Here is a 55352-nt window from a genome sequence, read left to right as displayed (position 1 = left end):
GCTCGACGTCTACCAGAGGCTGCGCCGCCGGCTGGCGGAGGAACTGGGGCTCTCGCCGTCCCCGCGCCTGCAGCGTCTGCAACAGGCGGTGCTCGCGGCGGAGCCGTGGCTGGACGTGCCCGGGTGCGGGGAGGACGTGATGCTCGACCGGATGATCGGCTGACCGCCCCCGGGCGGCTCAGCCGTTCTTGGCGACGAACTCGACGATGGAGTCCCGCATGTAGTCGGTCATCTCCTCGGTGATGCCCGGGTAGACCCCGATCCAGAAGCTCTGCTCGGTGATGATGTCGGAGTTGCGGAGATCTCCCGCCACCCGGTGCCGGGTGCCGAGATACGCCGGGTGCCGGGTGAGGTTGCCGCCGAACAGCCGTCGTGTGCCGATGCGCCGCTCCTCCAGGAAGGCGATCAGGTCGCGGCGGGTGTAGGTGGCGTCGGGCAGCACCGTGATGACGAAGCCGAACCAGCTCGGGTCACTGCCCGGCGTCGCGGTGGGCAGCAGCAGACCCGGGACGTCCGCGAGCCCGTCGCGCAGCCGCTGCCAGTTGCGCCGCCGGGCCCGGCCGAACTCCGGAAGCTTCTCCAACTGGCTGAGCGCCAGGGCTCCTTGGAGGTCGGTCGCCTTCAGGTTGTAACCGATGTGCGAGAAGATGTACTTGTGGTCGTAGCCCTTGGGGAGGTCACCGAGCTGGTAGTCGAACCGCTTGAGGCAGGTGTTGTCCTCGCCGGGCTCGCACCAGCAGTCCCGCCCCCAGTCGCGGAACGACTCGACGATCCGGGCCAGTTCGAGGTTCTTGGTCAGTACGCAACCGCCCTCGCCCGTCGTGATGTGGTGGGCGGGATAGAAACTGACGGTGGCCAGGTCCCCGAAGGTGCCTGTCATACGCCCCTGATAGGTCGAGCCCACGGCGTCGCAGTTGTCCTCGATCAGGAACAGCTCGTGATCGGTGGCCAGTTGCTGGATCTCCGCCACCTCGTAGGGGTTGCCGAGGGTGTGCGCGATCATGATGGCCCGGGTCCGGTCCGAGATCGCCGCCCGCACGCGTTCCGCCGTCGTGTTGTACGTGCCGAGTTCGAGGTCCACGAAGACGGGCGTGAGACCGTTCTGGAAGATCGGGTTGACCGTCGTGGGGAAACCGCCGGCCACCGTGATCACCTCGTCGCCCGGGCGCAGCCGCTGTTCGCCGAGCCGGGGGGAGGTCAGCGCCGAGAGCGCCAGCAGGTTCGCCGAGGACCCGGAGTTCACCAGGTGCGCCTTGCGCACGCCGATGTGGCGGGCGAACCTGCTCTCGAAACGCCGGGAGTGCGACCCGGCCGCGATCCGCAGATCCAGGGCCGCCTCCACCAGAGAGACCCGGTCCTCCTCGTCCAGGACCGCCCCCGAGGAGAGGATCGGTGTCACTCCCGGCACGAAGTTCTCCGGCTGCTGCTGCCGGTGGTACTCGCGAACCTGCTCCAGGACCAGGGCCTTGGTGTCCGACGTCATAGCCGTCCCTCCTGTAAGGATTGCCTCGGGACCATGCTCGCGCCGCTCGGTCGAGGAGCCATGGAGTCCCCGCGGAAAGGGCCTGCTCCAGCGGGCTTCCAGGGGCTTTCGACCTGCTCTGGCTAGCTTGTGTCGGCGACGTATCCGACAGGTGAGGTGGCAGATGCCCGAGGACACTCCACGACCGGTACTCCGCATGGGGGTTCTGGGCTGTGCCGATATCGCGGTGCGCCGGATCCTGCCTGCGCTCGTGGAGCATCAGTCGGTGCGGCTGGTGGCTGTGGCGAGCCGGGACGGGGCGAGGAGCGAACGGCTCGCGGCCCGGTTCGGATGCGCGGCGGTGACCGGCTACAAGGCGCTGCTGGACCGGGACGACATCGACGCGGTCTATGTGCCGCTGCCGCCGGGCATGCACCACGAATGGGTCGCCGAGGCGCTGACCGCCCAGAAGCACGTCCTGGTGGAGAAGCCGCTGAGCACCACGTACGCGCAGAGCGCCGAACTGGTGGCGATGGCCGCCCGGTTCGATCTGGCGCTCACCGAGAACTTCATGTTCCTGCACCACTCCCAGCACGCGGCCGTACGGGACATGGCCGCCGAGGTCGGCGAACTGAGAGTCTTCTCCAGCTCCTTCGGGGTACCGCCGCCCGATCCGGCGTCCTTCCGGCACAACGCGCAGCTCGGCGGGGGCGCCCTGCTGGACGTCGGCGTCTATCCACTGCGCGCGGCCCAGCTCCACCTCGCCGGGGAACTCGACGTCCTCGGCGCCTGTCTGCGCGTCGACGAGGCCACCGGCGTCGACGTCGCGGGAAGCGTGCTGCTCTCCACGGCGACCGGGGTGAGCGCTCAGCTCGACTTCGGATTCCAGCACTCCTACCGGTCCGTGTACGCCCTGTGGGGCAGCCGGGGCCGGATCAGCGTGCCGCGTGCCTTCACGCCGCCCCGGGAGCACCGCCCGGTGGTCCGCCTCGAACAGCAGGACAGGATCACCGAGGTGACGCTCTCCGCCGACCATCAAGTGGGCAACGCGCTCGACGCGTTCGCGGCGGCGGCCCTGTCGGGCACCGGCCGGGCAGCGCTGGGAGAGGCACTGCTGCGCCAGGCGCTCCTGGTCGAGCAGGTACGCAAGGCCGCGCGGGTCGTCAGCCGCTGAGACCGCGCCGGACGCGGGCAGGCCGGAGGCCGGCCGCGCCCGCGCGGCGCGGCTTCGCATGCCACGGCCCTCCGTCGGACGGCGCGCGTTCCCCCCGACGCGCGCCGTTCCGTCCGGCCCCGACGACACCGGCTCCGACGACGAGAGCCGGTCCCGTCGGGGCCGGCTCTTCTTGCGGTCGTTGTGTCCTCGGTCGTTGTGTCCTCGGTCGTTGTGTCGTCGGTTGTTGTGTCGTCGGGGGCGGCCCGGGGCTGTGGTGCCGCCCCGGGCCCCGACGGGAGTCCGGCTCAGACCCGCTCGGCCGCTTCCGGTCGCCGAACCAGCTGGTCGCGGTGCCAGTCGACGACCTCGCGCAGTCCGTCGTCCAGCGACCGCAGAGGCCGGTAGCCGAGTTCCGTACGGATCTTCGAGTCGTCCACCGCGTACCGCAGGTCGTGGCCCTTGCGGTCGGGCATCCGACGGACCCGGGACCAGTTGGCACCGCACAACTCCAGTAGCCTGGACGTCATCTCACGGTTCGTCAGATGCGTACCGCCGCCGATGTTGTAGATCTCGCCGGCCCGGCCGCCGGTCAGCACGGCGTGGACGGCACGGCAGTGGTCGTCCACGTGCAGCCACTCCCGGACGTTGTTGCCGTCCCCGTACAGCGGCACGGTCCGTCCGGCCAGCAGCTCGGTGACGAAGAGGGGGATGAGCTTCTCCGGATGCTGGCGAGGGCCGTAGTTGTTGGCACACCGGGTGGTGCGCACGTCGAGCCCGTGCGTGCGCCAGTAGGACCGGGCGAGGAGGTCGCTTGCCGCCTTCGACGCCGCGTAGGGCGAGTTGGGCAGCAGTGGCTCCTCCTCCGTCCAGGTGCCCTCGGCGATGGACCCGTAGACCTCGTCCGTCGAGATGTGCACGAAGGTGGCGACCCCACAGCGCAGGCTCGCCTCCAGCAGCGCCTGGGTGCCCAGCACATTGGTGCGTACGAACTCCGCGGCCCCGGTCAGGGAACGGTCGACATGGGTCTCGGCCGCGAAGTGCACCACCGCGTCGTGACCGGGGAACACCTCCAGGAGCGCGTCGAGGTCGCAGATGTCGACGCGCCGGAAGTCCAGCCGCGGGTCCTCCAGAGGCAGGTTGTCGGTGCTCCCCGCGTACGTGAGCACGTCGACGACCGTCACCCGGTCCGGCCGGGGTCCGGGCAGGCTGCCGGCCAGCAGGGAGCGCACATAGTGGGATCCGATGAAACCGGCGCCGCCGGTGATCAGGACACGCATGGTGTGGACGTACCTCCGAGACGTCGACGCCCGTGGGCGCGGTGCTGGGCGGTCAGCCGCTCCAGTACGGGGACGACCTCCGCCGGAGTCGGTTCGGACCGGGCCTCGATCCGCAGCCGGGCGGCCGCCGAGGTGAACGAGGGCTCGTCGAGGAGCCGCACGAGCCTGCTCCGCAGCCCTTCCACCGTCACCTCGTGGGAGGGGAGATGGAGACCGGCGCCCAGCTCCTGCTGGCGGCGCGCCCGCTCGATGGCGTCCCAGATCCAGCCCATCGCGATCTGCGGAACCCCCTCGACGAGCGCCGTCGACCAGGTCCCGGCGCCACCATGGTGCACGATGGCCGCGCAGGTCGGCAGCAGCGCGTGCAGCGGTACGTGGTCCACCAGGCGCACATTGTCCGGGACATGGGTCAGCAGCGCCCGCTCCTCCGCGTCGAGCGTGGCCACCACGTCGATGTCGAGCCCCTCGATCGCCTTGAGGACCAGGTCGACCGGGACCGCGTTGGGGAACTCGGAGGTCCGGGCCGTGAGCCCCAGGGTGACGCACACGCGGGGACGCGTCGGCGGGACCCGGAGCCAGTCGGGTACGACGGCGGGCCCCGGCCCGTTGTACGGGATGTAGCGCATGCCCACGGTCGGCCCGTCCGACGGCGGCCGGAAGCTGCGCGGCACCTGGTCCACGGACCACTGCCCCGTCACCGCCTCCTCGTCGAAGGGCACGCCGTAACGGCCGAGCGTCCACTGCAGCCACTGGCCGAGGGAGTCCTCGGCGTGCGCCTGCCCCTGCTCCCCGCCCCCGCCCGTGGGACCCGGACCGAGCTGCGCGAGGAAGGCCTGCCGCATCGGCATGAACATGTCGGGGAAGGACAGCAGTCGAGCGTGGGCCGCACCGGTCACCTTCGCGGCCACCGCGCCCGCGAACGTGAACGGCTCCCAGAGGACGAGGTCCGGCTCCCAGTCGCGGGCGAACGCGACGAGTTCGTCGACCATCGGATCGTCGTTGATCAGGGTGTAGAAAGTGGCGGTCATCATCGCGTCCCAGCCCTTGAGGAAGGCGGGGGTGAGTTGACCGGGGGCGTCGGGGTTCAGCGACTGGTTGGCGTGGTGCGACAGCACCGAGTCGCCCACTGCCTTGACCATCTCGTCGAGGCCGGGGTCGGCCCCCACCGGGACGGCGGTCAGTCCGGCCGCCGTGATGCTGCCCGTCAGCGCGGGCTGGCTCGCCACCCGTACGTCGTGCCCGGCGGCCCGCAGCGCCCAGGCGAGCGGTACGGACCCGTTGAAGTGCGCGTCCATCGCGAAGGACGTCAGCAGAACCCGCATGGTCGGTCCTTTCTCTGCGGCTCTGTGGAGACTCCGGCCGCGGTACGCCGGACGCGGCGTACCGTCACGCGGAGGTGGTCAGCGGGAACCGCAGCACTCCGCCCAGGACGGGGGAACGCATCCGCCGCTGGACTCCGTCGGCCGGCGCCAGCCGGGGGTGGCGCTCGCGCAGGGTGCGTACGGCGGTCTCCGCCTGGAGCCGGGCGAACGCCCCGAAGAGAGAGGTGTGCGGGCCGGACAGCGACAACTGCCCCTGTCCCACCGGCCGGGTGAGGTCGAAGTGGTCCGGGGCCAGGAACACCTCGGGATCACGGTTCGCCGCGCCGACATGGACGACGACCTGGGCGCCGGCGGGGATGTCCTGGCCGGCGAGCGTGAGGTCCTCGGCGGCGATTCGGCTCTCCAGCCGCACCGGCGGCGCGTGCCGCAGCGTCTCCTCCACCGCGCCGGCCGCCAGTTCGGGGCTCTCGCCGAGCAGCGCCCACTGCCGGGGATGGGCGAGCAGCGCCTCCAGGGCGTTGTTGATGAGCCCGGCGGTGAATTCGACGCCCACCGCGGCGGTCAGTACACCGACCGCGAGCGCGTCCACGGCGGAGGAGTCGGCGGAGCCGGCGCGCAGCACCGTGCTGAGCAGATCGTCACCCGGCTCGGCCTGCCGTGCCGCGACGAGGTCGCCGACGAGGGCGCGTACGTCCTCGATCGCCTCGGTGAGCCGGCGCGTGACGACGAGCGGCTGCGGGCAGAGCGCCGCGTCGAGCGCGACGCCCAGGGCCAGACACGCGCGGGCGAACCGGTCGCGCTGCGCGTCCGGGACGCCGAGCAGCGCCGCGACGGCCTCGGTGGCCACCGGGCGGGAGTAGTCCGCCATGAGGTCGAAGGAGGCGCCGAGTCCGTCGGCGGTCTCCTGGTGCACGCGTTCGGCGCTCTTGCGGTGGCCGTCCGCCGCGGCCTCGCCCAGCACCGGTGCCGCCGACCGCTCCCAACGCACGTGGTCGGCGCCCGACGCGTGGAGGAAGGCCCGGTCCAGCGGGATGATGTGGCACAGCAGCGGATTGCTCCAGGCGTCCGAGAAGACGTGCCGCTGGAGGCCCGGCAGATCGGCGTGGCGCAGGCTCAGCCGCGGATCGGCCAGCACCTCGGCGGCCACACCGTGCCGGCCGGTGACCCAGGCTCCGGCGGCGCTCTGCCACAGCGGTGTCTCCGATTCCCGTATGCGGCGGGCCAGCACCACCGGGTCGTCGCTCTCCGCGCGCAGCGTCAGGGCGTACGGGTCGCCGCTTGTTCCGTAGATCCAGTGGAAGCCGCGGGCGGTCAGGAGATGACGGCCGAGCTCGCTGTCGGTCTGCTGGAGCTCCTCGGTGGCCGCGGGGGTCTCGTCGGTGGTCTCGTCGGTCTCCGTGTGTGTCACGGCTGTCTCCTTCGGGGCGTGGTTCAGGTGAGGGACAGACCGCCGTCGACCGCGAGCACCACTCCGGTCGCGTAGGCGGCGCGCGGGTCGGTGAGCTGGACGGCCCACCAGGCGATGTCCTCGGGGCGGCCGACCCGGCCGGCCGGGACGCGCGTGGCGATCTGCTGGAGGAAGCCCGCGTAGGCCTCCTGTGACATGCCGGACCGTTCACCGATACCGGTGTCGATCACGCCCGGCGCCAGGCCGAGGACACGGATGCCGCGGGGCGCCAGTTCCACCGCCCAGGTCCGGGTGAGGAAGTCGAGCCCGGCCTTGGCGGCGCCGTAGACCCCGTTCTCCGGCCAGGCCCGGCGGCCCAGCGCGCCCGCCGAGCCGATGTTCAGCACGGTTCCGCCGCCGTCGGCCGCGAGGGCGTCCAGGGTCTGCCGGGTGAGCAGCAGCGGGGCCAGGAGATTGCTGTCGAGCTGGTCGCGGGCGGCTTCCCGTTTGGTCTCCGCGAGAGCGGCGAATCCGCCGGTGGCCGCGTTGTTGACCAGCACGTCGATACGGCCGAACGCGTCCAGCGCCGCGTCGGTGACAGCCTGAGGAGTGTCCGGATCGGTGAGGTCGGCGGCGAGGACGCTGATGCCGGGGTACCCCTCGGCGGTCCCGGCCAGGGTGGCGGGCGTACGGCCCACGACGAGTACACGGTCGCCGCGGTCGGCGAAGGCGCGGGCGGTGGCCCGCCCGATCCCGGTCCCGCCGCCGGTGACGATCACGCCCCGGGGCGCTGTCGAGTCCTGTGTCGCGCTCATGGACGGGACCGTAGGCCGGGCCGCTCGATTCGCGGTCGACTCCCGCTACGGCCGGTCGTCACGGGTCACCACCCTTTCCCTGACCAGGAGCTCGCCGGCCTCGCGCACCAGGATGTCCCGGCAGGTGCACACCAGGTGCAGCCGGGCGGGGCCGCCCTGCGGAACGGCGATGATGGAGACCTGGCTCTCGGCGGTCAGCGAGCCGTCGTCCGCGGGGGTGACGGTGAGCATGCCGACCCAGTGGCGGTGCGTCTCGCCGGCGGCCGCGAGACCCGCGGCGGCCTGCCGGGCGCCCTCGGTGAGGGCCGGGCGGCCGCGCACCGGCTCCGGGAGCGAGGGCGGCGCGAAGGAGCCGTCCTCGGTGAAGGTGCCGGCCCAGATCTCGGCCTCGCCCGAGTCCAGGTGCCGCATCTGCCGTGCGTAGAAGTGCTGTACCTCGGCGTAGACGTCCGCCGGGGCCGTCGGGGCCTGTGCTGCCATGCCGTGTCCCTTCCGCCGTTCCCTGTGCCGGGGCGGGTGCGTTCCCGAGTTCCCGGTGAGGTCACGACGGTGGCAGCGGCCCCTCCAGGATCGGTCGAGCGCGGCGCGGGCGGGCGCGCGGGCGGCCGTTCAGCCAGGCTCCAACGCTTCTCTAGCCGCGCTGGTGAGCATGGGCTGGCTTGCAGGAATCCATCGCCGGGAGGCTCGTGTGCGCATCATCGACCTGTCCTCACCCGTGGACGGGGCGGGTTTTGAACCCGATCCCGTGGTGCACGACGTCCTCGGCCCCAAGGAAGCCGCCACGCACATGAGCGAGGAGATGCGTGACCACTTCGGGATCGAGTTCGATCCGGCGGAGCTTCCGGAGGGCGAGTTCCTCTCGCTCGACCGCCTCCAGCTGACGACCCACACCGGAACGCACGTCGACGCGCCCTCGCACTACGGCACCCGTGCCTCCTACCGGGACGGTCCGCCGCGGCACATCGACGAGATGCCGCTCGACTGGTTCTTCCGGCCCGCGGTGGTGCTCGACCTGAGCGACCAGGGCACCGGCGCGGTCGGCGCCGACGTGGTGCAGCGGGAGCTGGACCGGGTCGGCCACACCCTCTCGCCCATGGACATCGTGCTGCTCAGGACCGGTGCCGACGCGTGGTCGGGGACGCAGAAGTACTTCACGGACTTCACCGGCCTCGACGGCTCGGCCGTGCACCTGCTGCTGGACCAGGGAGTCCGGGTGATCGGCACGGACGCGTTCAGCCTGGACGCGCCGTTCGGCGACATCATCACCCGCTACCGGCAGACCGGTGACCGCTCGGTGCTGTGGCCCGCCCACATGATCGGCCGGGACCGCGAGTACTGCCAGGTCGAACGGCTCGCCGGACTCGACCGGTTGCCCGCCCCGCACGGATTCAGGGTCGCGTGCTTCCCGGTGCGGATCGCCGGCGCGGGCGCCGGCTGGACGAGGGCGGTGGCGCTGCTCGACGAGTGAGGAGCGCACGGCGGCCCAGCGGACGAAGCGCCCTGCGGGGCGACAACGGGAGGAGAGACACATGTACGGCCGGGAACTCGCGGACGTGTACGAGGCCATCTACCGGAGCCGGGGCAAGGACTGGGGCGAGGAGGCGGCGGACGTCTCCCGGCTCATCGCCGAACGCCGCCCGGGAGCCGACTCACTGCTCGACGTCGCCTGTGGCACGGGCGCCCATCTCAGCGTGTTCAGCACCCTGTTCGAGGTCGCCGAGGGGCTGGAGATCGCGGAACCGATGCGCCGGCTCGCCGAGCAGCGGCTGCCCGGCACCACGGTGCACGCGGGCGACATGCGCGACTTCTCCCTCGGCCGCACCTACACGGCGGTGAGCTGCATGTTCTGCGCCATCGGCTATCTGGAGACCGTGGCCGACATGCGGGCCGCCATCAAGTCGATGGCCGGCCATCTGGAGCCCGGCGGCGTCCTGGTCGTCGAACCCTGGTGGTTCCCCGAGAACTTCATCGAGGGCTATGTCGCGGGTGACCTGGCCCGTGAGGAGCACCGCACCATCGCGCGGATCTCGCACACCACCCGCAAGGGCCGGGCCACCCGCATGGAGGTCCGCTTCACCGTGGGGGACGCCGCCGGTATCCAGCAGTTCACCGAGATCGACGTACTGACCCTGTTCGCCAAGGAGGAGTACGTCTCCGCGTTCACCGACGCGGGCTGCTCCGTGGAATTCCTGGAGGACGGCCCCACCGGTCGTGGCCTTTTCGTCGGTGTACGCGAATCGGGCTGAGAGACGAGAGCGTCAGGACGACATTTCGCGGGCCACCGACATCACGTAGCGGCCGTAACCCGACTGCGACATTTTCTCGCCGAGTCGGTAGCAGCTGTCCGCGTCGATGAATCCCATGCGCAGTGCGACCTCCTCGACGCAGGCGATACGCACGCCCTGCCGTTCTTCGAGGGTCCGCACATACTGGGCGGCCTGGAGCAGGGATTCCGGAGTTCCGGCGTCCAGCCAGGCGAAACCGCGGCCGAGGTCGACCAGGCGGGCTCGGCCGCGCGCCAGGTAATTCCGGTTGACGTCGGTGATCTCCAGTTCTCCGCGCGCCGAGGGGCGGAGGTTCTTGGCGATGTCCAGCACTTCGTTGTCGTACAGGTAGAGCCCGGTGATGGCGAGGTCGGAGCGCGGTCGGATCGGCTTCTCCTCCAGGGAGACGAGGCGTCCCGACGCGTCGGTCTCGCCCACTCCGTAGCGCTCCGGGTCCTCCACGGGATAACCGAACAGCACACAGCCCTGTACGTCCCGGACGTTGCTCTGGAGCATGTCGTAGAAGTGGTAGCCGTGGAAGATGTTGTCTCCCAGGACCAGGGCCACGTCGTCGTCGCCCACGTGGTCGGCGCCGATGATGAAGGCCTCGGCCAGCCCGGCCGGCCGGTTCTGCACCGCGTAGTCGATCCGGACGCCGAGCTGGGAGCCGTCGCCCAGGAGCCTGCGGAACTGTTCCAGGTCGTGCTCGGTGCAGATGAGCAGGATCTCCTTGATGTCCGCGAGCATCAGCACCGAAAGCGGATAGTAGATCATCGGTTTGTCGCCGACCGGGAGAAGCTGTTTCGAAACGGAGACGGTTATTGGATGGAGCCTTGTTCCCGAACCGCCGGCGAGAATAATCCCTTTCATGGGTATGCCCCTGTCCTCGATTTCTGCTCATGCTAACGACCGGATTCACTCGACAGCAACAAGAAGCGCCCTTGGTCCAGGGAAATTCGAGTGGGAATAGAGGAAAATCAAGGGTTGTGGACCGAACCGGCAATGTGATGTGCTGCGGGGGGATGGTGACGCCCTGCGGCATGGCATCAGCAATGGGAGGGAAACGAATTAATGACGACTCTCGTATGGGACTACCGGCAGGAATACGAGAACGAACGCGCCGATATTCTGGACGCCGTGGAGACGGTCTTCAGCTCGGGCCAGCTCGTCCTCGGTGACAGTGTTCGCGGCTTCGAGCAGGAGTTCGCCGGATATCACGGCGTGGGGCACTGCGTCGGCGTCGACAACGGCACCAACGCGATCAAGCTGGCCCTCCAGGCGCTCGGCATCGGCCCCGGCGACGAGGTCGTCACCGTGTCCAACACCGCGGCCCCCACCGTGGTCGCTATCGACTCGGTGGGCGCCACCCCGGTGTTCGTCGACGTCCACCCGGACAGCTACCTCATGGACACCGAGCAGGTGGAGTCCGTCCTCACCCCGCGGACCCGGTGTCTGCTCCCCGTCCACCTCTACGGGCAGTGCGTCGACCTGGCGCCGCTGGAGCGGCTCGCCGCCGAGCACGACCTGTTCCTCGTCGAGGACTGCGCACAGGCCCACGGAGCCCGCCGCCACGGCCGGCTCGCCGGCACCACGGGCGACGCCGCCGCCTTCTCCTTCTACCCGACGAAGGTGCTCGGCGCGTACGGCGACGGCGGCGCCGTGCTGACCTCCCGGGACGACGCCCACCGCGCGCTGCGCCGACTGCGCTACTACGGCATGGAGGAGCGCTACTACGTCGTCGGCACCCCCGGCCACAACGCCCGGCTCGACGAGGTGCAGGCCGAGATCCTGCGGCGCAAGCTGCGCCGGCTCGACGCTTACGTCCAGGGGCGGCAGGCCGTCGCCCGCCGCTACGAGGAGGGGCTCGGCGACACCGGCCTGGTGCTGCCGCACACCGTCCCCGGCAACGAGCACGTGTACTACGTCTACACGGTGCGCCACCCCCGGCGCGACGACATCATCAAGGCCCTCAAGACGTACGACATCGAGCTCAACATCAGCTATCCCTGGCCGGTGCACACCATGTCCGGGTTCGCCCACCTCGGCCGGCCCACGGGCTCGCTGCCCGTCACCGAGGAACTGGCGGGTCAGATCTTCTCGCTGCCCATGTACCCGGCCCTCGCGCCGGACGTCCAGGACAAGGTGATCAGCGCGGTGCGTGACGTGCTGGACAGCCTCTGAGCCCGTGCGTCGGCCCCGGCCCGACACACACCGCCCCACACCGAAGGCCCGGCGGAGGGATCCCCGCCGGGCCTTCTCGGTACGCGCGTCCCCCGCCGGGGGTCAGCCGGCGGAGCGGGACGCCTCCACACCGCGCAGACACGCCACCAGGCTCCGGGCCTGCACGTTGAGGTAGTGGCTGTGCCGGAGCAGCTGCGTCAGCTGGTCCATGGTCAGCCAGCGGTAGTCGGGGTGGCCGGGGTCCTCGGGGACGTCGCTGTCCACGATCAGATACCGGTTGCGGGCATGGAAGAAACGGCCGCCCTCCTCGGAGAGCACGGCCTCGAAGCGGATGCGGTCGGGCCCCGCGGCCAGCACCTCGTCGAGATGACGGGGCCGGGCGGTGGGCGGCAGCCAGTTGTAGCTCGCCGGGACGCACTGCACCGTCGGCGCCAGCTCCACGACGTCGGAGTAGCCCGGCTCGGTACGGGCGTGCACCAGCACGTGCGGCACCCCGTTGATCTCCCGTGACAGGAAGGCGATGACGCCGGTGCCGCGCGGCTCGATCATCGGCTGGCGCCAGGTGCCGACCTCGCGCCCCGCCGCCGTCACGGACACCCCGATGACGTCGAAGAAGCCGCCGCTCTCGTGCGAGTAACCCATCTCGCTGTGCCGCCACTCGTCCAGCGCGTTGAGGGCGATCCGCTCGGTGCGCACGTTGGCCAGCGAGCGGGCGCCGGTGATCCAGCTCAGCACGTCGGTCATCCGGTGCAGCGCGCCGTCCGGCCGGGAGGCGTGCGGCAGGCACGCCAGCACGGTCCTCGCGTCCATGTTGACGATGTCGTCGCGCGACAGCAGCCGGTACAACTGCCCCAGGGTGAACCAGCGGAAGCCTTCGAGGACCTCCACCTCGGTGGTCGTCTCCACCACCATGTTGCGGTTGCGCTTGCGGTAGAACCAGGCGCCCTGCTCCGACTGCCGGACGTCCGTGATCACCCGGTGCCGTGACGTGTCCCGGAAGTAGTCCAGATACGGCACGGGCTTGCCCTTGTGGACACCGGTGTAGTTGCTGCGGGTCGCCTGGACGGTGGGGGAGAGCTGCAGACCGCCGGGGTTGCCCGGCTCCGCCTTGGCCTGCATCAGGAAGTGCGGCACACCGTCGAACTCCTTGATCAGGATGCCCAGGATGCCGACCTCGGGCTGGTCGATGATGGGCTGGTCCCACCACGGCACCGCGTTGCCCGGATCGTGCACCCGCAGACCGTGGACCGTGAAGAACTTGCCGCTGCGATGCCACAGATCACCGGTCACCGGTGTCTGGTACCACTGGTCGAGGGCCGCCAGCGGTATCCGCTCGGCCGTCGTGTAGATCTGCTCCCCGTACTCGGCGAACCAGTCGTCGAATCCGGCGAGATCGGTCAGCGGGCTCTCCACGGCCGCGGCCGACCTGGCGATACGGGCCGTCACATCGGCCATCTGAACTCCTCGTCATCGATGGGGGCGTACGCGGCGGTTCGGGGTGGTTCAGTCGGCGGGCGTCTCCCACGTCGCCCGCATCGCCTCGGCGAGCGGGATCCGCGGCTTCCAGCCGAGCAGTTCGCCCGCCAGCCGGATGTCCGCCAGGGTCCAGCCGCCGCCCTTGCTGGCGATCGGCCCGTCCTCGACCCGCAGCGCCTGCGGGGGCAGCCCCGAGGCGGCGACCAGCAGATCCACCAGCTCACGCATGGCGGAGGCCTCCCCGCGGCCGATGTTGACGACCTGTCCGGTGGCCGGTGACGCCACGGCGAGGACCACGGCCTCGGCGAGGTCGCGCACATCGACGAAGTCCCGCCGCGCGTCCGCGACCCGCAGCGTCACCGGGGCGCTCGCGTCCGCGGCCCGCAGCCTGTCGACGACCGCCCCGAGGAAACTGGCCCGGGTGGTGCGGGGCCCGCACACGTTCACCGCGCGCAGCACCAGCCCGTCCACCCGGCCGGCCCGGGTGGAGTCGAGCACCAGCTCGGAACCGGCCAGCTTGGTCCTGGCGTACATCGTGGTCGGCCGGGGCTCGAGGTCCTCGCCGATGGAGAGGGGCTCGGACACCGGCCCGTACTCGTGGATGGAGCCCACATGGACCAGCCGCGGCCGCTCCTCCATCTGCGTCAGCGCCTGCAACAGCCGGTCGACCAGGGTGATGTGCGCGTACTGCATCTCCTCCTCGGTCGTGCCCCAGCCGCCCGTCACATTGACCACCGCGCGCACCCGGTGCCGGGTGAACAGCCGCGCGAGCTCGGCGGGCGGGACCGCCGCCACGTCCAGGCCGGCGAAGACGTGGTCCGCGACCGCGGGCCCGCCGCGCCGGGCGACGGCGAGCACCTGGTGCCCCTCGCGCGCCAGCGCGGCGCTCACACAGCGGCCGACACAGCCGGTGGCCCCGAGCACCGCGATCCGGGACCCGGCGGCCGCCGGCCGCCCCCCGCTCAGGGCCGCCACAGTGCGGCCTCGATCCGACGGCACTTGTCGTACTCCGGCAGGCCGCCCTCCGCCTGCACCTGCGCGAGCAGCGGCGCGGCCGTGTCCCGTGCGGACAGCAGGGGCTCCACGTCCTGGGGGATCGGCAGGCCGAGCGCGGGGTCGAGCGGGGAGAGGGACAGCTCGTGCTGTGCCTCGTAACTCCCGGACAGCATGTACGACATCACCGTGTCGTCCTCCAGGGCGATGAAGGCGTGCCCGACACCGACCGGGAAGTACATGGCGCTGAAGCCTTCCGGGTCGAGCACGGAGGAGTCCCAGCGGCCGAAGGTGGGCGAGCCGACCCGGATGTCCACCACGATGTCGATGGCGCGGCCCCGGGCGCAGTACACGTACTTGGCCACGCCCGGCGGGGTCACGGTGTAGTGGATGCCCCGGACGGTGCCGCGCCGCGACTTGCTGTGGTTGCTCTGCGCGACGGGGAAGAGCGGATGCCCCAGGGCCTCCACGAACGCCGGCTCCTGGTAGGGCGAGGTGAACAGACCGCGGTCGTCCTCGAAGACGGGCGGGGTGAAGGCGTACGCGCCACTGACGGCGAGTTCGCGGAACGTCACGGCGGAGGCCATCTACCGCTCCCCTCGGACAGCGCTGCCGGAATCGCGGGCCCCGCGGTGTTCCGCGGCGAGCTTCTCCAGCAGCGGAACGATGTCGTTGGGGCTCGGCGTCCCCACCATCTCCCGGCGGATCCGCGCGCAGTTCTCCGCGAACGACGGCTCCTCCAGCAGACGCAGCACGTGCTCGCGCAGGTCCTGGGCGGTGTAGTGGTCGACGTCGTGCAGATACAGTCCCGCGCCGAACTTCTCCAGCTGCTTCGCCTTGTGGATGGTGTCCCAGACCATGTCGGGCACGATCAGCTGCGGGACCCCGTGCGCCAGCGCGGTCTGGAAGGTGCCGGAACCGCCGTGGTGGATGACCGCGGAGCAGGTCGGCAGAAGCGCGTTGAGCGGCACGAAGTCGACGGCCCTGACGTTGTCCGGCAGCTCCAGCCCGGCGAGCTGCTTGGCGTTGAGCGTGGCGACCACCTCGACGTCGAGCTCCGCCAGCGCCTCGACCAGTTCGCCGATCGAGGCACGGTCGCCGTCCAGCACCTCACGGTGGGCCACACCCAGCGTCAGACAGACCCGGCGCTTCTTCGGCGGCTCGTGCAGCCACTCCGGTATGACGGCCTGCCCGTTGTAGGGGATGTAGCGCAGCGGGACGAACGGCTGCTTCACCGGGAACCGCATCGACGGAGGCACCGGGTCGATGGTCCACTGACCGACCGCGACCTCCTCCTCGAACTCCGCGCCGTAGCGGCCCAGCGTCCAGGTCAGCCACTCGCGCAGCGGATCGTCCCGCTGCTCCGGCAGCCGCTCCGCCTGGAGGTCGAGGAAGGTCTCGCGCATCCGACCCAGCAGATCGAGCCCGAACAGCAGCCGGGCGTGGGCGGCGCCGGTGACCTGCGCGGCCACCGGGCCCGCGAAGGACAGCGTGTCCCAGATGACCAGGTCGGGCTGCCACTCGCGGCTGAACGCGACCAGGTCGTCGATCATGCGCTCCGGGCAGGAGTTCTGGAAGGCCATCGCCGTCATCGAGGTGAACACCCCGAGGACGTGGTCCCAGGTCAGCATCTCGGGACGGGTCTCGGTCATGTCCATCCCGGCTTCCGCCTGGCTCTCCATGATCTCGGCGTCGTCGCCCAGGCCCTCGTTGACCCGCTGCATCTGCTCCTCCAGGAGCAGCGGCTCACCGACGCAGACGGCGGTCAGTCCGGTACGGGTGATGTCCTCCGCCAGATCCGGCTGGCTGGCGATACGGACCTCGTGGCCGGCGGTCTGGAGGGCCCAGGCGAGCGGAACCTGGGCATGCATATGGGACTTCGCGGCGAACGTGGTGAACAGGACCTTCATCGATCTCCCTTTTCGCGAGTGGTGGCGCCGGCGCCAGGAGGCCGGCGGGCCCCCTGGAACCGGCACTGTCCGGGGCGGCGGGCTTCACTGCCCGTCGTGGCCGACGTACCGGTGGCTCACCAGCCAGCCGTCTTGGCCGGCGACGAGGACGTCCTGGCACGACGTGCTCAGCCGGATCACGGGAGCGGCGCCCTTCGCGGTCGACACGACCAGGGCGTCGTAGCCCGTGCGCACCGAACCGTCCGGGAACCGCCAGGCCGCCGGCAGGCCCAGCCAGTGCCGGCGCACCGTGCCGGGAGGCGCCGCCGGCCGCTCACGCACGGCCGCGGCGATCGCCGCCCGGCCGCGCACCGGTTCGGTGAACGAGCTCTGGTCGAAGGCCCCGTCCTCGGTGAAGGTGTCCGCCCAGGCATCCCCCTCGCCCTCGTCGAGGAGCCGCATCTGCCGTGCGTAGAACTGCTGTATGGAGGCGTACTCGGCGGGCGGCACCGGCTCGGTACGGGCCCGCCGCTCCGCGTACTCCTTGGCGTGCCGCATGGTGATCGTGCTGTTGCCGCCGAGCGCGTCCCGGAGGAAGGCGCGGGCGTCGGCAGTGGTCGCGGAGGAGCCGAGGACCTTGGTGATGGCCGCGGCGTTGACGACCACGGTGTGCCGGGAGACGGCCACACAGCCGGACGGGGTCTCCCGTACCGTCCACTCCCCGGTGTGCACGGACATCAGGGCCGGTGTCTGCAACTGCTTGTACGTGATCCGCCCGTCCGGCAGGCAGATCCGCACCGAGGCCGTGGTGTGCGTCGAACCGTCGGGAGTGCGGGTCTCCATCTCCAGGTGCTGGACGTCGGGCGTGTCCTCCTTCAGCAGCACCCGGGCGACGTGCGGCAGCCGCTCCTGCCACAGCCCCGCGTCATGCAGGAAGGCCCGTACCTCCTCGGCCGGGGCGTCGATGCGCACCTCGTCCTCGAAGGTGCAGGGCGCGTCGTCGGTGCCGATGCGCAGTGCGGCGGACTCCAGCGCGGCCAGCTCGGCCCCGCTGTTGCGCTCGATCGCCTCCAGGATCCAGCTGACGTTGCTCTCCAGGTCGTCGACGGCCCGGAAGTCGTGCAGCAGCCGTACCCGGCTGCCGCCGTCGGGCAGCGCCTCGACGATCCACTCCCCGCCCATCGCGGCGACGGGATCCTGGGAGACCTCCTGGCGGAACCGGATCCGCAGCCCCTCGCGGTCCAGGGTGCGCCGCGAGGTCCAGGACTTGACCTCGCCGTTGGCGGTGGCCCAGATACGCAGCCGTTCCTCGTCGCCCGACCGCTCCAGATACTCCACGTGCAGGCTCGGCGGAAAGACGTGCGGCCAGTCCTCCGCCCGCTCCACCAGGCCGAAGACGGTCTCCGGGGCGGCGGCCACCGTGATCGTGTGTTCGGTCGTGTGCACCTCGTGCGCCATGCTGATCCCCTCTGTCTGCCCACGGCCGCGCACGGCCGGGCCCGCTGTCAGTAGTTGCCGAGTCCGCCGCAGACGTTCATCGCCTGGGCGGTGATCGACGCGGCCGTCGAGGAGAGCAGATAGCCGACGAGCCCGGCGACCTCGTCCGGCGTGGAGTAGCGGCCGAGGGGGATCTTCGCCTCGAACCTCTCCAGCACCTCGTCCTCGGTGATGTCCCAGGCGCCGGCGTATCCCTGGCGCACCCGCTCGGCCATCGGTGTCTCGACGTAGCCCGGGCAGACGGCGTTGACGGTGATGCCCGTCTTCGCCAGCTCCAGGCCCAGGGCCTTGGTGAAGCCGACGACACCGTGCTTGGACGCCGAGTACGGCGCTCCCAGCGCCACGCCCTGCTTGCCGCCCGTCGAGGCGATGTTGACGATCCGTCCGGCGCCGCGCTCCAGCATGCCGCCGGTCGTCAGCACCTCACGGGTCATCCGGAAGACGCTGTTGAGGTTGGTCTCGATCACGTCGAGCCACAGCTCGTCGGGGATCTGCGCGGTATGGCCGCCGCCGCTGCGGCCGGCGTTGTTCACCAGCGCGTCGACGGGACCGAACCGGTCCCTGGCCTCCTGGACGAAGGCGCGCACCTGCTCGGTGTCGCGTACGTCGCAGACGGCGCCGTCGACGTCGTGACCGGCCTCGCGCAACTCCTTGACGGTGAGGGCGACACGGTCGCCGTCGCGGGCGCAGATGAAGACCCGCGCACCACCCTCGGCCAGGCTGCGGGCCACGGCGAGACCGATCCCGCTGGTGGCACCGGTGACGATGGCGACGCGTTCTGCTGCTGGCGACATGAAGGCTCCTCAGCGGTCCCTGCGGTGGGGTGTCGGACGACTGCGAGGGTGTCAGCGGCCGCTCGAAATGCGCTCGACCCCTGGCCCGGCCCGGGCTCCAGTGGCCTTCCACCCGCCTGCGAGACACGACACGCAGCTTGGAACGACACGAACGACCGCACGATGTCAAGCGACGCCGGGTCACACGAACGGGTCAAAAAGAGACCGGACAACACCGGGCAACGAGGAGGCCATTGATGACGGATCACGAGCCAGATGCCAAGGAGACCGGTGCCGTGACCTTCGTGAACACCTTCACCGTGCACGTCGAACCCGAGGTGTTCGAGAAGGAGTTCGCGCGGACGTCCGAGTTCATGGCACGGCAGCCGGGCTTCGTCCGGCACACGCTCTCCCAGCACACCGAGCGGCCCGGCCAGTACGTCAACGTCGCCGAGTGGCAGGACGTCGCCTCGTTCCGCGCGGCCGTCTCGCACGCCGACTTCAAGCCCCACGCCGGTGCGCTGCGCGCCCTGAGCGAGAGCCGGCCGGAACTGTACCGGGCGCGGCTGCACCGCGACGGCGACTCGGCGCTCCAGGGCCCGGGGCTCGACGAGAGCGCCGATGCGACGGAGGAGATATGACGGCCCGTCGGGTGGTCGTCACCGGACTGGGAGTGATCGCCCCGGGCGGCATCGGCACGAAGGCGTTCTGGGAACGCATCGTCTCCGGTGTCTCCGCCACCAGGACCATCACCGCCTTCGACCCGGCGCCGTTCCGCTCCCGGATGGCCGCCGAATGCGACTTCGACGGGACCCGCTCGGGACTGTCGGCCCGCGACACCGCGCGGCTGGACCGCGCCACCCAGTTCGCCCTGGTCGCCGCCCGCGAGGCGCTGGCCGACAGCGGCATCGACATCGACGACGGCAACGCGCACCGCACCGGCGTCAGCCTCGGCTCCGCCGTCGGATGCACCCAGAAGCTGGAGGAGGAGTACGTCGCGCGCAGCGACGCGGGGCAGCAGTGGCTCGTCGACCACGCTGCGGGCAGCCCGTACCTCTACGACTACTTCGTGCCGAGCTCGATGGCGGCGGAAGTGGCCTGGGAGGCCGGCGCGGAGGGGCCCGTCGCGCTCATCTCCGCGGGCTGCACCTCCGGCCTCGACTCCCTGGGGCACGCCGTCGAGCTCATCAGGGAGGGCAGCGCCGACATCATGATCGCCGGGGGCAGCGACGCTCCCATCGCGCCGATCACCGTGGCCTGCTTCGACGCCATCAAGGCGACCTCGCCGCGCAACGACACCCCGGACCACGCCTCGCGGCCCTTCGACAGGACCCGCAGCGGCTTCGTACTGGGCGAGGGCGCCGCCGTCCTCGTCCTCGAGGAGCGGGAGTCCGCCCTGCGGCGCGGGGCGGACGTCTACGCCGAGATCGCCGGCTTCGCCGCGCGCGCCAACGCCCACCACATGACCGGACTGCGCCCCGACGGACTGGAGATGGCCGCCGCCATCACCGGCGCCCTCGACGACGCCCGGATCGAGCGCGAGTCCGTCGGCTACGTCAACGCGCACGGCACGGCCACCCGGCAGAACGACATCCACGAGACGGCCGCGATCAAGCACAGCCTGGGCGAGCACGCCCACCGGGTCCCGGTCAGCTCCATCAAGGCGGTCATCGGCCACTCGCTCGGCGCCGTCGGCTCCATCGAGGCCGCGGCCTCCGCCCTGGTGATCCGGCACGGAGTGGTGCCCCCCACGGCGGGACTGTACGAGCCGGACCCCCAACTCGACCTCGACTACGTGCCGTTGACCGCGCGCGACCAGCGCACCGACACCGTGCTGACGGTGGGCAGCGGCTTCGGCGGCTTTCAGAGCGCCATGGTGCTCACCGCCACGGAAGGGAGGCGCCCATGACCACCACGGCCGTCGTCACCGGAGTCGGCGTGCTCGCGCCCAACGGGATCGGAGCGGAGGAGTACTGGTCGGCGACCCTGCGCGGCGAGAGCGGCATCGGCCGCATCAGCCGCTTCGACCCCTCCTCCTATCCCTCCCGGCTGGCCGGCGAGGTCACCGGGTTCTCGGTGCGTGAGCACATCCCCAGCCGTCTCGTCCCCCAGACCGACCGCACCACGCAGTTCGCCCTGGCGGGCTCCGACTGGGCGCTCGCCGACTCCGGGCTGACCGCCGACAGCCTGCCCGCGGACGAGCGCGGGGTGGTCACCGCCAGCGCCTCCGGCGGGTTCGAGTTCGGCCAGCGCGAACTGGGCCACCTGTGGGGCAAGGACCCCAAGCACGTCAGCGCGTACATGTCCTTCGCCTGGTTCTACGCGGTCAACTCGGGCCAGGTCTCCATCCGGCACGATCTGCGCGGACCCACCGGAGTCGTCGTCACCGACCAGGCGGGCGGCCTCGACGCGATCGCGCAGGCCCGGCGCCGGATCCGCAAGGGCACCCCGCTCATGCTGACGGGCGGCATGGACGCCTCGCTGTGTCCGTACGGGCTCGCCGCGCAGATCTCCGCCGGGATCCTCAGCGAGAACGAGGACCCGACCCGCGCCTACCTGCCCTTCGACGCCGCCGCCGACGGCCATGTGCCGGGCGAGGGCGGGGCGATGGTGACCCTGGAGGACGCGGAGCGGGCCCGGGAACGCGGGGCCCGCAGCTACGGGGAGATCAGCGGGTACGCCGCCACCTTCGACCCCCGCCCCGGCTCGGGCCGGCTCTCCAACCTGGAGCGGGCCGTGCGCGGCGCGCTGGCCGACGCCGGCCTGCGTCCCGAGGACATCGCCTTCGTCCTCGCCGACGGCGCCGGTGAACCGGAGGCCGACCGCGTCGAGGCGCAGGCCCTGACCGCGGTCTTCGGGCCCGAAGGCGTGCCGGTCACCGTCCCCAAGACCATGACGGGACGCCTCTACGCGGGCGCCGCACCGCTCGACGTCGTCACGGCCCTGTTCGCCCTGCGGGACGGCGTCGTCCCGCCGACGATCCACGTCGACCGACCGGCGACGGGCTACGACATCGACCTCGTCACCGGCTCCCCCCGACCCGTCGGCAAAGACGCCGCGCTCGTACTGGCCCGGGGACGCGGGGGATTCAACAGCGCCATGGTCGTACGCCGCCCGTCGGCGGCCTGAGGCCCAGCCGCCCACCACCCGTCCGATCCACCCAACCCGTCGATCCACCCAACCCGTCCGATCCACCCAACCCATCCGCTCCGCCCGGCCGCGCCGCACGCGGCCGGCCCCACCGCGGCCCGCGGGGTCGCCCCTTGGAGACGTCATGTCCGCTTTCACCATGGAAGACCTGTTCCGGATCATGCGTGAGTGCGCAGGCGAGGAGGAGACCGTCGACCTGTCGAGCGCCGCCGCGGAGCAGGAGTTCTCCCTGCTCGGTTACGACTCGCTGGCCCTCATGGAGGCGATCAGCAGGGTGGAGCGCGGCTTCGGGGTCGAGCTGCCCGAGGACACGCTCGGCGAGGCGCTGACCCCGGCGGCGTTCGTCGACGCCGTCAACGCCGCACTCGCCGAGCGCACGCCCGCGGTGGAGGCCGCCGGATGACCGAGGCGGGCCTCGGCGCGAAGGGCGCTCCCGTCGTTCAGGCCCCGGCGCCGGACATCCGGATCGCGGGGTGCGCGGTCTGGCTGCCGCCCCGCACACCGGTCGCGGACGCCGTCGCGGCCGGGCAGTGCGACGAGGCCCTGGCCATGACGACCGGCATGGTGTCGGTGGCCGTGGCGCAGGACGAGCCGGCGCCGGAGATGGCGGCCCGCGCCGCCCGGACCGCCCTCGGGCGCGCCGGCTTCGACGACGTGTCGCTGATCCTGCACGCCAGCTTCTTCTACCAGGGGCACGACCTGTGGGCGCCCGCCTCGTACATCCAGCGCACCGCCGTCGGCAACCAGTGCCCCGCGATCGAGGTGGGGCAGGTCTCCAACGGCGGTATGGCCGCCCTCGGCCTCGCGGTCGATCATCTGCGGGCCGGCCCGACGGCCGGCGAGACGGACCGGCGCGTGCTGGTGACGACCGGGGACGCCTTCCGCCCGCCCGGCTTCGACCGCTGGCGCAGCGACTCGGGAACCTTCTACGGGGACGGGGGCACCGCCCTCGTGCTGTCCTCGCGGGAGGGCTTCGCCCGGATCCGGGGCCTGGCCACCGTCTCCGCACCGGAGTTGGAGGGGATGCACCGCGGTGACGACCCCTTCGGCAGCGCCCCGTTCAGTCACCGGCCGGTCGTCGACCTGGACGCCTGCAAGAAGGACTTCCTGGCCACCCGCCGGGTGACCCAGGTGATCGCGGCGAGCGGAGCCGCGCAGGACGCCGCCGTCGAGCAGGCCCTCGCCGCGGCCGGGGTCACGCTCGCCGACGTCGACCGCTTCGTCCTTCCGCACCTGGGCCGCAAGCGGCTGCGGGCAGGGCATCTCACCCGCTTCCAGATCGCGGAGGAGCGCACGACCTGGGAGTGGAGCCGCAGCATCGGGCACCTCGGCGCCGGTGACCAGATCGCCGGGTTCGACCACCTGGTCGGCTCGGGGACCCTGAGCGCCGGGGACCTGGTCGTGTGGATGAGCGTCGGCGCGGGGTTCACCTACTCCTGCGCCGTCGTCGAAATGCTGGAACGGCCCGACTGGGCGGGCACGACACCTACGGGAGACGTCGGATGACCGCCGCACAGCCGCTGCCCGTCGCCCTGCTGCTGCCGGGCCAGGGCTCCCAGCACCCGCGGATGGCGGCGGGGCTCTACGGACACGAGCCGGTGTTCACCGCGGCGATGGACGAGTTCTTCGACGCGGCGGGCCCCGAGGGCGGTCCGCTGCGCGAGGACTGGCTGGCCGAACGGCCCGCCACGGACATGGACCACGTCACCCGCTCGCAGCCGCTGCTCTTCGCCGTGGACCACGCGCTGGGCCGGCTGGTGCTGAGCTGGGGCGTGCGCCCGGCGGCCCTGCTGGGACACAGCATCGGGGAGTTGGCCTCGGTGACACTGGCCGGGGTGTTCGGCCTGCGGGACGCGACCGGCCTGGTGCTCGACCGGGTACGACGGCTGGCCGAGGCCCCGCCGGGCGGCATGCTCGCGGTCGCCGCGTCCACGGCGGAGGTGACGCCGTATCTGAGCGGAGACGTCGTGGTCGGCGCGGTCAACGCCCCGCGCCAGACCGTGCTGGCCGGCCCCGACGGCCCGCTGGACAAGGTCGGCCGTACGCTGCGGGAGGCGGGGTTCGTCTGCCGCCGGGTGCCGTCGCTCAGTGCCTTCCACAGTCCGGTGCTCGAACCCGCCTGCCGGGGCGCGGCCGAACGCTTCGCCGCGGTGGACAAGAGCACACCGTCCCTGCCGGTCCACTCCGCCTACACCGCCGGACCGTTGACGGAGTCCGCCATCGACGATCCCTCCTTCTGGGCGCTGCAGCCGGTGGCGCCCGTGCTCTTCTGGCCCGCGCTGGAAGGGCTGTTGGCGACCGGCGACCATCTGCTGCTGGAGGTGGGGCCGGGGCAGGGCCTGTCCCAGGTGGCCCGCCGCCACCCGGCCGTCCGGCGGGGGACCAGTGCGGTGGTGTCACTGCTCCCGGCCCGGCCGGGCCCACCGGAGGCGGACCGGGCCGCGCTGGACGCCGCAGTGGCACGCATGGAGGCGGCGGGCCACCCGATCGCCCGCACAGCCGCGGCCCACGACCACCCGCGACCCCGCACCACAACCGCCTGACCGCACCAAACCGACGCCGCGCCCCCGCTTTGTTCACGGGGGCGCGGCGTCGGTTTCCTGCGGAGTGACGCGGTACGGGCCGGGGCAGGACCTCCGGTTCCGCACGGTCGCCGTACGGAACCGGTCGTCGTGCGGATCCCGTCGCCGTGCGGATCCGGTCGTCGCGGAACCGGTCGCGCTAGGCGCGGACGGTCGCCGTGACGTAGCGCACGGGCGTGTCGATCGTGAGCGGCCCGTCCCCGTCCCGCATCGCGTCGAGCGAGGTGATCAGCCGCTCCCGCAGCTGCCGGCGCTTGTCGTCCGAGAGGTGGTTCCACAGCAGGCGCATGCCCTGCGTGTGGGACCAGTCCACCCACGCCAGACCCGACTCGGCCACCAGGTGGACGGGCTCGTCGACGACCGACACCTCCTTGAAGCCGGCCTTCTCCAGGGTGCGGGTGAGGTCGGCCGGGTCCGCGAGCCAGCTGTTGAAGCGCTGCTGAAGACGCTCGGGCTGCCACTGCGGCGGCAGGTCGAGCAGCAGCTCGCGCGGGATGAGTTCGGTGAACACCGGGGGCAGGAAGGGGAAGGTGTCGTCGCTGAACACCGGGCTGGTGAAGGCGAGCCGCCCGCCGGGCGAGAGCAGCGGTGCGTAACGGGCGAGGGCCGCGGGCGCGTCGGGCAGGAAGATGACGCTGTAGCTGCCCAGGACCACGTCGAAGGAGCGCGGTTCGAAATCGGGGTGCTCCCCGTCCATCACCCGCAGATCCACCGTGGTGGTGTTGCGCAGCGCCGCTTCCTTCGCGGCCTCCTCGATCATCGCCTCGGCGACGTCGATGCCCACCACACTGCCGTTCGGCCCCACGCGTTCAGCTGCCGGGAAGACACAGGCCCCCCGGCCGCAGCCGACGTCGAGGACCCGCTCGCCCTCCCCGGGGGCCGCACGTTCCACCAGCCGCCGGCCCATGGGAGTGAAGAACTCCACGCCGAGCCGGTCGTAGGACGCCGCGGCGCTGTTGAAGGCGGCCGCCACCTCGGATTTGTACGTGGACGTGTCCACTGACCCTCCCGCTCTCTCGGTGGATTCACCACCTTTCCCGCCCTGTCTCGGGCACGGATGGAGGGGTCTTGGAGCGCCACTGGACTGTGGCTGGATAAAAAGCAAAGAACTCTGTGGGACGCCTGTCTGCCCTTGTTCCGGACGGTGTCGTCTCCTAAGAATTGATTCCGTCACGTACCGCACCGATTCAGGAGGAGAAAACGTGAGCGAGCAGATAGCGAGCGTTCGGCGCCTGGTGGAGGCGTACAACACCGGGAAAACGGACGATGTGGCCGACTACATCCATCCGGAATACATGAATCCGGGAACTCTGGAATTCACCTCGCTGCGCGGCCCGGAGCTTTTCGCGATCAATGTCGCATGGGTCAAGAAGACGTTCTCGGAGGAGGCCCGCCTCGAAGAGGTGGGCATCGAGGAGAACGGCGACTGGGTGCGCGCCCGGCTGGTGCTCTACGGGCGGCACGTCGGTGAGATGGTCGGCATGGCGCCCACCGGGCGGCTGTTCTCCGGCGAGCAGATCCATCTCTTCCACTTCGTCGACGGAAAGATCCACCACCACCGCGACTGGCCCGACTACCAGGGCACCTACCGCCAACTCGGTGAGCCGTGGCCGGAGAAGGAGCACCGCCGTCCGTGACGGCGGGTTCCTCGACGCCGGGAGAGCAGGGGGAGGCTCGATGGAGTTCGGAGTGCTGGGGCCGTTGTACGTGCGGGTGAACGGGGAGACGACCGCTCCGAGCGCCCCGAAACTGCGCAACGTACTGGCGATGCTGCTCGTCCACACGGGACATGTGGTGCCCGTGCCTTCGCTGGTGCGGGATCTGTGGGACGACGATCCACCCGTCAGTGGTCTGACCACGCTGCAGACGTACATCCTGAATCTGCGCAAGATGTTCTCCGCGATCACCGGGCTGACCACGGACGAGGTGGCCCGCGACATCCTGGTGACCCGGGCGGGCGGTTATCTGCTGACCGCCGAGGCGGGAGCGCTCGACCTCCACCGCTACCGGCGCCTGGTGACCTCCGGCCGGGAGGCCCTGGTGCGCGGCGACGACGCGGCCGGGGTGCGGGACCTGAACGAGGCGCTCCTGCTGTGGCGGGGCCCCGCCCTGGTGGACGTACCGGCCGGGCGGGTGCTGGAGAGCAGGCGCCGGCAACTGGAGGAGTCCCGGCTCGCCGCCTTCGAGTACCTGGTCGACGTGGAGCTGCGGCTCGGCCTGTACCGCGAGGTGCTGGCCGAACTGGCGGCCCTCACGGTGGAGAACCCGCTGCACGAGGGCCTGCACGGCCAGTACATGTGGGCTCTTCATCTCAGCGGGCGCAGGGCCCAGGCGCTACAGGTCTTCCACCGGCTGCGCGGTGCGCTGGTCGCGGGGCTCGGCCTGGAGCCGGGGCCTCAGGTGCAGCGACTGCACCAGGCGGTGCTGAACGCGGACACCGACTTCGAGCCCCGCTTCGCCGTGGGCCGGGCCCCGGTCGCCATGCCCGCCACCGCCTTCGGCGGGGGACGTCCGTACTGACGTCCGTACTGACGGCCCTGCGGACGTCCCAACTGACGTACCGGTATTCAAATTTGATTGCGCCGCTGGGTCCGGCGTGACTAGGGTGGCATCTAGACAAATTTGATTAGTCTGGGGAGGGGTCATGCCGGAGGAGCACCTGCCGGAGCAGGGTCCGGAGCAGCTGGGTCAGCCGGAACAGCCGGAGCAGCCGGAGCAGCAGGACGAGGCGCCCATCGACAATCCGACGGGCTGGGTCGCGGCACACATCCGCCGCTACGACCGCAGCGGCGGCAAGGACGGGCAGAAGTGGTACGGGCTCGACACCCTGCTCCTCACCACCCGCGGCCGCAAATCGGGCAAGCTGCGCCGCACCGCGGTGATCTACGGCCGTGACGGCGAGAACGTCATCGTGGTCGGCTCGAACGCCGGAAAGCCGGAGCATCCGCTCTGGTATCTCAATCTGGTCGCCTCGCCCGAGGCTCATGTCCAGATCGGCGAGGAACATCTCGACGTGCGTGCCCGCACGGCGAACGCCGAGGAGAAGCCGGATCTCTGGAAGCTCATGACGGGGATTTTCCCGCAGTACAAGAGTTACCAGAAGAAAACCACCAGGGATATTCCCGTGGTCATCCTGGAGCCCGTCAAGCCGTAACCGCCGACGGCCCGTGACGTCCGGCTCCGGTCGAATGTTCAGAGAAAATTCATGGCAGGAAAAGGGAAGGTGTTTGTGTTGAACGAATTCACGCGCCGCGGATTCCTCGGCAGCGCGGCAGCGGTCGGCGGGGCCACTGTGGTGACCACAGCCCTCCCGGGGGTCCAGACCGCCGAGGCGGCCGTCCCGGAAGCGGCGGCAGGCGGTGCGTGCGGCGCCCCGACCGGACTCGTCCAGGTGGACCGGACGGACCGGCGCTACCAGGACCTGGTCAGCAGGGGCTTCAACGGGCGGTTCCGCGGCAAGCCCGACACCGTGTACGTCGTGCACACCGCGGACCAGGTCGTCGACGCGGTGAACCAGGCCCTGGACGCGGGCCGGCGGATCGCCGTGCGCAGCGGCGGCCACTGCTTCGAGGGCTTCGTCGACGACCCCGCCGTCCGGGCCGTCATCGACATGTCCGAGATGAGACAGGTCTGCTACGACTCCGCCAAGCGGGCGTTCGCCGTGGAGCCCGGCGCCACGCTCGGGGAGACGTACCGCACCCTGTACCTCGACTGGGGCGTGACCATCCCGGCCGGCGTCTGCCCCCAGGTGGGCGTCGGCGGCCATGTCCTCGGCGGTGGCTACGGCCCGCTCTCCCGCCGCGACGGAGTGGTGGCCGACCACCTGTACGCGGTCGAGGTCGTCGTCGTCGACGCCTCGGGCCGGGCCCGCAAGGTCGTGGCCACCAGTGCCGCGAACGACCCCAACCGTGAGCTGTGGTGGGCCCACACCGGGGGAGGGGGAGGCAATTTCGGAATCGTCACCCGGTACTGGTTCCGCACGCCCGGCGCCACCGGCAACGATCCGTCCGCACTGCTGCCCAAGGCCCCGAAGTCCACCCTGCGACACATCGTGACCTGGGAATGGTCCGCCCTCACCGAGAAGGCGTTCACCCGGATCATCGACAACCACGGCGTCTGGCACCAGCACAACAGCGCCGCCGACACCCCGTACGCCAGTCTGCACAGCGTCTTCTACCTCAACAGCCGGGCGGCCGGACAGATCCTGTTGGACATCCAGATCGACGGCGGACTCGACGGCGCCGAAGGGCTGTTGAACGACTTCGTGGCCGCGATCAACGAGGGCACGGGGGTGGAGCCCACCGTCCAGCGGAGCACGGAGCCGTGGCTGCGCGCCACACTGGCCAACAAGTTCGACACCGGCGGCTTCGACCGGACCAAGTCGAAGGGCGCGTATCTGCGCAAGCCGTGGACCGCCGCCCAGTCCGCCACCCTCTACCGCTACCTGAGCGCCGACTCCCAGGTGTGGGGCGAGGTCTCGCTCTACTCCTACGGCGCGAAGGTCAACTCCGTGCCGGAGACGGCCACCGCCACCGCCCAGCGCGACTCCATCATCAAGGTGTGGATGTCCGCGACCTGGATGGATCCCACGCAGGACGACGCCAACCTCGCCTGGATCCGGGAGATCTACCGCGACGTCTTCGCCACCACCGGCGGCGTCCCGGTGCCCGGCGACCGCACCGAGGGCACCTTCATCAACTACCCCGACATCGATCTGACCGACCCGCAGTGGAACACCTCGGGAGTGCCCTGGCACACCCTCTACTACAAGGGGAACTACCCGCGCCTGCAGCAGGTCAAGGCCCGCTGGGACCCCAAGAACGTCTTCCGGCACGCGCTGTCCGTACGACTGCCCGACTGACCACGCCGGAGGTGCGGTGACCGCTTGAAGCGGCCACCGCACCTTCTGCGTGCGCGGGTTCGCTCAGTGCCGGCCGCCCTCGGCCAGGCCCGCGAGGAACAAGCCACGGCCCGACTGGATCCCCTCGACGAAGGCCACGCGCAGACCGGCGCGCGTGAAGGCCTCCTCGTACTCGGCCCGCGTGAACAGGGTCAGGGCATGCGTCTCCGCGAAGTGCTGTATGCCGCTGTCCGGTTCGGCCACCACGTAGTGCACGACCATGTGCGAGGTGCGCCCCTGGCGCTCCGTGTACGAGACACGGGTCATCGTCCGCCGCCCCACGGTCACCGTGTCCCCGCTCACATGGCGTTCGAGGGAGGTCTCCAGGAACCACCACGGGTCGACCGCCACGACACCGCCCGGCGCCAGGTGCTCCGCGAACGACCGCAGCGTGGAGGTGAGTTCGGCGGTGTCCTTCAGATAGGCGATCGAGCCGAACATGCAGGTGATCGCGTCGTAGGAGCGCCCCAGGGAGAGGTCGCGCATGTCGCCGCGGTGCAGAACGGCGGCGGGCGCCGCGGCGCGGGCCATCGTCAGCATGGCGTCGGACAGCTCCAGCCCCTCGATCTTGTCGAAGAGTTCGGCGAAGTGACGCAGATGCGCGCCGGTGCCGCAGGCGACGTCCAGCAACGAGGCCGCCTGCGGATTGCGGGCCCGGACGAGCCCCGCGACGGTGGCGGCCTCCGCCCGGTAGTCCTTGCCGCGCGACTCGTGGAGCAGCTCGTAGATCTCGGCCATCCCGGGTCCGTACATGGCGGAATCCCCTCCCTCAGCTGGAACTGCTGAAACTGTCGGCGTGGTCCGCCGCCCAGCTCGCGAAGGTGCGTGCCTCCCGGCCCGTGACCTTGCGCACCACATCGGTCACCGGGCCGGGGGTGACGGCCGACTCGGCGAGGTAGTCGAGCAGCATCTCGACGACCGGCGGCGGCATGAAGCGGCTCATCGCCTCGCGCCCGGCCTCACGGCTGAGCTCCTCGAAGCGGATCTCCCGGCCGATCGCCTCCGCCACTGCGCGGACCTGCTCGATCTGCGTCAGTGCCTGGGGCCCTGTCACCAGGTACTGCGCGCCGGCGTGCCCGTCCTCCAGCAGCGCGGCCACCACCACCGCTGCGATGTCGGCCTCGTGGACGATCGCGCGGGCGGCCCTGGCGTACGGGGCGCGCACCACGTTCTGCGTACGGATGGACTCCCCCCACTTCCACAGGACGTTGCCGGCGAACTCGTCGGGGCGTACGAAGGTCCAGTCCGCCCCGCTGTCCTCGACGGCCCGCTCGACCGTCCGGTGGTGCTGGTGGCTGGGATTGCTCTCGTCCTCGAGCACCGAGCTGGACGACAGGACGACGATGTGCCGGACCCCCGCCTTCCGGGCCAGCGCCGCGACCTCGTGGGCGGTCTCGGGCACCGGGAAGAGGTACATCCGGTCGATGCCCTCCAGCGCGGCGGGCAGGGTCCGCGGCTGCTCCAGGTCGCCCTGGACGACCTCGACGCCCGCCGGCAGCGCGGCGGTCCCGGGTGTCCGGGTGAGCGCCCGCACATGATGCCCCGAGGCCACCAGGCCTTCCGTGACATGGCGGCCGACCCTGCCCGTGGCACCGGTCAACAGAATGTTCAAGGCCCCTCCTCGGCAAGCGAAGCGGTGCCCCCCCGGAAGTCTTCCGGAGAGGCGATTGCAGGACGCCAAGGCTGTCGTGCCGGGCTAGAGGACCCGGTGAGCCCCGATGGATCCGCACCCGCCCGCGCCGCTCCAGGAGGACTGGAGCGATACTGCACCCGTTCTCGTGCGGGTCGGGGGCAGTCTGGCGTGACATCGTCCGCGAGACTGTGAGGAATCGCCATGTCATTGGCCGAGCGCAAGGCGTTGTGTCTGGAGATGGTCGCCGCCTGGAACCGGTGGGACCTGAGCGGGATCATCAAGCACTGGTCGCCGGACATCGTGCACTACTCCGAGGACACCGAGGTGAGTTCCGCCGACATGATCAAACTCATGGAGGCCGGGCTGAAGGCGTTCCCCGATCTCCAGCTCGAAGTGAAGAGCATCATGGCCGAGGAGGACCGGGTCATCCTGCGCATCACCGTGACCGCCACCCACCAGAACGAGTTCATGGGCGTGAAACCGACCGGACAGCGCGTCAGCTGGCACCTGGTGGAGGAGCTGCGCTTCGCCGACGCCAAGGTCGTGGAGCACTGGGACGTCATCAACATGCGTCCCCTGCTGGTCCAGTTGGGCAAGCTGCCGGACGTTCCGAAGGTGGAGCTGGAAGCAAGCGCCTGACCTGCCCGGTCGTTCAGCCGCCGGTGTACCGCTCCACCGGCGGGAGCCCGGGGGTGCGGGCGTGCTCCGCACCCCCGGGTCGGGGCGTCCCACCGCGTTGGATCAACCCCGTCCGGGAGCCCTTCGCCGCGCCCCGGGCCGCTCACTATGCTGACGCGCAGGCGAGCGGCAGGCAGGCGGAACGCCGCACCAGAGGGAACGGGGTGACGATGTCGGCGACGAGGCTATTGGTCCTCGGGGTGGTACGCGGCTTCGGCAGGACGCATGGCTACCGGGTCCGCGCCGAGCTGCTGTCCTGGGGGATCGACGACTGGGCCAACGTCAAACCCGGTTCGATCTACCACGCCCTGCGCCAGCTGGCGAAGGCCGGCCTCCTGGAAGCCAGCGAGATCGCGGACTGGCCGGGGCGGGTGGACTACAGCCTGACCCCCGAGGGGGACAAGGAGTTCTTCCGGCTGCTCGTCGACGCCCTGGAACGGCCCGAGCACCGTGCCGACATGCTCAGCGCCGGCCTCGCACTGTTGCCCGCGCTCACCCGTGACCGTGCCGTCTCCGTGCTCTCCACGCGGCTGGCCGTCCTGGAGACCCAGCGCGCGGTGCTGCGCGAGTCGTCCGCGGTCGACGCCGAGGCGCTGCCACCGCATCTTCGCGAGCTGTGGACGATGCGGGCACGGTATGCCGACCTCAGCGTGGAATGGACTCGTGACCTGCTGGAACGGGTGACATCCGGGGAGTACGAGATGGCCGGAGAGCACGAGGGCACCTTCGGGATGCCGGGAGCCTGGCGGTCCCTCATCGAGCCGTTGGTGCACTGACGGGCCTTCGCACACTTCACTAATCAAACTTGCATAGTTGGCCGTCCGTGCCCTAGCTTGGATGAGTAATCAAATTTGATTACTGAACTGGGGTGCCGTTCTTTTCCGCCCTCCCGTCCTCGGGGGCTCTCCCGGTGCGTCCGCCATGGCGCACAGCCCCTCGTGGCGCATCAGGACCAAGGAGTCACAGATTGAGTTCGCAATCCACGCTTGCCATCGAGACGTCGGGCCTCGTCAAAGTCTTCGGTGAGACCCGTGCCGTCAACGGCGTCGACCTGGCCATCCCCCAGGGCGTCGTGTACGGCGTGCTGGGACCCAACGGCGCGGGCAAGACGACGACGATCCGGATGCTGTCCACCCTGCTGACCCCCGACGGCGGAACCGCCCGGGTACTCGGGCACGACGTGGTCAAGGAGGCCGACGCGGTGCGCAGCCGGGTGAGTCTCACCGGCCAGTTCGCCTCGATCGACGAGGACCTCACCGCCACCGAGAACCTGACCCTGCTCGCCAGGCTGCTGGGCTTCTCCCGCGCACAGGCGGCGGACCGGGCCGAGGAACTGCTCGCGGCCTTCGACCTCACGGATGCCGCCGGACGGCAGTCCAAGACCTTCTCCGGCGGCATGCGCCGCCGGCTCGACATCGCCGCCAGCCTCGTCCTCACCCCCGACCTGCTCTTCCTGGACGAGCCGACCACCGGACTCGACCCGCGCAGCCGCAACCAGGTGTGGGACAGCGTGCGAGCCATGGTGGCCCTGGGCACCACCATCCTGCTCACCACGCAGTATCTGGACGAGGCCGACCAACTGGCCGACCGGATCGCCGTCATCGACCACGGCCGGGTCATCGCCGAGGGCACCACCGGCGAGCTGAAGTCGTCGGTCGGCACCGGAGCCCTGCACGTACGGCTCGTCAACGCCGAACAGCGCCCCGACGCCGCCCAGTTGCTCACCCGGGCCCTCGCCTCGCCGGTCTTCCAGGAGTCCGACCCGTTCGCCCTGTCCGTGCGGACCGACGACCACGAGAGGGTGGCCCGAGCCCTGGCCGAACTGGCCCGCTCCGAGATCGCCGTCTCGGACTTCGCCTTCGGCCGGCCCAGCCTCGACGAGGTCTTCCTCGCCCTGACCGGCCGCCCCGCGGAAGCCGACAACACCGACCAGGAGGACGCGGCATGACCGTCACATCCGAGACGACGGCCACCCCCGGCGTGCCCACCGACGCGCTGCGCAAGGCCCTCACCAGTCAGATCCGCCCCTCCCGCCCCAACCCGCTGACCGCCGTACGGGTCTCGGCCTGGCGGACGATGCGCAAGATGAAGCACTACGGCGTGGCCGTGCTGTTCGACGTCACGCTGATGCCCATCATCTTCCTGCTGACCTTCACCTATCTCTTCGGCGGCGCGTTCGCCGGATCGACCAAGGAATACCTCCAGTACTTCCTGCCGGGCGTCCTCGTGCAGACCGTCGTGATGCCGACGGTCTACACAGGCACCGCGCTCAACATGGACATCACCCGGGGCATCTACGACCGCTTCCGGACCCTGCCGTTCTGGCAGCCGGCCACCATCGTGGGCAGCCTTCTCGGCGACATCGTCCGCTATGTGCTGGCGATGACCACCACGATGGGTGTCGGCCTGGCGCTCGGCTTCCGCCCCGACGGCGGAGTGGGCGGCGTCCTGGCCGCGATGCTCCTGCTGCTGGTATTCGCGGTGAGCGTCAGCTGGATCTTCGCCGCCCTGGGTGTGGTCGCCAAGGCGCCCGAGACGGTGTCCGGCTCCAGCATGCTGGTGATGTTCCCCCTGGTCTTCACGAGCAACATCTTCGTGGAGCCCGAGACGATGCCCGGCTGGATGGAGGCGATCGTCAAGGTCAACCCGGTCAGCAACGCGGCCACCGCCGTACGCGGACTGGTCCACGGCGATGCGAACGGCACCGACATCGGCTGGGTCCTGCTGGCCTGCGGAATCATCACGCTGATCTTCGCCCCGCTGACCATGCACCTCTACCGCGCCAAGAGCCGCACCTGACGGCGCCCCCGAACGAGCCACGGCAGCCGGGGTCGGTCGTCTCCCCCGTCGGCTAACCCCGAGCTGCCGTGGCTCTCCCTCCCCGAACACGGAAACGGCGTCTCCGAGGCGAAAGCCCCTCGCAGACGCCGCTTCCGCGTCCCGGCTCCCTGGTCGCCGCCAACAACCCGGCAAAAGCCGACGCCAAGACGCTCAGTCAGGTCGATCGCTCCCGCTCCCGCTGACGCTGCCGCGGGAGCTGATGAGCCAACGGCGGGCCCACAGCCCGCGGTAGGCCGACAGACGTCCCCCACCGTGGCTCGAGCCGGACGCCTATCGAGGCGGCCTGGGAGACGACCTGGCGGCCGTCGTCCTGAACACGGACACGGGGATAGGACCGGATAGAGGGCTTCACCTGGGAAGTGCCGCCGGCGGTGGCAGGAACAAGGACCTCGTGCACTCTCCCCAGCTCCCATCCCGTCCGCCGTCGACCCACACACCGTGGAGCGGGCGTGGTTCCTGGCGTCCAGGTGGAGCGTGCCACTGTACGAACGACCTGGACGCCATGAGCCGCGTCTGCTCGGCTCTGCCTGGGTCGACGGTGTGCGAGATGGCAGCTCCCCGCGCACGCCACTACGTACCCGCAGCCGGGCCCGGCGCCCCCTTCATCCCGGTGCCGGCCGATCCCCCGCCGGAGGCACCGTTCTGACCGTGGCCGCTCCCGTGTAGGACTCGACTCGTGGTCTTCGGCTCGCTGCTACACGCGCGGCACGGACACCGGCCGGGCTGGAGCGGGGCGGAGGCAGGAGCGCAGGCCCGGACGGGTGTCCCCCTCTTTTTTCTTGATGACTGTCGCACCGTCCCGTGAGATGCGGGGCGGCGGAGAGCGCGTCCGTGGTGCCGGCCCTTTTTGGCGTTCCGGGCGGTGTCAGTGGCCAGATCGTGAGAGGACGTCGTCGACGGTCTCAGCCTGCCGGAGGGGATGGAAGTGGACGTGGCCGTCGGGATCGACGCGCACTCCGTGGACGGCAGGGTCGGGCAGGCTGTTGTAGTGGAAGGGGGTGGAGGAGTAGTACGCGCCGGTGTCCAGGAGGGCGACGATGTCGCCCGGGGTGAGCAGGGGCAGCGGGCGGGCCTCGGCGAGCAGGTCGCCGGCGAAGCAGCAGGGGCCCGCTATGTCCTGGGGCACGGGTTCGCCTTGCTTGAGCGTCCCGTCGGGTCCGTGGGCGGTGAGGCGCAGGGGCCAGGCAGCCGGCATGAACACGGTCCGGGTGGCGACCTGAGCCCCGGCATGGGTGATCGCGATCGGGCGTCCGCCGGAGATCTTGGTGTATTCCACGCAGGCGGCGGTGAAGCCGTTCTTGGCCAGCAGGGATCGTCCGAACTCGGTGACGATCCGGTATGCGCCGGTGAACAGGGCCGGGGCATGAGCCTGGAGAGTGGCGACGTAGTCGTCGAAGCCGGGCGCCGTCTCGTCGTCGGCGAAGTTGACGGGGAGCCCGCCGCCGATGTCGATGCCGGTCACCTGGCGTCGGCCACAGGTCGCGTTGACCTCGTCGGCGAAGGCCACGGCCTTCGCGATGCCCTGGGCGATCAGTTCGAGCGGGCAGCCCTGCGATCCGACGTGCGCGTGGACCCATGTCAGCCATGGCCGGTCACGGTAGGCGGCAAGGAGCCGCTGCCGATTTCCGTCGTCCTCCAGGGCGATGCCGAACTTCGAGGTCGCGGTGGCCGTGCTCATCTCTACGATTCCGCCGCCACCGACCTGGGGATTGAGACGGACGCCTATTCGGGAGGCGGGGGCGGACTCGGAGGCACGGGCCGCGAGGATCTCGTCGATGCGGGCGAGCTCCTCGAAGTTGTCCGCGTTGACCGCGACGCCCAGTTCGAGGGCCTGGCGAAGGTCGGAGCGGGTCTTCGCCGGAGAGTCGTAGACGATCTGTTCCGGCGCGAAGCCGGCGGCCAGCGCCTGCGCTAGCTCTCCCGGACTGGCCACTTCGCAGCCCATGCCGAGATCGCGCAACTCCGCCAGCACCGGCACCAGACAGTTCGCCTTCGCCGCGAAGGTGTGCAGGACGTTCACCGAGTCGGGAAACGCCTTCTGCAACGCCGCGACACTCGCCGCGACACCGTCGAGGTCGACGAAGGCGGCCAGGACGGCGCTGTCGGGTTCGACGAGCCGATCCCGTACGGCCGCACGCAGGATGCGTTCGCGCCGCTCGCCTGCTGGGGAGTTCGTCATGCGGAAACGGTCCTTTCCTGGTCGCGAGCAGCCGCGTACCGGGCGGAGCACGAGATGAAATCCTCGAAGAGTCGGCGGTGGGCAGGTTGGCCGGCCAGTTCCTCCGGGTGGTACTGGACGCCGATGATCCACCGGTCGGGGTCGGTCGATTCGACGGCTTCCACGATGCCGTCCTCGGCCCTGCCGACCACTCGTAGGGGCGGTGCGGGCCTGGCAATGGCCTGGTGGTGCAGGCTGTTGACCCGGAGCGACCGTGCTCCGGACAGTCTGGCGAGGCGAGAGTCGTCTTCGATCAGAAGGTCATGCGCTTCGGAGTCCAGCGGAAGTCCCGGTAGATGGGACACGTCGCCCGGCTCCAGGTGCTGGATCAGGCTGCCGCCCAGGGCGACGTTGAGGATCTGGCAACCACGGCAGATGCCGAGTACGGGCATTCCCAGGCGGACCGCACCGTGAATGGCGGCGATCTCCAGTGCGTCGAGGTCCGCGTCGATGACTGTCTCGGGCCGCGGGTCCTCGCCGAAATGGCGGGGGTGGGGGTCGGGCGCGCCGACTCCGCCGGGCAGCAGCAGGCCGTCGACGCGTTCCATCACGTACTGGACGGCGTCGGCATCGATTCCGGGCACGATGACGATGGGTATGGCGCCCGCACTGGTCAGCACCCGTACGTAGTTCTCCGTCAGTCTCAGGACGGATGGTCGGTCGGGCAGGTCCCGGCCGACCGTCACCGCGATCAGGGGCCGGTGGACATTGTCAGACACGGAGTTGTTGCCTCTCGTAGGGGCGTAGGGGCGTAGGGGCGTAGGGGCGTAGGGGCGTAGGGGCGGCACACCTGATCGGTCTACAGGACGCTGTCGAGGAATGCCCTCGTGCGCTCGTGCCGCGGATCGTCGATGACACGGGACGGCGCGCCGGACTCGACGACGATGCCGTCGTCCATGAAGACGACCTGGTCCGCCACCTCGCGGGCGAAGCCGATCTCATGGGTGACGACGATCATCGTCATTCCGCTCCTCGCGAGGTCGCGCATCACGCTCAGCACGTCACCGACGAGTTCGGGGTCCAGCGCGGAGGTCGGCTCGTCGAAGAGCATCAGCTTCGGTTCCATGGCGAGCGCGCGTGCGATGGCGACCCTTTGCTGCTGGCCTCCTGACAGACGGGCCGGATAGGCGCCGGCGTGGTCGGTGAGGCCGACCCGCCGCAGCAGTTCCATGCCGCGAGACCGGGCGTCCGACCGGCTCTGGCGGGCCACTCCGATCGGGGCCTCGGTGATGTTCTCCAGGGTCGTGAGGTGGGGGAACAGATTGAACCGCTGGAAGACCATGCCGATGCTGCGGCGCTGAGCCGCGATCTGCTTCGGCTTCATCTCCCTGGCGCGCCCCGTGCGGGAGGCGTGTTCCTCGTAGCCCATCAACTCGCCGTCGACGTAGATACGGCCGCCGTCGACCTTTTCGAGGTGGTTGATGCAGCGCAGGAAGGTCGACTTGCCCGAACCCGACGGCCCGAGCAGGCACATCACCTCCCCCCGCCGGACTTCGAGGTCTATGCCCTTGAGTACGTGGTTTGCGCCGAAGTGTTTCCGTACGTTCCTGGCCTCGACCAACGGGCTCGGGGTCATGAGTCCGCCTCCGTCCTGGCGTTCCGGGGATGGGTGTGAGCGACCTGTGCGACGCGGGTCCGGATCCGCGTGACCGTCTGTCGGGCCTGCTGCCATGGCGTGGTGGGCAGGCTGCGGCCCGCGCCGCGGCCGTAACGGCGTTCGAGGTAGTACTGCGGTACGGACAGCACCGAGGTGAGGACCAGGTACCAGGCGCTCGCGACGATCAGCAGCTCGACCTGGCTGAGGTTCTGCGCGGAGATCCAGCTCGCTCGTGTGTAGAGCTCCGGCACCGCGATCAGCTGGAGGAGGGCGGTGTTCTTGAGCATCGAGATCGTCTCGTTGCCCATCGGCGGGATGATCACCCGCATCGCCTGGGGCACGATGATGCGCCGCAGGGTGTACGCGGGTGACATGCCCAGCGAGTGAGCCGCTTCGACCTGGCCGTGGTCGACGGAGAGCAGACCCGCGCGGACGATCTCGGAGGCGTAGGCGGCTTCGTTCATCCCGAGTGCCAGCAGGCCGGCGACGAACGGGGTCACGATCGTGTTGGTGTTTGCGGAGAAGAAGTGGACCGAGGTGAACGGGATACCGAGGCCGATCTTCTCGTACAGCAGGCCGAGATAGCCCCAGAAGACGATCTGGACGAGCAGCGGGGTGCCCCTGAAGAACCACGTGTAGCCCCAGGAGACCACGCGCAACACCGGGTTCGCGGAGAGCCGCATCACGGCTAGCGCGACGGCCAGGGCTGTCGCCAGCAGCATCGAGCAGGCGGTGAGGCCCACCGTGAGCAGGACGCCTTGGAGGATCCGCCCGTCGAAGAGGAAGTCGGCGATGGTGGCGTGGTCGATGTTCTGGTTGCTCCAGAGGGAGACCACCCACCCCAGGCACAGGACGACCAGTGCGGCTGCGGCGATCCAGCGCCCCGGGTGGCTCCGGGGCGCGGCGGCCACGTCGTGTGTCCCGGCGGTGGACTTCACGGTCATGTCCGTGGCGCTCATCCGGCGTTGATCTTCGCAGTGGTGACGCCGTACGACGACAGACCGTACTTCGTCAGGATCTTGCCGTACGTGCCGTCCTTGATGACCGAGGTCAGCGCCGCCTGGAGGGCCAGGACGAGGTCGTGGTCCTTGCGGAGTACCCCGATGCCGGTGAAGACCGGCGCGTAGCCGGTGGGGTGCGCGGCGTCGTGGACGACCTCGAACTGCTTGCCGTTGCCGGCCGTCCGGGCGGTGTACTCGGCGACCGCCGCGTCGAGGACGTCGGCGGTGCCCTTGCCCGCGCGGACGGCGACCAGGGAGTCGCCCTCGGTGGGCAGCTCGACCACGGTGATCGGCTTCTTGCCGGCGGCCTCGCAGCTCGGGGCCTGCGCCCTCATGAGGTCGGCCTGCGTGGTGGCCTTGGCGACCGTGACGGACCTGCCGCACAGGTCCAGCACGCTGCGGACCTTCTCGGGGTTGCCCTTCTTCACGATGATGTCCATGCCGGCGTGGAAGTAGTCGACGAAGTACAGGCTCTTCTGCCGTGCCGGGGTGTCGTTCATCCCGTACATGATGATCTCGTGCTTGCCGGACTGGAGCGACGGGATGATGCTGTCGAACGCCTGGTTCGTGAAGGTGAACGGGACGTCGAGCTTGGCTCCGAGCGCCTGCCCCAGGTCGTAGTCGAATCCGGTGAACTTCTGCTGGGAGTCGAGCATTTCCATCGGCGCGTAGACGCCGCTGGCCACGTTGATCCCGTTTTTGAAGCGTGCGGGCAGCAGCTTCGCGACCGCCGGGTCGGCGGCGACCGACACGGTGGCCGCCTTGCCTCCGCTCGCCGCGGAGGTGTCGGTTGCGCCGTTACCGGTACAGGCGGTGAGGAGCGTTGCCATGGTCGTCGCAGCAACAGCAGCGACGAGACGAGTTCTGGCCATCTGCGTCTCCGTTCGGTCGGACGTGCAGTCCGTGCAGTCCGTGCTGGGTGTTGCGGCGATTGTGTATTTCGCCCGCACTGGGAGTCCTAGTCCGATTGTTTTAGGATCTGGCCATGTCGTTGTCGGATCGGACAAGTGGCAGGGCTTTCACTGTCCGTCACCTTGTCGAGAGCATCGGAGCGCCGATCCTCAAGGCGCTGACCGCGCAGGACGCGCTGGAACATCCGGTGCGGGGCACCGTTCTCCACGACCCCGCCGACCCGCTGCCCCCCGGGCGTGACCAGGTACTGCTGATGCCGGGGCTGCTGGCCGACCAGCCCGCGGCAGCCGAACTCGTAGGGGAAGCCGCTCGACTCGGGTACAGCGCCATGGTCGTCAAGCTCAGGGGGGTGAACGGCACCGAACTGGTCGCCGAGGCGGAGGGCAGCGGCCTCACCCTGCTGGCGGCGGCGGACGAGGTCTCCTGGCGTCACCTCGACGCGTTGCTCCTCTCCGCCCTGGGCTCGCAAGGCGTCGGCGGCGGGTCGGCGGCAGACATCGGAGACGACCTCTTCGCTCTGGCGAACGCCGTCAGCGCCGTCATCGGCGGGTCCGTCGCGATCGAGGACCTGGACCGACGGGTGATGGCCTATTCGTCATCTCCCGATCAGCGCATCGACTCCCTGCGCCGCGAAGGAATTCTCAGCCGCCGGGTCCCGGAGATCGACCACAACCTGGAGCGCTATCGCATCCTGCTCGGCTCCGAAGGCGTGGTCCGCTTCCCCGAGGCGCTCGGCGCCCTGCCCCGAGCAGCCATCACCATCAGGGCCGGCACCCAGCCCCTCGGCACGATCTGGGCGATCGAAAGCCCCGACGGCATCGGCGCCGACGGAGAACGAGCTCTGATCGACTGCGCACGACTGGCCGCACTGCACATTCTCCGCAACCGCAACGCGAGCGAACTCGAACTCCAGAAGCGCGAGAGCGCGCTACTGGGCGCGTTGGAGGGCCTGTGGCCCACCCACGAGACCAGCTTCCGTCTGTCCATCCCGCCAGGAGCCGAACTCGGCCTCCTCGGATTCGCGGCCTCCGCCGACGCGAGGGGTCTCCTCGCCCTGACAGCCCACCTGGGGCACGCCCTGACCCGCTACGTCGTGCCCGTCCGCCCCGACGCAAGCATCGCCACGACATCCCGCGCCATCTACGTCCTGCTACCCGGCGGCGGCTCCGCGGCCGCGACCCGCCTCGCCAAAGGCGCGCTCACCTCGATCCGCAGCTCGTTCGGCGACTTCGTCCGCGCGGCCATCGCCCCTGGTGACACGGACCCGGCACGTCTGCCCGCGATGCGCCGCGAGACAGACGACATCCTCAGGGTGACCACCGCCCACCCGGACGCACCGCCCGTCGCCACCCTCGACGACGTGCGCGCACGGCTCCTGCTGGCCCGCGTCGGCGACGAACTCAGCCACGAACCACGCCTGAGACACCCCGGCGTCGCCACGATGGCCGCCCACGACACCGAGAACGGAACGGACTTCGTCGTCTCGGTCCTCGCCTGGCTGGAAGCCGTGGGCAACGTCGCCGAAGCCGCGGCACGCCTGGGCGTGCACACAAACACCCTCCGCTATCGCCTGCGACGCACCGCCGAACTCTTCGGCCTGCCCCTGGAACAGCCCGACGACCGACTCGCGGTGTGGCTCCAACTGCGCCTGCTTCAGCGCTGAGCCGACCATCACCCCACGAGGCGCACCGGGAGGATGTCGGAAGCCCCGAACGACAGCGCATGATCGGTCCAAGACCATCGGGCTGGTTCTGGTGGGCCAACTCCACGGTGAAGCCGGCGGCTTCCTAGGCGGCGATGACGCGCTCGGTGGCCGCAGGCATCTCCGCAGTGGCCCGGTTGACCGGAGCAAAGAGGCCGACGTCGTCACTGACCCGGTTGACGATCTGGTGTGCTTGGACGGCGTAGCCGCCCGCCAGGGCGTAACCGAAGTCGTCGGCGAGCGCGCCGAGACCGATGCGGATGAGGCGGCGGTGCAGTTCGTCCACTACGCCGCGGCCGCCGCAGGTGCGAGCTCGGGGAAGCGGGCCTGCCAGGCCGCACGGGCCGGAGTGGGCAGGAACAGGTCCGTCCAGTGCCGGCGCAACAGGTCGGCGTTCAGGTGCGCCCGCAAGTCGGCGGCGGACTGGGCTTCGCGGACGACCCGCTCGTACATGAGAAGGAGGTCGGCCTTGTCGGCGAGGTCGCTTTCATAGTGCGGACCGAAGTCGATGTGCCGGGGCAGGGTCACGGTGCCGGAGGTTGGCCCCACCAGATCGTCGAGTGACTCCGCAAGCGCGTAGATCCTTGCTGCGCCGTACCTGCTCATACGTCCGGCATGCCGTAAGCAAGCCGTCGCGTAGTGGTGCCGACTCTCGGATCCACTGCGGCGAGGGGCTGATCACATCCGTGCCGAGCATTGGCCCGCGAAAATGGAACGGCGTGGTTCGCCGTCTGTTTTGACGCCGGCCTCGTCCCCAAAGCACAGGCCACAGAGGGCTCCTTTCCACAAGGGCAGTTCGATCGCTCCTCGACACTGGAGGGGAAGCCCCCGGCCGCAGCCCCCACGCCGGACCGCCCAGGAGCGCTGACGTCCGGCGTTGTTGATGTCGCTCGTGGATGTCAGAACGTGTAGCCGCGTGCTCGCTGGCACCACGGGCCCTGATTGACCCGGAGGGCATCAATGCGGGGAGCATGGCGTACCTCTGAGCATGCCTCTTGGCACTATCACAGGACGTTCTGGCGATCCCAGTACTCGGTTTGGAGTAGGCGTGAGCTTTTGTAGCGCTGGACAAGCCGCTCGAAATGTCGACCTTCAAGAGGAGAGGCGTGGTTGCGGCGCTCCACGATGTATGGCTCGATGGCGGCCCAGACCTGCGGCGGAGAACGATGGAAACAGGCCAGTATGAGATCAAAGGCCAGTAGTCTTTGCTCGACCAGAACCCCCAGCAATTCGAGCTGATCATGAAGTTGCCAGAAAGCATGGAAATCTTCACTGCTCATACGAGAGGGGTCAAACGTTTCAGGTGATCCGAACTCGCCACTTATGAGACGGTGCCGAAAGTGGCGAGCGGCGGGTGCGTGATATTTCTCCTGGAATGAGAGGAGGAGTTGCACATGGCGTGAAAGACGTGCCTCCTTGATCTGCGAGTAGGCGAAGAAGGAGGCGGCGATCACGAATAAGGTCCCGACCCCGGCACTCACGGCACTGACAGCTTCCCAGACGTCCCCCATGCCTCGCAGTACAGCACTCCATCGAGCTGTGGGATAGGTGGCGTGTGCTGGCGGAACTTCAGGCATGGGGGCTCCGTGCCCCCCAGCTGCCCGAACCGCCCTGCCCGCCTGTGGTGAAGGGCTGTCCGGGTGGTCCATGCCGGGGACCCTGCTTGGGAGGCACATCCGCAAGGACCTCTTCGTCCCGAAGCAACTTGGGCGGGCGGTCGGCCTTGGGCTGGTGTGCGTCTCACCTGTGCTGATAGTCCGCTGGCGTCCGTGCTCGTCCGCCGGTGTTCGTCGGCGTTGTCACGCAGTTAGACACTCACCCCTGCTGCACTTCCGATACGGGAAACACCGGTGCGGGCGGGCTGACGGCTTTCCTATCATCAGTCTGCCTGCGTCGGCCGGCGTGCTGTAGACCCGCAGCACCGGCCCGTTGTGGAGGGGGCCAGTCCGTTCGAGCCGGGCCAGGTGGGCTGACATCTGCTGAGCGGTCCGGTGCGTGGTTCGTTGGTGCAGCAGCCGACGAAAGCCAGCCACGACGGGGGGCGCGCCAACCGATCAGGCGCGCGTGTGCCTCGCTGCACCCCCACCGGCCTCAGCCACGTTGTTTCTTGTCGGGGGCTGGCTGATTGCTGAATGCCGCTTGCTCAGTACAGTCACAACTGATCAACGGCGGCCGAGACCTGCGGCCGCCCAACCGATCAACGCTGCGACCTGCTGCCGAGCTGTCGGCACCTGTCGACGCCGGTCACCACCGAGCGCCCTTCCACGGCCCCAGGACGGCCCGGGAGGGCGCTCGTGCGTCGGGGAGCACCCGCCGTGAGCACCGCTGTAGGAGTTCGGTCCGTGGACCGTGCGGGCGACGCCCCCTTCCAGTCCCGAACCAGGTCTTCTCGCTGAGCGTCGTGGTTGGCCAGACGGGCCAACCACGACGCTCAGTCACAGGCGCCGATACTGCCCTCGTCCGCGTTCCTGCCGGCAAGAGGGCTTCGGCGGGATTGGTGGTGCCGTCATCGGCCTCGCTGTCAGAGAGGACAGGCTCAGGGACGCACGCCCGGCTCGTTCACGGCAGCCGCGAACCTCTGCACGGCTGAGACCTTGATCAGGGTTTCCTCTGTCGTGACCTTGGAGTCGATCATTCCGCCGACGAGCATCATCGTGCGTTCACCCCGGTACTCGTAGGTCTTTGGATCGAGGAGCAGCTCGTCCCGGCGGTGGGTCTCCTTGGTGAACGGGTTGTCGTCCGAAGGGTGGATGGCCAGGGCAGGCCTGCCCATTGCGTCCTTGACGAGCTGCGGACGGACCACCACGCCGGGGATCGTTTTGAGCGCGCGGAAGAGCGACAGGCGGACCTCGAACGGAATGGTGTCCGCGCTGGAGAACGTGTACTGGATCCGCTGGTAATCGCCCCCGAGGCGGATCACCTCAGAGAGGGACCGCAGCAGCTGCTGCGGCTCGCTCGGCAGTTTCTCCAGCTTCTGACGCAGTTTCTTCGGCGATCCGGTGTTCGCCTCGCCGGTCACCGAATCCAGGACGCCGTTCGGCAGCGTGCCGCGGACCTTGCCGCTGCCGTACTGCGTCCATGTCTCCTGCGTGAACTCCCAGTATGCCGGGGTGCCCTTCTCGGAAACGGGATTAAGGTCGTCGCGGAAGTTGAGCGTCGACTGCCGCGTCAGGGTCTTCTGGTAGAGCCACTGACCGTCGGTGGGTTCGGGAGACGTGGCGTACTCGGCCTCCACCCGGTGGGTGCCGGTCGTCGGCGCCACCTGCGCCACCAGCACCGCCGCCACCACCCCGGCGGCAGCGCCCGCCGCGGCGAGCTTCCAGCCGGCCCGTGGCCAAAAGCGGCGGCGCTGCCTTTGTTCGGCGGCGGCGTCCAGCAGCCTCTGCCGCCCAGGCGCCAGCCGGGCCCGGTCAGCGGCGGGCGCGTCCGGCCGGAAGGTCTTCAGCGTCGTCATCTCATCCATGGCCGGCCTCCGGAGCGAAATCCTGCACGAGAGTGGGGTCGTCGCCCAGCGCGGAGCGCACCTTCCTGCGCGCCCGGTTGAGCCGGGAACGGACGGTGCCGACCGGGATGGCGAGCGCCTCGGCGACCTCCTGATAGCTGAGGTCGGCCCATGCGACGAGGAGCAGTACGTTCCGGTCGCCGCCGGACAGCGAGGCGAGCGCGCCAGCGAGGAGGCGGTGCACGGCCTGCGCGGTGACCCGGTCGTCCGCGTGATCGACCCAGGACTCGGTGACCGAGTCGTGGCCGGTGCGGGCGAGCGCCCTCAGGGCGCGCTCCTCGGTGCGGCGCTGCTTGCCGATCAGGTTGGCGGCGATGCCGAAGAACCAGGGCCGGGCGTTCGTGCGGGTCAGGTCGTAGCGCGAGCGAGCCCGGAACGCCACGAGGAAGGTGTCGGCCGTAAGATCGTCGGCGGCCGCGTCGCCGAGCCGCCGCATGACGTAGCGGTGGACATCGGCGGCGTACCGGTTGTACAACACGGCGAAGACCTCGGGCCGCCGCAGGGACTGGGCAATGGCGGACGAGTCATCGTGGTGGTGCTCGTGGTCGTCGTGCCCGACGTCCGGTGGGCCGGTCACGGGGTCTCCGTCTCTGACGTATGTGGTCACACTCTCTCTTCCCCGGTGGGACCCGCCGAGTTCACGCCGAATGTCGTGTCCACGCCAAGACTGGTCGCTCAGCTCGAAAGCCCGCAACACTACGCTGACACTCTCGAGACCGAGCTCACCGACACGCTCGCGCCCTATCTCCTGCGGCAGGGTTTCGAACCCGGCGGCGACACGGCCGCCGAGCCGCCGCTGTTGGACTGCTGGGTCACGGTGCCTGCCCAAGTGCCGGGCATCGAGACGGGCGGCAGCCTGCTGACGGTCCTGGACGACAACGCGGAAGTGTTCTGGTCTTCAGACGTTGGTGTCAGCCCCCTACGGCCGGACTTGACAGGTTCGCCTCTTACCCTTTGAAGGTCTGACGGGTCACCGGTCACGGAATAAGCCGGTAGTCGACTTCGTGCCGTCCTCTCAGGTGCCCGTGCCGTCGGTGGTCGGCAAGAGTGCGGCCAATTCGGCGTCGGCCGGGCGGTGGACCGCCTCGGCCGCCTTACGCAGAATGGTGCGGTCGACCTTGTCAGCGTCGGCGATTAGATGAATCACCACGCCGCCTTCTGGCACCGCGTATTCATGGCTGTCACCTGCCTTGCGGTACCAGGTATCGCCGTCGTGCTCACAGGTGACCTGCTTGTCCGACACCTCGCCCAGCGGCTGCTTGGGGCAGCTCTCCGCTGTCAGCGTGCCGCGACCTACGAAGAGGCCGAACGTGGCGGCACCCTTCTCAGACCGATACGCAACGACGAATTCGTCGTCGTACTCGCCGACCGACTGCTGGAACACGGTGTAGCCGGAGACCTTGGTGACATAGACGAGTTCCGGCGCGACGCCCCAGACGCGCGCGGCGGCCTCGAGGTCGGCGCTGTCGGCGACCGTCCCACTGCTCTTATCCGCGGCGCATCCTGTGAGGAAAACTGGCAGCAAGAGAAGGGGCAGCAGCACAGGCGCGGGTCGCATCATACGCACAACATTTCGCATGGTCATGCCACAAGCGCAACCGATTTCCGGATTCCCCCACCCACGTTCCGGTGCATCGACTGTGCACGCCTTCGGGTGTGGCGAGCATGCCCAGGTCGGCGGAGTCCCTATGAGCGGGTCAAACTCGTGAGCGATCTTGAAAACGGTCGTGGCAGCGATGTCACCGTGGGTTCAAATCCCACACTCACCGCAGGTGAACGGCCCCTGACCTGTGTGGACGATTAGGCAGGACACACATACCTCCGGAGATAAGGTCGTCTCATGACAGAACCAACGCCTGTCACAGCACGGGCTATGCCCCGTGCCCGACGCCGGAAGGGCGTCCCGGCCAGCGCGCCGGGGATGCGCGCCGCTATCTATGTTCGCCTATCGCGCGAAACCGACGAGACGACTTCGCCGGAACGCCAGCGCGCGGCCTGTGAAGCGTTGTGCGAGGCACGCGGCTGGGAGGTCGTAGCCGCAGAGGAGGACATCGACGTTTCGGGTTTCTCGCGCGGGCTCGACCGGCCGGGACTGCAACGCATCCTGACCAGGCTCGCCGAGCTGGACGTGATTGTGTTCTTCAAGATCGACCGGCTTGCACGCTCGACGGTCGACTTCGCGGAGATCATGCGACTTGCCGAGCACCAGAGCGTTGCGCTCGCGTCGGCGACGGAGCCGCTCGACCTCACGTCGTCCATGGGCCGGGCCATGGCGAAGGTGATCGCGGTCTTCGCTCAACTGGAGTCCGACACCATCGGGATGCGGGTGTCCAGCGCGCACGAGCACCTGCGCCGTGAGGGCCGCTACACCGGCGGTCGGGTCCCGTACGGGTACATGGTCGTCCCCAATCCCAACGGGGCGGGCAAGGTCCTCGCGGTCAACGAGGGTGAGGCCAAGACGATCAAGCGGATCGTGGAACGGGTCCTGGCCAAGGACTCGCTCATGCAGATCATCAACGACCTCAACAAGGAGGGCGTCCCGTCACCCGGCCACACCTCACGCCAGACCACGGGCAAGCGCAGCGACTCCAAGCAGTGGTACACGACGACGCTGCGCAGCATGCTGGGCAACCCCCAGTTGCTCGGCCAGGTCATCGAGGACGGAAAGCCGATCCTGCGGACGGACGGTCTGCCCCTGGTCAACCGCCCGCCGATCCTCGACACGGACACCTGGCAGGCGCTCCAGGACGAGTTGGAGCGCCGGGCCAACCCCGGTGAGAAGCGCCGGGAGGGTACGTCGCTGCTGCGCGGCATCATGCACTGCGGAGTCTGCGGCGAGCGCATGTACACCTTCAGCGGGCGCAACGGTCAGCTTCGGTACCGGTGCATCGGTCCGCTGAAGTACCGCCAGCGGGCGGCCAAGGGAGAGGAGAAGCAGGGCGTGAAGTGCTACGGGCCGACCGTGGCTGGGGTGACCACCGAGGAGCACGTCGCCGAGCAGTTCCTCGCGAAGTACGGGCACCTTTCCGTGATGCGGATGGTCCAGGAGGTGGGCGAGGACTTCCGCCCGCAGATCAGGCAGGCCGAGGAAGCGTTGGCCGACCTGCAAAAGGATCGCTACGACCGGGGCCTGTTCAGAGGCGACGACGGAGCGATCCGGTACGCGGAGCAGTACGCCAAGCTGGAGGAGCGACTGGCGACCCTGAAGGAGAGGCAGCGAATGGCGAAGCCGGGCGGCGTGAAGGCGGAGCCGACCGGCGAGACGCACGCCGAGCAGTGGAAGCGCTCGGACGTGGCCGGTAAGCGAGATCTGCTGTTGAACGCGGGCGGCTACGTGGAGGTGGCACCCGCGCGGCGTGGCGGCAAGAAGCTGGACACGTCGCGTCTGTCGGTGTACTTCGGCGAGGAGGGGCACATGCGGCGAGCGGCAGCGGCGAAGGAGAGCGGACAGGAGACCGAGGCGGCCGACGGCCAGGACTGACGCCGACGTCACCGGACACACGCGGGGGCGCCCCCACCTCGTCCGTCAGGTGGGGGCGTCGCTGTCTGCGTTCAGGTCAGGCGGCGTGCTGGTCGGGGTTGTGCCAAGGGCCGATGACCTTGATGGAAGGGCGGCAATATGACAGTCCCGCACCGTCGCGGGTTGTGAACTCGACTGTCTCTGCGACGAGTTCGCAGAGGGCGTCCCCGTCAGTCTCGGACAGTGCCTTCCTGAGCGTGGGGACGGACTCTGCCAGGTCCCAAGAGGGGGAACTGAGGCGGAAGCCGCCCAGGGCGTGTGCGTCGGCGAGGCGGAACGAGAGTCGAGTACTGGGTTGGGGTTCATAGCGGGGTGCGGCTGTCAGCAGGCCGGCCTTGATGGATTCAGGGCCGGAGATGACGACCCGCATGGAGGTTGATCGGGGCAGCACTTCGAAGTGGTCGGCTTCGTGGCTGTCGTGGGACGGCGATTGCATGCCGAAGAGCTGCCCGATGACAGTGGCGACTTCCGCAGTCCCGGTGGAGACACGCCAGGAGCCTTGGCCGCAGTGGAAGCGGCCGACGAACGTGGTCTTGCGGTTGATCATGAGAAATCCCCCTCCTGCTTGAGGCGTTGCGTATGGGCTATGTCGTGGCGGACCTGGGCTGCGAGGAGCTCCTCACCGGGGCGGTAGCCGCTGCTGAGGTAGGTCCAGGAGGAGGCGGTGACGAGGGTGGTCTCTTCGGTGGCGGGGAGGCCGGCGCGGGCGCGGGAGGCTTCGGCCTGGGCGAGACGCCAGGCGCGGCGTACGTCGCGGAGTGCGCCGAGGGTGGTGGAGTAGGCGCGTGACTTGGTGGAGAAGTGGCCGCGGAAGCCGAGCATGTGGGCCCACTTCCAGAGCTTGAGTTCGGCGAACTCCGGCAGGTGGCCGAGGGCCCAGGCGGTGCGGATCATCTGACGCACGTGCTGCCGGACAGGCAGGGCCTTGATGGGTTCGGCCTGTCCGGTGCCGTGGCAGTTGGCGCAGCCGTGCGGGAGGCGGGTGGCGCCGCGTACGTAGCCGCGTCCGGCGCAGGGGCGGCATATGAGGGTGCGGTCTACGGTGCCGGTGCCTTCGGCGCTCTTGGTGGCGTACTTGGCGATGTATCCGGCGACCTTGGCGTCTGTGTACTCGGCAACGCGCGCGTCTGTGAGTTCGCCGTCGCCCAGGGCGGTGATGGGGTCGACCTTGTACCGGCCGCCCCAGGCGATGACGCGTTCGCCGATGGCGTCGGACTCGATGGTGAGCCGAGCGCTCTTCACGGCCAGGCCCACGGCGGCGCTCAGAGCGTCGAAGGTGGCCCAGGCCGGGGGCGGGGTGGTGTGACCGTCGGGGCCGTCGAAGCGGATCACGGCGTGGAAGTGGACCAGGCCGCGCTTTTGGTACTCGGCGACCTTGGCGAAGGAGACGCGCAGGTCGGAGTTCAGGTCCTTTTGCGTCATGCCGAAGTGCTTGGCCAGGGCACGGCGCAGGTAGGTGGTGAAGCGCGCCCAGAGCTGTCCGGCGTGGGCGTTCCACAGAACAGCGCCGGTGTAGTCGTAGGTGGCCGGGTTCAGGGGGGTGCCGAGTTCGGGGGCGTCTTCGGCGTGGGTGTCGCCGCAGACGCAGGGGTGGGGCTTGCCCGCGCCGGTGGTGGGGCGGTTGTGGACGGGGCCGAAGGAGGGGGCGGTGAGAGTGACGAAGGCGCGAGGGTGGTCACGGACGGTTTCGGCGACGTTCTTGCCGCCGGAGAGTCCGGCCTTGATGAGGTGGTAGGTGTCGGCGGCGTAGACGCGGGAGCAGGCGGGGCAGCGGGAGGAGCGTCGGTTGCCGCAGGTGGTCAGCAGGCGTCCGGAGGGTTCGTCTTCGGAGCGGTAGGAGCGGACCACTTCCTTGGTGGTCTGGTCGGTGGTGACGGTGAAGCCATGGAGGTTGACGGGGCTGGTGCAGCCGCGCAGGTCGCGTACCTGCTGCTGTACGCGGTCGAAGTCGTGGGTGTTGGCCAGTTCGATCAGATCCCGCAGGCCGGGGCTGATCACGTGGCGCAGGTCGAGTGGGCGGCGCATGGGTGGCGGGGTCTCCTTTCCGGCGCGAGGGTGGGACCTGCGGGCAGCAGCGATTCAGTGCGCTCGGGCTGCTGCCCGCAGGCATGGCGAGTCGGGCCCAGGGACGGGCGAGGTGGGTGGTGCCGGAAGGCCGGCGGGGAGAACGCGGCTCTACAGAGCGGCGTGAAGGGCCGTAGCCATGGGCAGGCCGATGCCGAGTCGCCTCTTGAGCTGGGCCGGAGAAATCGTTTCTCCGTGCTCGGTGTGGTGGGATGCGGCGATGGAGCGTGCTTCGGTCAGCAGCGGCTCGGGGACCTTGACCGCAGGCGCGGTGAGGGCCGGAGCGATCGGGGCCGGGGCCGGTTCCGGTGTGACGGGCGGGGTGGACGCCGCGACGGGCGCGGGCTGGGCGAGGGCCGGGGCAGGCTCTTGTGCCGGTTCCGTCTCGTCAGCCGGGGCCGGGGCCGGTGCGGTTGCTTCGGTGGTGACTGCGTGGAAGGAGCGCAGGAGCTGTGGGCCGACCGCTCCCCAGCCGAGGAGCAGCAGCGGGGCCACGGCGTCCACGGCGGCGCGGCCGTAGTGTGCGGCGGTGATGGGTTCGGCGATGTTGAGGGCCAGGGTGAGCAGGCCGGAGACGTGCATGAGGCGGGTGGCCGCCTTCATCTGCTCGGGCGGGACGCCCCGAAGGGACAGATAGCGCAGGGCGACCAGGAGCCCGACCACCGACAGGTCGACCATGGGGGCGATCAGGGGTGCGATGGGGGCGGGGACGCCCAGGCGCAGGGCCAGGGCCCAGACGTTGCCGAAGGAGAAGACGAACGCCAGGAGGGCGATGATGCCCATGACCACGGTGACGGTGCGCTGAGTGATCCGGTCCTCAGACATAGGGTTTCACCTCCTCTCACGGGGGATGGGGCGTTGGCCGCCGGGCGGTCAGGCCGCGATCGGCGTGGAACCGTCGTCGTCCGGGTCGATCTTGGTGAGGTCGACGGTGGGGAGCAGGTCGGCCGGGTCGGCGGTCAGGTGCGCGGTCTTGTGCGCGATCTCGGCCGCCCACTCGTCCGGCACGTACGGGGTGCGGATGCGAGTGAAGCCGGGCTGTGCCTGGTGGTTCATCGAGGCGACGCCGACGTAGGCCGGGTCCTGAAGGTTGATCGGGTTGGCGTCCGGCCAGTCCCGGATGTCCTCACCCAGGGCCGCCACGGCGGCTTCGGCGGTCTTCTGCGCGAAGCTCAGGCCAATGGGGCACACGTCGCGGATGAAGGTGGGGATGGCGTCGCCCGTGCTTTTTTGCGTGGCGAGGATGACGAGCATGCCCACCGAGCGGCCCTTCTTGACCAGGTCTTCCACCAGCCGGGCGTTCTCGGCAGCGAGCGCGGCCAGCCTCTTGGTCTTGGGGTCGCTTCCCTTGTGATCGCGGAAGTAGGTGTGCGCCTCGTCGATGATCAGCACGACCAGCGGCCACTTCGCGGACGGGTCCACGTCCCACATGGACTTCACCCCGAGCACATCGCGCACCAGGGTCGAGCGCACCCGCCGCAGGTCCACCAGCTGCCGGAACAGCTTGTTGGCCTCTTCGAGGTCATCGCCGACGAAGGCGAACATGCGCTGTACCCAGTCGGAGTAGTCACCCTCGTACGCGGCGGACACCTTGCCGTCCGCGCAGGCGAACTGAACCCACGGCGCGGGCGCCCAGTCGGACAGAAGCCTGTTGATCAGCGACGTCTTGCCCTTGCCAGGGAGGCCGGCCACGCACATACCGGTCACGTGCCGAAGGTCGACGCACACAGGCTGCGCGTACTCGTCCACGCCCAGATCCAACCGGGCCACCTTCTCCGGCACCTTGCCCGTGGGACGGTGCTCGGTGGGGAACTTGAGCGGATCGAGCCGCACACCCCGGACGACGACCGATCCCGGTTCATCCTGCGTGACCGCGACGCGCGTGCACCGCCAGGCGTCCGCCAGGTGCGGGGCAGCCTTCTGGTACTGCTCCAGGCCGACCCCGGGCAGGCAGCCCGCCCGCGCGATCACCCCGTACGCGTCGTGCGTCACCTTCAGCGTGGGGACCAGGATGCGGGGCCTGACGGGCTTGCCGTCCGCGTTCGCCAGGGAAGCCATCGCCGTGGGCATCTTGTCCGTGGCGCACAGCTTCAGCATCTGCGCGAGCCGCTTCCAGGTCCGTCGCACCCGCACGGCCTGCCGGATGGACTGCCGGGTCATGGCATCGGCCCGCAGGTAGCGGACGACCCACACCAGCGCCCACACGGCGATACCGGCCAGACCCGCCCCGATCAGGACCGGGGCGTAGCCCATGACCTCAGTCACGTCGTTCACGGTCACTTCGCTTCCTTCTTTCGATTCCGGTTCCGGGTGCGGTCGGCGGGTGTCGGCGCAGCGAGGATCAGACAGATTTCCGCGCGCTGGACCGCTTCAGCAGGCGGAAAGCCGTGGTTCGCCCACATCGCCGCGACGCGACGAACCCTGTCGTCGTGACCGGCGAGCGTCAGGCAGATCTCCGCATGGCGAAGAGCCGACGCGGGTGGAAAGCCCGCGCTCTCCCACACCGCCGCGACACTGTGAAGCTGGGTGTCGCGGCTGGCGCGGGAGAAGGCGGTGCCGCTCACGCCGTCTCAGCGGCCGGGGCCGAGCCGCCGACCAGGTCCAAGCGGTCCGCGCGGTAGGCGATGCCATCCGAGAGCGATCCGTTGAAGATCCGGGCCCACGGGGTGGCGAACAGCTCCACCGGCATGACCGGCACACCCGGCCTGAGGCCGTTGGGCAGACCGGTCTCCGGAACGGTGATCTTCAGCGCCTCGGCGCGGTCCTCCTCCATGAAGAAGAGGGTGATCGTGAACAGCTTCGCGCCGGTCTCACGGTCCACGGCGAACTGCGTCTTCTCGGCGTCCGCGTACTTCGGCACGGCCATGTTGCCGACCATGAACGACGCCGACGGGAGCAGACCAACACGGATACGAGCCATGGGGGCACTTCCTTTCGAGTTGGGCCGGTAGGTCCGGCCGCATCACTACATAACCACAACACCCGCTACACACGCAACACCCGCACACCGGTTGTCTCGCTACGCACGCGACACAAGGGTGATGCGGGTGTATCGCGTGTGGGGTAAGCGCCCGTATCCTGCGGGCATGACACTGCCGCTCGAAGACGACTCCCGGCCGCCTTACGTCCAGGCCGCCGAGGTCCTGCGCAGAGAGATCAGCACCGGCCGACTGAAGCCCGGCGACAAGCTGCCCTCTGCCCGCGCACTCCAAGACCGGTACGGCATCGCAAGCAGCACCGTGCAGAACGCGCTCCGGCTCCTCAAGAGCGAAGGGCTGATCTACAGCGTCCAGGGTCGGGGCAGTTTCGTCCGAAACAGCGCCACCATCGCGCCGGCCGAAGCAGCCCCCGGCGAGCAGGGCCGAGAAGACCGGCTCGGAACAGCCGACCATGCTCCCGGCCTCAGCGCGGAATCCCTCGCCGAGGATATGAAGGCCATGAAGACCGACATCAAGCGGCTTGAGGAGACGGTGACTCGGCTTCTGGAGATCGTGGAGGCTCAGCAGCGGAAATAGCCGTCGCCAACCGCTGCACCATCGCATCCAACCGGGCAACCGCCGCGCACACGTCGGTCAACTCCGCATCCAGCACGGCTATTTCATGCTCGGTCATTTTCCGCTCCCCGCCTTGCTTCCGTGCCATTTCCGTGTCATCGCGCAGCCCAGGGTCAGCCGAATCCGGGCTTGCCCGCGCCGGCCAACCAGCAGCCATCGCGCCTGGTGAGTCAGGTCTACCGCTCCGACCGGACACGTTCGAAGGCCCCGGCCTCACGCTCCCGTCCAGCGGGCAAGAACCTTTCTGTGCGGCCCGCATGGCGGGAGGCGTGACCAACTTGCGCCCACAGGGCAGATAGAGCGAACCGGGAGATCCAGGCCCGCGGCGAGGCGAAGAAGTCGGATTACATCCGGCGCGCTCTGCTTGAATCCGAACGGACGTCCCACCGCCCCCACGCTTCGCGGCTAACATCACACATCTCCCTTCGTTCGCCGAGGAACATCAATGGTCCGGAGAATCGCCGGTTTGGGTAACCGGCTATCGTCGGCTATGTTCCGCCCCTTGCGTCGAGGGGTGCCTATAGGGGTTCGCTTTTCGGGTCGCGTGTGACCCGGCGTAAATGCGACCGTCGCCACGCCGCTGCTCCTCTCTGGCGGGATCTTGGCCGCCCCTCTCCTCGCGCTCACGGAAGCCGCCGATCTCCGGCCCTCACCTGCTATCAGGTACAAAAATCCGCCCGGGTGTGACAGCCCAAAGGTCACGGATAGGTAACGGTGGGTGGGGGCTGTCGTGCGTTGTTCCACAGCTCCAACCCTGGACCGATTCGCCTGTGGATAAAGTTCGATGACCTCCGGAGCAAATAGGCTGCAATGCGCCCATGTGTGTCTATAGCGGTTGCGGAGATGCGGAACGGGTTGGGAAGGCGAGGACGCCGCATGGGCGCATGACCGGCCACGGGCCCAGCGCAGCGTGTCTAGTCCCAGGTGATGTTTGACGTTCTGGTCCCAGTTGATGCTTGACGGTGGGCCTAGACAACATCGGAAACCTTGTGGGGCTTGTTTGCCT

At 69.6% G+C, this 55352-nt stretch carries 56 protein-coding genes (1 of these 56 running past the window's edge); 23 read left to right on the top strand and 33 right to left on the bottom strand.

The features are described from left to right. Positions 1–163, top strand: the 3' end of a protein-coding gene (locus tag ACZ5SK_RS30325) for an AfsR/SARP family transcriptional regulator (RefSeq protein WP_099937129.1). 656 nt of this gene lie to the left of the window's left edge; only the last 163 of its 819 coding nucleotides appear in the window; its start codon lies off the left edge, out of view; its stop codon occupies positions 161–163. Between the two features lie 15 nt (positions 164–178). On the opposite strand, the gene rfbH is transcribed toward ACZ5SK_RS30325, so the two are convergent. Further along, positions 179–1483: a lipopolysaccharide biosynthesis protein RfbH gene (gene rfbH, locus ACZ5SK_RS30320; protein WP_319670962.1), complete on the bottom strand. Its 1305-nt coding sequence runs from the start codon at positions 1481–1483 to the stop codon at positions 179–181. Positions 1484–1646: 163 nt separating this feature from the next. Here rfbH and ACZ5SK_RS30315 point away from each other — a divergent pair, with 163 nt between their 5' ends. Further along, positions 1647–2636, top strand: a complete 990-nt coding sequence (locus ACZ5SK_RS30315) for a Gfo/Idh/MocA family protein (RefSeq protein ID WP_334577278.1) — start codon at positions 1647–1649, stop codon at positions 2634–2636. Positions 2637–2923: 287 nt separating this feature from the next. Here the strand turns inward: ACZ5SK_RS30315 and rfbB are convergent, their stop codons facing one another. From rfbB to ACZ5SK_RS30290, 5 genes are all read right to left on the bottom strand, one after another. Continuing rightward, complete coding sequence (rfbB, locus tag ACZ5SK_RS30310) at positions 2924–3895, bottom strand: dTDP-glucose 4,6-dehydratase (RefSeq protein WP_334577277.1); 972 nt, start codon at positions 3893–3895, stop codon at positions 2924–2926. After that, complete coding sequence (locus ACZ5SK_RS30305; protein ID WP_334577276.1) at positions 3883–5217, bottom strand: activator-dependent family glycosyltransferase; 1335 nt, start codon at positions 5215–5217, stop codon at positions 3883–3885. Before ACZ5SK_RS30305 ends, rfbB begins: the two co-directional genes overlap by 13 nt. Positions 5218–5281: 64 nt before the next feature. Next, entirely contained in the window at positions 5282–6625 is a 1344-nt protein-coding gene (locus tag ACZ5SK_RS30300) for a cytochrome P450 family protein (protein WP_334577275.1), read from the bottom strand. A 23-nt stretch (positions 6626–6648) separates the two neighbouring features. After that, the gene (locus ACZ5SK_RS30295) at positions 6649–7419 is read right to left on the bottom strand and encodes an SDR family NAD(P)-dependent oxidoreductase (protein WP_334577274.1); all 771 of its coding nucleotides are present in this window, start codon (positions 7417–7419) and stop codon (positions 6649–6651) included. A 45-nt stretch (positions 7420–7464) separates the two neighbouring features. Next, entirely contained in the window at positions 7465–7899 is a 435-nt protein-coding gene (locus tag ACZ5SK_RS30290; protein WP_319670956.1) for a nuclear transport factor 2 family protein, read from the bottom strand. A gap of 208 nt (positions 7900–8107) precedes the next feature. On the opposite strand from ACZ5SK_RS30290, the gene ACZ5SK_RS30285 reads away from it, so the two are divergent. Both ACZ5SK_RS30285 and ACZ5SK_RS30280 read left to right on the top strand, forming a co-directional pair. Continuing rightward, entirely contained in the window at positions 8108–8887 is a 780-nt protein-coding gene (locus ACZ5SK_RS30285) for a cyclase family protein (protein WP_334577273.1), read from the top strand. A 61-nt stretch (positions 8888–8948) separates the two neighbouring features. Continuing rightward, positions 8949–9665 carry a class I SAM-dependent methyltransferase gene (locus ACZ5SK_RS30280; RefSeq protein WP_468576728.1) on the top strand — a complete coding sequence of 239 codons (717 nt, stop codon included), beginning with the start codon at positions 8949–8951 and terminating at the stop codon, positions 9663–9665. A 12-nt stretch (positions 9666–9677) separates the two neighbouring features. Here ACZ5SK_RS30280 and rfbA read toward each other — a convergent pair whose 3' ends face one another. Beyond that, entirely contained in the window at positions 9678–10553 is an 876-nt protein-coding gene (gene rfbA, locus ACZ5SK_RS30275) for a glucose-1-phosphate thymidylyltransferase RfbA (RefSeq protein WP_319670953.1), read from the bottom strand. 201 nt (positions 10554–10754) lie between these two features. Here rfbA and ACZ5SK_RS30270 point away from each other — a divergent pair, with 201 nt between their 5' ends. Beyond that, a complete protein-coding gene (locus ACZ5SK_RS30270; protein WP_334577271.1) occupies positions 10755–11864 on the top strand; it encodes a DegT/DnrJ/EryC1/StrS family aminotransferase in 1110 nt (369 codons plus the stop codon). 102 nt (positions 11865–11966) lie between these two features. Here the strand turns inward: ACZ5SK_RS30270 and ACZ5SK_RS30265 are convergent, their stop codons facing one another. From ACZ5SK_RS30265 to ACZ5SK_RS30240, 6 genes are all read right to left on the bottom strand, one after another. Then, positions 11967–13319, bottom strand: a complete 1353-nt coding sequence (locus tag ACZ5SK_RS30265) for an NDP-hexose 2,3-dehydratase family protein (RefSeq protein WP_334577270.1) — start codon at positions 13317–13319, stop codon at positions 11967–11969. A gap of 48 nt (positions 13320–13367) precedes the next feature. Continuing rightward, a complete protein-coding gene (locus tag ACZ5SK_RS30260; protein ID WP_334577269.1) occupies positions 13368–14339 on the bottom strand; it encodes an NAD-dependent epimerase/dehydratase family protein in 972 nt (323 codons plus the stop codon). After that, on the bottom strand, positions 14303–14920 hold the full coding sequence (locus ACZ5SK_RS30255; RefSeq protein ID WP_079659613.1) for a dTDP-4-dehydrorhamnose 3,5-epimerase family protein: 618 nt from the start codon (positions 14918–14920) through the stop codon (positions 14303–14305). Before ACZ5SK_RS30255 ends, ACZ5SK_RS30260 begins: the two co-directional genes overlap by 37 nt. After that, a complete protein-coding gene (locus tag ACZ5SK_RS30250) occupies positions 14921–16243 on the bottom strand; it encodes an activator-dependent family glycosyltransferase (protein ID WP_334577268.1) in 1323 nt (440 codons plus the stop codon). 84 nt (positions 16244–16327) lie between these two features. Continuing rightward, positions 16328–17680, bottom strand: coding sequence for an SRPBCC family protein (locus ACZ5SK_RS30245; RefSeq protein WP_334577267.1), 1353 nt, complete (start codon positions 17678–17680; stop codon positions 16328–16330). Positions 17681–17727: 47 nt separating this feature from the next. Beyond that, positions 17728–18513 carry an SDR family NAD(P)-dependent oxidoreductase gene (locus tag ACZ5SK_RS30240; protein WP_079659609.1) on the bottom strand — a complete coding sequence of 262 codons (786 nt, stop codon included), beginning with the start codon at positions 18511–18513 and terminating at the stop codon, positions 17728–17730. 236 nt (positions 18514–18749) lie between these two features. Between ACZ5SK_RS30240 and ACZ5SK_RS30235 the strand changes: the two genes are divergently transcribed. From ACZ5SK_RS30235 to ACZ5SK_RS30210, 6 genes are all read left to right on the top strand, one after another. Then, complete coding sequence (locus ACZ5SK_RS30235) at positions 18750–19133, top strand: antibiotic biosynthesis monooxygenase family protein (RefSeq protein ID WP_334577266.1); 384 nt, start codon at positions 18750–18752, stop codon at positions 19131–19133. Then, entirely contained in the window at positions 19130–20401 is a 1272-nt protein-coding gene (locus ACZ5SK_RS30230) for a beta-ketoacyl-[acyl-carrier-protein] synthase family protein (protein ID WP_468576727.1), read from the top strand. Before ACZ5SK_RS30235 ends, ACZ5SK_RS30230 begins: the two co-directional genes overlap by 4 nt. Continuing rightward, a complete protein-coding gene (locus ACZ5SK_RS30225) occupies positions 20398–21621 on the top strand; it encodes a ketosynthase chain-length factor (protein WP_334577264.1) in 1224 nt (407 codons plus the stop codon). The genes ACZ5SK_RS30230 and ACZ5SK_RS30225 overlap by 4 nt, the downstream gene beginning before the upstream one ends. 145 nt (positions 21622–21766) lie before the next feature. Continuing rightward, positions 21767–22045, top strand: a complete 279-nt coding sequence (locus ACZ5SK_RS30220; RefSeq protein WP_361701516.1) for an acyl carrier protein — start codon at positions 21767–21769, stop codon at positions 22043–22045. Next, positions 22042–23148: a ketoacyl-ACP synthase III family protein gene (locus ACZ5SK_RS30215; protein WP_334577262.1), complete on the top strand. Its 1107-nt coding sequence runs from the start codon at positions 22042–22044 to the stop codon at positions 23146–23148. The genes ACZ5SK_RS30220 and ACZ5SK_RS30215 overlap by 4 nt, the downstream gene beginning before the upstream one ends. Beyond that, on the top strand, positions 23145–24185 hold the full coding sequence (locus ACZ5SK_RS30210) for an acyltransferase domain-containing protein (protein ID WP_334577261.1): 1041 nt from the start codon (positions 23145–23147) through the stop codon (positions 24183–24185). The genes ACZ5SK_RS30215 and ACZ5SK_RS30210 overlap by 4 nt, the downstream gene beginning before the upstream one ends. Positions 24186–24363: 178 nt before the next feature. On the opposite strand, the gene ACZ5SK_RS30205 is transcribed toward ACZ5SK_RS30210, so the two are convergent. Then, entirely contained in the window at positions 24364–25224 is an 861-nt protein-coding gene (locus ACZ5SK_RS30205) for a class I SAM-dependent methyltransferase (protein WP_334577260.1), read from the bottom strand. A 202-nt stretch (positions 25225–25426) separates the two neighbouring features. Between ACZ5SK_RS30205 and ACZ5SK_RS30200 the strand changes: the two genes are divergently transcribed. The 4 genes from ACZ5SK_RS30200 (at position 25427) to ACZ5SK_RS30185 (ending at position 29085) form a co-directional block, all read left to right on the top strand. After that, positions 25427–25861 (top strand): ester cyclase, encoded by a 435-nt coding sequence (locus ACZ5SK_RS30200; RefSeq protein WP_099935957.1) that lies wholly within the window; start codon positions 25427–25429, stop codon positions 25859–25861. Between the two features lie 40 nt (positions 25862–25901). Next, on the top strand, positions 25902–26744 hold the full coding sequence (locus tag ACZ5SK_RS30195; protein WP_334577259.1) for an AfsR/SARP family transcriptional regulator: 843 nt from the start codon (positions 25902–25904) through the stop codon (positions 26742–26744). A 124-nt stretch (positions 26745–26868) separates the two neighbouring features. Beyond that, complete coding sequence (locus ACZ5SK_RS30190; RefSeq protein WP_334577258.1) at positions 26869–27378, top strand: nitroreductase family deazaflavin-dependent oxidoreductase; 510 nt, start codon at positions 26869–26871, stop codon at positions 27376–27378. Between the two features lie 78 nt (positions 27379–27456). Beyond that, entirely contained in the window at positions 27457–29085 is a 1629-nt protein-coding gene (locus ACZ5SK_RS30185) for an FAD-binding oxidoreductase (protein WP_334577257.1), read from the top strand. Positions 29086–29148: 63 nt separating this feature from the next. Here the strand turns inward: ACZ5SK_RS30185 and ACZ5SK_RS30180 are convergent, their stop codons facing one another. After that, positions 29149–29877 (bottom strand): class I SAM-dependent DNA methyltransferase, encoded by a 729-nt coding sequence (locus ACZ5SK_RS30180; protein ID WP_334577256.1) that lies wholly within the window; start codon positions 29875–29877, stop codon positions 29149–29151. A gap of 16 nt (positions 29878–29893) precedes the next feature. Further along, positions 29894–30736 (bottom strand): NAD(P)H-binding protein, encoded by an 843-nt coding sequence (locus ACZ5SK_RS30175; protein ID WP_334577255.1) that lies wholly within the window; start codon positions 30734–30736, stop codon positions 29894–29896. Positions 30737–30958: 222 nt separating this feature from the next. On the opposite strand from ACZ5SK_RS30175, the gene ACZ5SK_RS30170 reads away from it, so the two are divergent. The 4 genes from ACZ5SK_RS30170 to ACZ5SK_RS30155 all read left to right on the top strand — a co-directional run bounded on the left by ACZ5SK_RS30170 (position 30959) and on the right by ACZ5SK_RS30155 (position 34234). Then, complete coding sequence (locus ACZ5SK_RS30170; RefSeq protein WP_079659590.1) at positions 30959–31396, top strand: ester cyclase; 438 nt, start codon at positions 30959–30961, stop codon at positions 31394–31396. A gap of 209 nt (positions 31397–31605) precedes the next feature. Beyond that, positions 31606–32211 (top strand): PadR family transcriptional regulator, encoded by a 606-nt coding sequence (locus ACZ5SK_RS30165; protein ID WP_319670934.1) that lies wholly within the window; start codon positions 31606–31608, stop codon positions 32209–32211. Between the two features lie 191 nt (positions 32212–32402). Then, the gene (locus ACZ5SK_RS30160; RefSeq protein WP_334577254.1) at positions 32403–33383 is read left to right on the top strand and encodes an ATP-binding cassette domain-containing protein; all 981 of its coding nucleotides are present in this window, start codon (positions 32403–32405) and stop codon (positions 33381–33383) included. Beyond that, positions 33380–34234, top strand: coding sequence for an ABC transporter permease (locus ACZ5SK_RS30155; RefSeq protein WP_334577253.1), 855 nt, complete (start codon positions 33380–33382; stop codon positions 34232–34234). Before ACZ5SK_RS30160 ends, ACZ5SK_RS30155 begins: the two co-directional genes overlap by 4 nt. 907 nt (positions 34235–35141) lie before the next feature. Here ACZ5SK_RS30155 and ACZ5SK_RS30150 read toward each other — a convergent pair. The 5 genes from ACZ5SK_RS30150 to ACZ5SK_RS30130 form a co-directional block, all read right to left on the bottom strand. Continuing rightward, a complete protein-coding gene (locus ACZ5SK_RS30150; protein WP_468157664.1) occupies positions 35142–36455 on the bottom strand; it encodes a type III PLP-dependent enzyme domain-containing protein in 1314 nt (437 codons plus the stop codon). After that, the gene (locus tag ACZ5SK_RS30145; protein ID WP_361701525.1) at positions 36452–37213 is read right to left on the bottom strand and encodes a gamma-glutamyl-gamma-aminobutyrate hydrolase family protein; all 762 of its coding nucleotides are present in this window, start codon (positions 37211–37213) and stop codon (positions 36452–36454) included. Before ACZ5SK_RS30145 ends, ACZ5SK_RS30150 begins: the two co-directional genes overlap by 4 nt. An 80-nt stretch (positions 37214–37293) precedes the next feature. Next, positions 37294–38070, bottom strand: coding sequence for an amino acid ABC transporter ATP-binding protein (locus ACZ5SK_RS30140; protein WP_468157665.1), 777 nt, complete (start codon positions 38068–38070; stop codon positions 37294–37296). Then, positions 38067–39050 (bottom strand): amino acid ABC transporter permease, encoded by a 984-nt coding sequence (locus ACZ5SK_RS30135; RefSeq protein WP_334577249.1) that lies wholly within the window; start codon positions 39048–39050, stop codon positions 38067–38069. Before ACZ5SK_RS30135 ends, ACZ5SK_RS30140 begins: the two co-directional genes overlap by 4 nt. Next, positions 39047–39964 carry an ABC transporter substrate-binding protein gene (locus ACZ5SK_RS30130; RefSeq protein ID WP_361701529.1) on the bottom strand — a complete coding sequence of 306 codons (918 nt, stop codon included), beginning with the start codon at positions 39962–39964 and terminating at the stop codon, positions 39047–39049. Before ACZ5SK_RS30130 ends, ACZ5SK_RS30135 begins: the two co-directional genes overlap by 4 nt. Positions 39965–40077: 113 nt before the next feature. Here ACZ5SK_RS30130 and ACZ5SK_RS30125 point away from each other — a divergent pair, with 113 nt between their 5' ends. Continuing rightward, the gene (locus ACZ5SK_RS30125; protein ID WP_334577247.1) at positions 40078–41667 is read left to right on the top strand and encodes a PucR family transcriptional regulator; all 1590 of its coding nucleotides are present in this window, start codon (positions 40078–40080) and stop codon (positions 41665–41667) included. Positions 41668–41791: 124 nt separating this feature from the next. On the opposite strand, the gene ACZ5SK_RS30120 is transcribed toward ACZ5SK_RS30125, so the two are convergent. The 5 genes from ACZ5SK_RS30120 to ACZ5SK_RS30100 form a co-directional block, all read right to left on the bottom strand. Then, on the bottom strand, positions 41792–41992 hold the full coding sequence (locus ACZ5SK_RS30120) for a hypothetical protein (protein ID WP_334577246.1): 201 nt from the start codon (positions 41990–41992) through the stop codon (positions 41792–41794). Continuing rightward, the gene (locus ACZ5SK_RS30115; RefSeq protein ID WP_334577245.1) at positions 41992–42312 is read right to left on the bottom strand and encodes a hypothetical protein; all 321 of its coding nucleotides are present in this window, start codon (positions 42310–42312) and stop codon (positions 41992–41994) included. The genes ACZ5SK_RS30120 and ACZ5SK_RS30115 overlap by 1 nt, the downstream gene beginning before the upstream one ends. Before the next feature lie 398 nt (positions 42313–42710). Continuing rightward, positions 42711–43217 carry a DUF4760 domain-containing protein gene (locus ACZ5SK_RS30110; RefSeq protein ID WP_334577244.1) on the bottom strand — a complete coding sequence of 169 codons (507 nt, stop codon included), beginning with the start codon at positions 43215–43217 and terminating at the stop codon, positions 42711–42713. A 1025-nt stretch (positions 43218–44242) separates the two neighbouring features. Continuing rightward, positions 44243–45169 (bottom strand): hypothetical protein, encoded by a 927-nt coding sequence (locus tag ACZ5SK_RS30105; RefSeq protein ID WP_334577243.1) that lies wholly within the window; start codon positions 45167–45169, stop codon positions 44243–44245. Then, positions 45162–45785 carry an RNA polymerase sigma factor gene (locus tag ACZ5SK_RS30100; protein ID WP_457495758.1) on the bottom strand — a complete coding sequence of 208 codons (624 nt, stop codon included), beginning with the start codon at positions 45783–45785 and terminating at the stop codon, positions 45162–45164. Before ACZ5SK_RS30100 ends, ACZ5SK_RS30105 begins: the two co-directional genes overlap by 8 nt. A 45-nt stretch (positions 45786–45830) precedes the next feature. On the opposite strand from ACZ5SK_RS30100, the gene ACZ5SK_RS30095 reads away from it, so the two are divergent. Next, positions 45831–46166 carry a hypothetical protein gene (locus ACZ5SK_RS30095; protein ID WP_468576726.1) on the top strand — a complete coding sequence of 112 codons (336 nt, stop codon included), beginning with the start codon at positions 45831–45833 and terminating at the stop codon, positions 46164–46166. A 57-nt stretch (positions 46167–46223) separates the two neighbouring features. Here the strand turns inward: ACZ5SK_RS30095 and ACZ5SK_RS30090 are convergent, their stop codons facing one another. After that, on the bottom strand, positions 46224–46751 hold the full coding sequence (locus ACZ5SK_RS30090) for a hypothetical protein (RefSeq protein WP_468159020.1): 528 nt from the start codon (positions 46749–46751) through the stop codon (positions 46224–46226). A gap of 297 nt (positions 46752–47048) precedes the next feature. Between ACZ5SK_RS30090 and ACZ5SK_RS30085 the strand changes: the two genes are divergently transcribed. Further along, positions 47049–48689, top strand: coding sequence for a recombinase family protein (locus tag ACZ5SK_RS30085; protein WP_468159018.1), 1641 nt, complete (start codon positions 47049–47051; stop codon positions 48687–48689). Between the two features lie 76 nt (positions 48690–48765). Here ACZ5SK_RS30085 and ACZ5SK_RS30080 read toward each other — a convergent pair whose 3' ends face one another. The 6 genes from ACZ5SK_RS30080 to ACZ5SK_RS30055 all read right to left on the bottom strand — a co-directional run bounded on the left by ACZ5SK_RS30080 (position 48766) and on the right by ACZ5SK_RS30055 (position 53712). After that, positions 48766–49275 carry a hypothetical protein gene (locus ACZ5SK_RS30080; RefSeq protein ID WP_334577239.1) on the bottom strand — a complete coding sequence of 170 codons (510 nt, stop codon included), beginning with the start codon at positions 49273–49275 and terminating at the stop codon, positions 48766–48768. Then, positions 49272–50753 (bottom strand): replication initiator, encoded by a 1482-nt coding sequence (locus ACZ5SK_RS30075; RefSeq protein ID WP_334577238.1) that lies wholly within the window; start codon positions 50751–50753, stop codon positions 49272–49274. The genes ACZ5SK_RS30080 and ACZ5SK_RS30075 overlap by 4 nt, the downstream gene beginning before the upstream one ends. 150 nt (positions 50754–50903) lie before the next feature. Continuing rightward, a complete protein-coding gene (locus ACZ5SK_RS30070) occupies positions 50904–51617 on the bottom strand; it encodes a DUF2637 domain-containing protein (protein WP_334577237.1) in 714 nt (237 codons plus the stop codon). 48 nt (positions 51618–51665) lie between these two features. Further along, positions 51666–53066 carry an ATP-binding protein gene (locus ACZ5SK_RS30065; RefSeq protein WP_334577236.1) on the bottom strand — a complete coding sequence of 467 codons (1401 nt, stop codon included), beginning with the start codon at positions 53064–53066 and terminating at the stop codon, positions 51666–51668. 2 nt (positions 53067–53068) lie between these two features. Continuing rightward, positions 53069–53356, bottom strand: a complete 288-nt coding sequence (locus tag ACZ5SK_RS30060) for a hypothetical protein (protein ID WP_334577235.1) — start codon at positions 53354–53356, stop codon at positions 53069–53071. Further along, complete coding sequence (locus ACZ5SK_RS30055; protein ID WP_334577234.1) at positions 53353–53712, bottom strand: hypothetical protein; 360 nt, start codon at positions 53710–53712, stop codon at positions 53353–53355. The genes ACZ5SK_RS30060 and ACZ5SK_RS30055 overlap by 4 nt, the downstream gene beginning before the upstream one ends. A 166-nt stretch (positions 53713–53878) precedes the next feature. On the opposite strand from ACZ5SK_RS30055, the gene ACZ5SK_RS30050 reads away from it, so the two are divergent. Then, positions 53879–54307 (top strand): GntR family transcriptional regulator, encoded by a 429-nt coding sequence (locus ACZ5SK_RS30050; RefSeq protein WP_334577233.1) that lies wholly within the window; start codon positions 53879–53881, stop codon positions 54305–54307. The last annotated feature ends 1045 nt before the right edge of the window (positions 54308–55352 follow it).

The organism is Streptomyces sp. NPDC031474 (genome assembly GCF_055581185.1).
The sequence above is the reverse complement of the archived record's forward strand: the minus strand, read 5'-3'. Positions and strand labels throughout refer to the sequence as shown.

What these genes read in the sequence shown, in the direction of transcription:
- ACZ5SK_RS30105 (WP_334577243.1), bottom strand. Translation starts at nt 45,169, where the DNA reads ATGGATGAGATGACGACGCTGAAGACCTTCCGGCCGGACGCGCCCGCC.
- ACZ5SK_RS30245 (WP_334577267.1), bottom strand. Translation starts at nt 17,680, where the DNA reads ATGGCGCACGAGGTGCACACGACCGAACACACGATCACGGTGGCCGCC.
- ACZ5SK_RS30165 (WP_319670934.1), top strand. Translation starts at nt 31,606, where the DNA reads ATGTCGGCGACGAGGCTATTGGTCCTCGGGGTGGTACGCGGCTTCGGC.
- ACZ5SK_RS30075 (WP_334577238.1), bottom strand. Translation starts at nt 50,753, where the DNA reads ATGCGCCGCCCACTCGACCTGCGCCACGTGATCAGCCCCGGCCTGCGG.
- ACZ5SK_RS30110 (WP_334577244.1), bottom strand. Translation starts at nt 43,217, where the DNA reads ATGGGGGACGTCTGGGAAGCTGTCAGTGCCGTGAGTGCCGGGGTCGGG.
- ACZ5SK_RS30140 (WP_468157665.1), bottom strand. Translation starts at nt 38,070, where the DNA reads ATGACCCCGAGCCCGTTGGTCGAGGCCAGGAACGTACGGAAACACTTC.
- rfbA (WP_319670953.1), bottom strand. Translation starts at nt 10,553, where the DNA reads ATGAAAGGGATTATTCTCGCCGGCGGTTCGGGAACAAGGCTCCATCCA.
- ACZ5SK_RS30085 (WP_468159018.1), top strand. Translation starts at nt 47,049, where the DNA reads ATGACAGAACCAACGCCTGTCACAGCACGGGCTATGCCCCGTGCCCGA.
- rfbH (WP_319670962.1), bottom strand. Translation starts at nt 1,483, where the DNA reads ATGACGTCGGACACCAAGGCCCTGGTCCTGGAGCAGGTTCGCGAGTAC.
- ACZ5SK_RS30180 (WP_334577256.1), bottom strand. Translation starts at nt 29,877, where the DNA reads ATGTACGGACCCGGGATGGCCGAGATCTACGAGCTGCTCCACGAGTCG.
- ACZ5SK_RS30290 (WP_319670956.1), bottom strand. Translation starts at nt 7,899, where the DNA reads ATGGCAGCACAGGCCCCGACGGCCCCGGCGGACGTCTACGCCGAGGTA.
- ACZ5SK_RS30155 (WP_334577253.1), top strand. Translation starts at nt 33,380, where the DNA reads ATGACCGTCACATCCGAGACGACGGCCACCCCCGGCGTGCCCACCGAC.
- ACZ5SK_RS30270 (WP_334577271.1), top strand. Translation starts at nt 10,755, where the DNA reads ATGACGACTCTCGTATGGGACTACCGGCAGGAATACGAGAACGAACGC.
- ACZ5SK_RS30050 (WP_334577233.1), top strand. Translation starts at nt 53,879, where the DNA reads ATGACACTGCCGCTCGAAGACGACTCCCGGCCGCCTTACGTCCAGGCC.
- ACZ5SK_RS30070 (WP_334577237.1), bottom strand. Translation starts at nt 51,617, where the DNA reads ATGTCTGAGGACCGGATCACTCAGCGCACCGTCACCGTGGTCATGGGC.
- ACZ5SK_RS30130 (WP_361701529.1), bottom strand. Translation starts at nt 39,964, where the DNA reads ATGGCCAGAACTCGTCTCGTCGCTGCTGTTGCTGCGACGACCATGGCA.
- ACZ5SK_RS30170 (WP_079659590.1), top strand. Translation starts at nt 30,959, where the DNA reads ATGTCATTGGCCGAGCGCAAGGCGTTGTGTCTGGAGATGGTCGCCGCC.
- ACZ5SK_RS30255 (WP_079659613.1), bottom strand. Translation starts at nt 14,920, where the DNA reads ATGGCCTCCGCCGTGACGTTCCGCGAACTCGCCGTCAGTGGCGCGTAC.
- ACZ5SK_RS30250 (WP_334577268.1), bottom strand. Translation starts at nt 16,243, where the DNA reads ATGAAGGTCCTGTTCACCACGTTCGCCGCGAAGTCCCATATGCATGCC.
- ACZ5SK_RS30295 (WP_334577274.1), bottom strand. Translation starts at nt 7,419, where the DNA reads ATGAGCGCGACACAGGACTCGACAGCGCCCCGGGGCGTGATCGTCACC.
- ACZ5SK_RS30280 (WP_468576728.1), top strand. Translation starts at nt 8,949, where the DNA reads ATGTACGGCCGGGAACTCGCGGACGTGTACGAGGCCATCTACCGGAGC.
- ACZ5SK_RS30230 (WP_468576727.1), top strand. Translation starts at nt 19,130, where the DNA reads ATGACGGCCCGTCGGGTGGTCGTCACCGGACTGGGAGTGATCGCCCCG.
- ACZ5SK_RS30240 (WP_079659609.1), bottom strand. Translation starts at nt 18,513, where the DNA reads ATGTCGCCAGCAGCAGAACGCGTCGCCATCGTCACCGGTGCCACCAGC.
- ACZ5SK_RS30210 (WP_334577261.1), top strand. Translation starts at nt 23,145, where the DNA reads ATGACCGCCGCACAGCCGCTGCCCGTCGCCCTGCTGCTGCCGGGCCAG.
- ACZ5SK_RS30220 (WP_361701516.1), top strand. Translation starts at nt 21,767, where the DNA reads ATGTCCGCTTTCACCATGGAAGACCTGTTCCGGATCATGCGTGAGTGC.
- ACZ5SK_RS30080 (WP_334577239.1), bottom strand. Translation starts at nt 49,275, where the DNA reads ATGATCAACCGCAAGACCACGTTCGTCGGCCGCTTCCACTGCGGCCAA.
- ACZ5SK_RS30265 (WP_334577270.1), bottom strand. Translation starts at nt 13,319, where the DNA reads ATGGCCGATGTGACGGCCCGTATCGCCAGGTCGGCCGCGGCCGTGGAG.
- ACZ5SK_RS30055 (WP_334577234.1), bottom strand. Translation starts at nt 53,712, where the DNA reads ATGGCTCGTATCCGTGTTGGTCTGCTCCCGTCGGCGTCGTTCATGGTC.
- ACZ5SK_RS30235 (WP_334577266.1), top strand. Translation starts at nt 18,750, where the DNA reads ATGACGGATCACGAGCCAGATGCCAAGGAGACCGGTGCCGTGACCTTC.
- ACZ5SK_RS30225 (WP_334577264.1), top strand. Translation starts at nt 20,398, where the DNA reads ATGACCACCACGGCCGTCGTCACCGGAGTCGGCGTGCTCGCGCCCAAC.
- ACZ5SK_RS30125 (WP_334577247.1), top strand. Translation starts at nt 40,078, where the DNA reads ATGTCGTTGTCGGATCGGACAAGTGGCAGGGCTTTCACTGTCCGTCAC.
- ACZ5SK_RS30150 (WP_468157664.1), bottom strand. Translation starts at nt 36,455, where the DNA reads ATGACGAACTCCCCAGCAGGCGAGCGGCGCGAACGCATCCTGCGTGCG.
- ACZ5SK_RS30135 (WP_334577249.1), bottom strand. Translation starts at nt 39,050, where the DNA reads ATGAGCGCCACGGACATGACCGTGAAGTCCACCGCCGGGACACACGAC.
- rfbB (WP_334577277.1), bottom strand. Translation starts at nt 3,895, where the DNA reads ATGCGTGTCCTGATCACCGGCGGCGCCGGTTTCATCGGATCCCACTAT.
- ACZ5SK_RS30305 (WP_334577276.1), bottom strand. Translation starts at nt 5,217, where the DNA reads ATGCGGGTTCTGCTGACGTCCTTCGCGATGGACGCGCACTTCAACGGG.
- ACZ5SK_RS30195 (WP_334577259.1), top strand. Translation starts at nt 25,902, where the DNA reads ATGGAGTTCGGAGTGCTGGGGCCGTTGTACGTGCGGGTGAACGGGGAG.
- ACZ5SK_RS30190 (WP_334577258.1), top strand. Translation starts at nt 26,869, where the DNA reads ATGCCGGAGGAGCACCTGCCGGAGCAGGGTCCGGAGCAGCTGGGTCAG.
- ACZ5SK_RS30115 (WP_334577245.1), bottom strand. Translation starts at nt 42,312, where the DNA reads ATGAGCAGGTACGGCGCAGCAAGGATCTACGCGCTTGCGGAGTCACTC.
- ACZ5SK_RS30315 (WP_334577278.1), top strand. Translation starts at nt 1,647, where the DNA reads ATGCCCGAGGACACTCCACGACCGGTACTCCGCATGGGGGTTCTGGGC.
- ACZ5SK_RS30215 (WP_334577262.1), top strand. Translation starts at nt 22,042, where the DNA reads ATGACCGAGGCGGGCCTCGGCGCGAAGGGCGCTCCCGTCGTTCAGGCC.